This is a genomic window from Pseudomonas sp. 13159349, from assembly GCF_013305685.1.
GTDB classification, from domain to species: Bacteria; Pseudomonadota; Gammaproteobacteria; order Pseudomonadales; family Pseudomonadaceae; genus Aquipseudomonas; species Aquipseudomonas asiatica.
Genome location: NZ_CP045553.1, coordinates 3,372,124 through 3,429,794 on the forward strand (window position 1 = coordinate 3,372,124; position 57,671 = coordinate 3,429,794).

A 57,671-nucleotide genomic window follows, 5' to 3' on the forward strand; every position below is an offset into this window, starting at 1 on the left:
GCGGCCGTCGGCCCAGCGCATGTTCAGCGCACGCTGCCAGACCGTGACGAAGTCGCGGTAGTCGGGCTGGCCGGTGACCTTGACCGTGGCCTGGGCCCGTGTTGCGGTGTCCTCGGTCCAGGTGGCTGTCTGTGGCAGGATGCTCATGGCACCCACCAGGCCTTTCTGCGGCTGCTTGATGAAGTCTGACGGGGTCAGGTTGAGGCCGCCGAACTCGATGGCCGTGGTGTTGATGTTGTCCACCGTGCGGCCCAGCTGCGACACCGGCTTGCCTTCACGCTCCAGGTGGCCGGCATAGTACTGGTAGGTACGGGTCGGCCAGGCGCCACTGGTGCCGGCACGCGGGGCTACGGTCTGCACCGGGTTGAGGCCGACGTTGGCGCCATCGGACTTGGTGATGTCGTAGGCCAGCAGCTGGGCATGCAGGCCCACGTGGCTGGACGGCCGCATCAGGTTGTTGGCAAAGGCGGTGGCACCCTCGCTGTCGAAGCGGTCACGCTTGACCACGTTGTGCATCACCGCAGTGCTGGGCAGGTCCGGCATCACCAGCGGCAGGCGGTTTTCCAGGGTGATGCTGATGCACTCGCCGGCATTGGCGCGCAGCACCAGTGGCTCCACGGGCACGCCCGCCTTGAGCTTGCCGGTGGTGGCGTCCAGGTCGGCCTTGCGCACGTACAGGATCGCGGTCGGGTCGTGCAGCGGCGCGCTGTGGCCACCGATGGTGAAGGGTTCCCCATCTTCGGGGTCTACCCCACTGACCAGCGGAATGGTGGTCTTGCGGCTGTTGAACACCAGGGTGCCGCCATTGGCCTTGAGCGGGCCGCCGACATGCTGGCCGACACCGGCCGGGTCATTGATGCTGACGCCGTTGCGGTTCTCGAGAATGTCGTTGGCCAGTGCCGCGACGATTTCGTAGCTGCGCTTGACCGTGGGACGGCTGCCGATGCCATTGGGGTTGGCCGTGGTTTTCGGGCAGATGCCGTCGAAGTTGACGGTGTTGCGCATGGCCACCGGCTGCGGGTTGTTGGGCAGCGGGAACAGGTCGGCACGCTGCGCGGTGTAGTTGCGCATGATGCCCCAGATGCCGTTCCAGTAGCCCTCCAGGGCCGCATCCAGGGAATACAGGTAGTCACCGTTGGTGGCCGCCGAACTGGAGATCATCGACACCGGCGCCATGAAGCCCAATTGCTCGGAAATACCGATCATCTGCGATGACTTCCAGCCCGAGTTGGAGCTGTTGCCGTAGCCGGTGCCGTTCTGCAGCCACTTCACGCCATGCAAGGTGACGTTGTGCTCCTCTTCATGGCCACCGGCGTGCATGCGCAGGCGTACGTTGTCACCGGAGTAGGTGCGCAGCATCGGGGTGAACGGGTCGCCCGGTTCGCTGCCGGCCGCGTTGATGTGCGGCGGGAACAGCGTGGTGCCGCCGGTGGGGCCCACGGCCGAAGTAATCGCCGACGGAGCCAGGTTCATGGCCGGAATCGCCCGGTCGGTACGGGTTTGCAAGGCATAGCTGAGGTCGCCGGCCAGGCCGTCGGCCTGCATGCCACGCTTGCCGTCCGGGCCGACCTTGTTCGGGTCGTACACACGCAGGGCCAGGGGCTCGTTGCGGTAGTTGACGACGAACATGCCCGGGTCATCCACCGAGATTGCCTGCGGGCAGGGCCGGCTTGGGCAGCCCGGGTTGATGCCGCCGCGTTCCTCGACGATGGCCTCCAGCAGGTTCGACGCCTTGCCGCGCACCGGCGGGTTGATGGCGTAGCGGAAGCTGTCGGCGGTGGCCGGGTACGACTGGGCATTGGGGATGCCGTCCGGCCCGGCGCCGACGTACACACCGGCCTCGTAGGCGTGCTGGAAGTCGCTGTATTCCAGGAAGAACTCGCGGTAGCTGTCGTTCTTGCCGTCGCCATCGTGGTCACCGGTCTGGATCACCGCCTGCCACGAGGTCGGGCCACCGTCCTGGCGCGTGGCCGGGTTGTACAGCTTCTCGCCGGTTTCGGCGTGGTACCAGGTGGAGTTGGCCGGTTCGGCCAGTACGGTGGCATACAGCCCAAGCTGCTGGTGGGTCGATGGGCCGAGGTGGTCGTGGGTGAAGATGGTGCCCAGGCCACGGTCGACGTTGTACACGTTCACCAGCGGGTCGGCGAACCAGCGCTGCATGGCCGTGCGTGCGCCCAGCCAGTCGGCCCGGCCGAAGCGGCCGAAGTATGGGTGCTGCCGGGCTTGCGGGCAGGCGGCGGTGCCGTCGCGGCTATCGCCTTGGGTGCAGCCGTTGTAGGCGCGAATGGCCTGCACCCGCTCGACCACGCTGCCGGGCGAGAGGATGCCGTCTTCGTAGTTCCAGCCGTTGGCCGAGCCGTCGGCGGCGGTCAGGTCCCACTTGGGCAGGTGGATGTGCTGGCCGATCACGTCGGTCGGGGTGCGCACCTGGTAATCGTCCATCTCGTAGATGTTCGGGATCAGGTTGGTGTGCTGGTACATGGTGCAGTCGAAGGTGTTCATGCGCATCACCAGTGGCTCTGGCGGGCGCTGCTTGGTAATCACCGGCCAGGCGTCCTCCCACAGGGCGATGATGCGGGCCTGCGGGAAGTGGTAGCCGACCTTGTTGTACACCGCGTCGAACTGGATGTTGGCGCCCTTGTAGATGCGTGGGTGGTCGGCGGTGAAGGCCGAGGAGCCCCGGAAGTTCAGGCCCGAAAGGCTTTCGCCGCTGAAGTACTCGCCTACCCCGGAAGATTGGGTCAGGCGTTTGCCCCGGTCATCCATGCACGGCTCGTAGAACGGCGCGCCGGCAGTCGGCAAGGCGCCATTGGTGCGGAACGCCTTGGCCACCGGCTGGCTGCCGGGGATCAGGGCAAAGCTTTGGTGTTCGGCCTGGGCATGGAACTGCATGGCCGCCTGCTCGACATCGGTACCCTCTTCCGGCAGGTAGATGGGCTTGGCCTTGTGTACCACCTTGGTGAAATCGAGCTTGGTGGTGGTGGTTTCGGCCTCGCCGCCGGCAGATACGCCGTCCAGCGCGTGGCGCCCCAGGCCGCCATCCCAGCCATCGACCTGGTTCGGGTCAAGGTTGGCCCACAGCGCCTTGCCGCTTTCCTTGAGCTGGCGTGCCATGGCCGGGTCGAGCATGTCCAGTGGCGGGGTTGGTGGGCGGTTGCCCACGCTGCTTTCCATGCCGCCGATCCAGAACGGATAGCCAGGGTTTTTCAAGGTGCCGTCGGCGTTGCGGTTGGCGTCACTGCGGTCGACCAGCGCCAGCGAGCCGATGGCCTTGCGAACCGGCTCCCGGTTGGCTGGTTCTTCATCCTCTTCTTCTTCGGGCTCGTCGTCGTCATTGGCGGCAACCAGCTCTTCGGACAGCTTCGGTACCACCACCACCTTGCCTGGCATCGGCGCCATGGCCTTGCCGGGCAGCGGCACGATGGCCGGGATCGGCGTACCCGCAACGATCTCGCCATCGGGCAAGGCCCGCGCGCCAACCGCCGGCTTGCCGCTGCGCAGGGCGAACGGGGTGCTGTGGAAGCCGTTCTCGCCCTGCCCGCTCACTTCCAGGCGGGTGCCTTCCTCGAACACGTCGTGCACCCGCCACATGGCCCACATGCCCTGGGCGAAGTGCGGGTAGAAGTGGCAATGGTAAATGGCATCGCCCGCCACCCGGTTGCGGTTGCCCGCACCGCCGTTGGCGATTTCGTAGGTGTAGCCGACCCCCGCGCCGATGCCCTGGGCATCGATGTAGTCGGAATTGTCGTCATTGGGGTTGAACAGCCACTGGTGGCCGTGCAGGTGGAAGATGTGCTGTTCATGGCCGTTGTGGGTGTTGCGGAACTTGGTGAAGTCACCAATGTAGCTGTGGTGCACGTTGGCCGGTTCCGCCGGGAACAGGGCCATGCTGGCCTTGACCCCGACGGCGCTGGCCGGTGGCACCTCGCCAGGGCGAATGTGCTCCAGGCCGACGTTGGCCGGCACGTCCACCAGGGTACCGACGTCACCGACAGTGTGCGCACTGAGGAAGAACTCCTCATAGGCGCACGACAGGCAGTCGTGCATCGGCCCCACGCCCAGGCGGTTGGCCACCACTTCCGCGCCCATGCCACCGGAACCGTAGTTGATCATGAACGAGTCGCGGGTGGGTTCCAGTACATGGCCCATCACCGGGTCGGCCCAGTAGCCAGGGAACGCCTGGGTGCCGGCGACCTCGTCGGCGAACTGCGAGGCGAAGTCACGGAACGCCTCCAGGCGGTTGGGCAACGCCGGGTTGCGCTTGCCCAGGCTTTCCAGCGGGTAGGTGGATTTGGGGAAGCTGCCATCGGGGTTGGGGCCCATGACGATGGCATCGGTTTCGCTGTTGATGATCTGGTTGCCGTCGACCATGGCAATGATCGGCTTGCCGGCCTTGCCTTCGGCGATCCAGGGTTGCATTTGCGGGTAGCGGGCTTCGTAGTCGATCACCGGCTGGCCGGTGGCGGTACGGCCGGTGGCGGCCAGGCGCATTTCTTCTTCGGTGAGGGTATTGCGGTAGGCGCGGCCGAGTTTGGGCACTACCACTACCTGGCCGAACAGGCCGTTGGCAACGTTGCCCGCAGTGCCCTCGCCGCCGAAGGTGGCGGCTTTGCTGGTGGCGGCGAAAGCGCCTTCGCGTTCGGCGTACAAGGTATAGCTGCGGGTGCTGCCGGGGCTGACGAAGAAGTTGCCGTTACGCCCGGTGTAGGCCGAAATGTCGGCGATGCTGTTGACCGCCTGCATGCCGTTGACCTGGAAGCCGACCATGCGTTCGGCCACTTGTTCATCGGCGACGAAGCCTTCGGCGGCTTCATTTTCGAGCTCCGGCCCCTCCTCTTCGCCCTCAGGCTCTTCGGCCTCGATGCCGTCCTTGTTGGGGTTGGCCTTGTAGTCGAGCAGGTTGGTCAGGTTGACGGTAAGGCATTCACCGGCGGCCACCCGCAGCACGATGGGCCGCGGGCGCTTGTCCGGGCGCAGGGTGACCTTGCCCGGTACCGCCGCCCCGCCGCTGCTGAGGGGGACCATCTTGTCGTCCACCACATCCTCGCGCAGGGCGAACATCATGCCGTTGGCGTTTTGCGCGCCAAGGCGGTTGAACATCAGTGGCTGGTCCAGCGCCACAACGTTGGCGACCAGGGTGCGCTGGCACTGCACGGCGGCTTCGCTGGTCGACTCCCAGCCGAGCAAGGCCAGAACGAGTGATGACAGGATGGGGCCTTTGAGTGGCATGGACATGCTGCACCTCCGGGACACAAGATCTCTGCGTGGAGCTGGAGCAAGGTGTATGCCAGGAGCGGATTGCTTTAATTTTCAGTTGGTTGCAGCGGCAAACGAAACAGATTGGGGAGGATTCCCCAGCGGCTTTCCCCGAAACGGGGGGTGGGTTGCGGGTGTTCATCACGAGGTTTTTAGCGGCTGTAAGACATTTCTGAACATGAAACCAAATACTCCAGAAACGACCCGCTTGGGAATTATCCTACGCGCGCTGCCGAACTATCGCTGTTGTCGGGGAAACACCTCACGGATAACGTTTTCGGGTCGCTCCGGCGACCGGGTGTGAGAACCCGACGGGTAGATTTGGTAACACCGTCATGGTGGCCGTACGTGGGCAGGCTTTTGCCTGGCCGAGTCTTTACCAATTCTCCTCGGTTTCTCACCCCACGTATGGCTGCCACCTTCAATCCGTGAGATGAACGAAGTTGAGCTGACCAAGAATACCTTGCGCTAAAGCTCAGGGTTCTGCCTGTGCTGGCCTCATCGCCGGCAAGCCAGCTCCCACAGGTACAGCATTGCTTTCGAGGTTATCGCTGTACCTGTGGGAGCGGCCTTGTGTCGCGAAAGGGCCGCAACGCGGCCCCAGGGTTGATGCGCAACAGTTAAAATTGCTGGGGCTGCTTTGCAGCCCTTTCGCGACACAAGGCCGCTCCCACACAGATCGCGCCACCTTTTGGAATTTGAGCAAGACAGTTGCTCCCAAGTACTGCGCATGGCTTGAAACCGATGCGGTCGGTGTAGGAGCGGCCTTGTGTCGCGATGGGGCGCGCAGCGGCCCCAGGATCTTGGCTGCGATGCGGATATCGCTGGGGCCGCGTTGCGGCCCGATCGCGACACAAGGCCGCTCCTACAAGGGGTCTGCGCAGTCCAGGGGATTGATGTCACCCAACCAGGGCGCGTACGCAGAAGTACAGGATCGACGGGCCCATCAGGCAGCCCAACCCGGTATGGAAGGTGGCTGTCAGTGCCCCGTACGGCACCAGGCGCCGGTCGGTCGCCGCCAGCCCGGCCGTCACCCCCGACACCGTCCCCGCCAACCCGCCGAACACCATCGCCGAACGTGGGTTGTCCAGCGCCAGCAGGCGCGCTGATACCGGGGTAAACACCATCACCAGGATCGCCTTGATCAGCCCGGTAGCAATCGACAGCGCCATCACGTCCGAGCTGGCCCCCAGCGCCGCCCCGGTCACCGGCCCGACGATATAGGTCACCGCACCCGCACCGATGGTGGTCATGCTCACCGCATCACGGTAACCGAAGGCGTAGGCCACCGCAGCGCCGACAATGAACGGCAGCACCGTGCCGAGCAGCAGCGCCACCGCGCCGATCATCCCGGCCCTGCGCGCCTCGGTGGCCTGCACTTCGAAGGCCGTGGCGACAATGGCGAAGTCGCGTAGCATGGCCCCGCCCATCAGGCCGATGCCGGAGAACAGCGCCATGTCGGCCAGGCCTTTCTGGCCACCGGTAATGGTGCCGCCGACCCAGGCCAGCACCAGGCCGATGACGATGGCGATGGCCGAGCCGTGCACGCGGCCGAAGGTCAGGTACTTCGACAGCACCACCGACAACCACATGATCGCGCCCACCACCGCAAAGGCAGTGATCAAACCGTTATGTTCCAGGGCATTGTCAATGATCGGCCACATGATCAACGCCCTCCTGCAGGGGCGGCCTGCACATTGCTTTCGGGGCCGGCCTCCACTGCCGGCAGGGGTTCGCCGCGGTGGCTGCGGCTGATCAGGGCAATGGTCGCACCGCACACCAGTACCGCACCCACTGCCGCCAGCAGCGCCACCGGCCCGCCGTGCAGGGCGGTGACCACGTTCTGCTGGGCGGCCATGGCCACCACCACGGGGATATACATGGCGCCCCAGAAGCCCACGCCGAACTCGCATTCCTTGCTCATGCCGCCGTTGCGGTGCATGTACAGGCGTGCGCAGATCAGCAGGATCATGGCGATGCCGACCCCGCCCACATTGGATTTGACGCCCAGCAGCACGCCCAGGAAGTCGCCGACGATGACGCCGGCAAGCGTGCAGACCGCCAGCAGTGCCACACCATAGATGATCATTGTTGTTGTCCTCAGGTAGTGTCGAAGTTGCTTGTTGTTGTTCTTCGTAAACACACTTTTGTGCAGCTTTCGCGGTCATTGTGGGAGCGGGCGTGCCCGCGAACACGGGCAAAGCCCGTGCCATTCACCGAGGTGCCTGCTTCGCGGGCACGCCCGCTCCCACTGGGATCACCATCCTCCGCGGTGTTGCCATCATCGTTCGTCGGCCACCTCCTGGCGCAGTAGCGCATCCAGGGTGTCCCAGCGGGTGCCTTCAACAGCAACCACCCTGCCCTGTTCGAACACCGGCCGGGCCAGCCCGCCGAGCACGTTGCCGGGCGGCGATTCCAGGTGCAGGCGCACACCACGCTCATAGGCGTTGCGCAACGTAGCACGCCAGTCGATCACCCGCGCCATGTTGCCGGCCAGGTCGTCGCGCAGACGCTGTGGGTCGAATATCGGCCGAGCGCTGCTGCCGCTGAGGTAGGTGATACGCGGTCGCTGCAGCTCGACCGTGGCGAAGGCACTGGCCAGTTCGGCCGCCGGGCCATCCAGCAACGGGCAATGCGACGGCACGCTGACCGCCAGGCGCCGGGCCACGCCCTGGCCCAGCCGGCGTGCCTTGGCGGCAACCGCAGCCATCGCGCCATCGCTACCGGCGATGACGATCTGGTTGTCGCTGTTGAGGTTGGCGACATACACCTCGCCGCCCGCATCGCTCAGCAAGCGTTCGACACAGGCCAGGTCCAGGCCGCTGAGTGCGGTCATGCCGTAGCCTTGCGGATAGGCGCGCTGCATCAGTTCGCCACGCAGGGCAACCAGGCGCACGGCATCGGCAAAGCCCAGGGCGCCCGCCGTGACCGCCGCCGGGTAGGCGCCAATCGACAAGCCCGCCACGTAATCCGGCGCGGGGCTGCGCTGCATCAGCCAGCGCGCCCAGGCCACGCCAGCCAGCAGCAGGCACAGCTGCACGGCACGGGTCGTCTGCAGGGCCTGCTGGCTGTCCAGCGCCAGGGCCTGCTCGCCGAGGGTGTCACTGGCCTCTTCCAGCAATTGCCCGGCACCCTCAGGCAGGCGCTGCAGCATGCCCACCTGCTGGGCGCCCTGGCCGGGGAAGGCGAACAGGCTGCTCATGCTGCACGCTCCATCGCTGCCCATGAGTCGCTGACCAGGCGTGGGCCATGGGCCGACTTGAGCAGCACGCGGCGGGCGAAGCCGGCCCACTCACGCAGAGCGACAGCACCCGCCGGGGTTTCCAGCTGCAGGTCGATACGACAAGGCGCGCAATCGAGGATATCCAGCAGCTCACGCGCCTGCGCCCTGCCCAGCGGTTGTGGCGTACGCAGCAGCAAGTCCAGGTCGCTGTCGGCGTGTACCACCTCCATACCGGTCGCGATCTGGTACCCCACCCCACCTGTCGGCCCCCAGGCCAGGCCGCTGGCATCCAGTACCGGGGCGACCGAGGCCAGGGCCTGCAATGCAGGCCAAGGGCTTTCAGCTTGCCAGCGCAGCGCTTCGGGGCCTTGCTGACACTGGATATCGGCCAGCCGCATCAGTACACCCGACCGCTGCGCCCTGCCCTGGCCACGCAGCCCCACCGCCACCCAGCCGTCCGCACAAGTGGCACGGCGCACCACCACCGGCTGGCCGCTCAGCAGCACATCCTGCGCCCACCGCGGCGCATCAGCAGGCAGGCACGATACGGGCATGCCCCAGAGCAGGTCGTGCGGCCTTGGCGCGTTCATCTCAAGCGCCCTGCCACTGGCGGCGCAGATGTTCGCGCACCTGGCGCGAGGCGCTGCGGTTTTCGCCCCCCAGCCGCGACGACAGGTCGCTCGAGCTGCCGATGTCGCGCACTGCATCTGCCAGGCAGGCACGTACCTGGGCGATGTCGGCACTGCTCGGAGTCTCGGCGCTGCCCACCGTCAGGCGGCGCCACAGCAGGCCCAGCGAGGCGTAGCTGGCCAGGTCATAGGCCATCGGCGGCACCTCGGCGGCCAGGGCTTCCAGTTGCTCGACGCTGCGCAGGGTGATGCGCGCCGCCGCCGCCTTGCCCATGGCGTGCACCATGACCCCGGCATCGTCCAGGGCTATCAGGCGCTGGGCCTGGTAACCGTGGGCCAGGAAGGCACCAGACATGGCCTTGCCGACCAGCAGGCCGATCACCGGGTGCCCGGCCAGCCGCGCCTGGGCATAGGCCTGTACCGCAGCGGCCAAAGCCTGGTGAATACCCAACGCCTCCTCACGGCGGCCATAGGCCTGGCTGGGCACGTCGATCACCGCGACGATGGCGCGCTTCTGGCCATGGCGGTCAGCCTCGACCGCTTCGCTCACGGCCTTGGCCAGCCCCCAGCCTTCCAGCAGGCCGACTTCGCCAGAGCGCGCCCGGGGGAACGGGTTGTCGGCGTCCGGCACCACGGCGATGAAACGCGCCAGGCGGTTGTCCAGTTCGCCATCGATTACCCGCAACGACGCGGGGTAGCCGGGCACGGCTTGCCCGCCGGCGAGGCCCGGCAGCCAGTTCAAGGCACGGTTCATTTGGCTTCTCCTTGGTACAGGTCACGCACGGCAGCGGCATCCAGTTGCGTGCAGTCATCGCCCAGCCGGGCCAGGCGTTCGAGGAACCAGGCGTGTTGACCGGCGCGATCCCTTGAAGGCTCGTCGAGCAATTGCAGCAAGCGTTCGCGCAAAGTCTCGATGTCATCGGCCACACAGGCATCGACCAGGCCGCTGGCGTGGCGCTGCTCGCCGCCGGTCAAGCTCCAGATGAAGGGACGGTCCTTGGCATCGTATTCACCGATGCCCGCTTCCTGCTCGATTACCTGCGGGCCGTTGAGGCCCACGCGGGCTTCGCGGGTGACCAGCAAGTGGCTGCACAGGCCGGCGGCGATGGACATGCCGCCGAAACAGCCGACCGAACCTGCGACCAGGCCGACCACCGGCTGCCAGGCGCACAGCTCGACAATCGCCGCCTGTATTTCGGCAATCGCCGCCAGACCCAAGTTGGCTTCCTGCAGGCGTACTCCGCCGGTTTCCAGCAGCAGCACGGCGCAGGTGGGGATGCCGTTGCGGTTGTCTTCGATGGCCAGCTCCAGCGCACCGGCGATCTTGGCACCACCCACCTCGCCCATGCTGCCGCCCTGGAAACTGCCTTCGATGGCAGCGACCACAGCGTTTCGCCCGTTCAGCAGGCCCTTGGCGATGACCACGCCATCATCGGCCTGCGGCACGATGCCCTGGCGCGGCAGCCACGGTGACATCAACCGGTCGAACGGGCCCAGCAGCTCACGGAAGCTGCCCGGGTCGAGCACGGCGCGGGCGCGCTGGCGGGCACCCAGTTCGACAAAGCTGCGGCTGTGCAGCAGGCGTGCGATATCAGTCATGGGCGATCTCCTCGAAGCCTTGCTCCAGGCGCAAGCGCACCACGCCTGGGGTGGCACCAAAATCATGGATGTCGATGTTGACGGCCGGCCAGGTGCGGCCTTCGAACAGGCGCTGGAACAGCTGCGCCCAGCGGGCAGCGCTGCCGTTGACCGAAGTCACCACCTTGATTTGCAGGCTGCCGGCGGTGCCGGGCTCGATCAGCACTTCAAGGTCGCCGGAGCTGACGCAGCCCACCAGCGTGCGGCCACGCCCAGGGGCGGCGGCGGGGAATTGAAAGGTCAGGGTTTCCATGTCACAGGCTCCCGGCTTTGTCGAGGAACAGGCAGGCGGCCAGCAGATCGGCGGCGCCGCCCGGTGAGGCATTCAGCTGAAGCAGGTGCTGGTCCAGCCGGCGCAGCTGCCGCCGCCCGGCCAGCGTGGCGCTGCCGCCTTCGCTCAGCACGGTACGGGCGCCGTGCTGGACGGCAGCCAGCCCGGTCGGGCCGCTGCGCCAGAGCACGCAGGTATCGTTGAGCACGGCCATGATCGCCAGCAGCGCGTCGAGCCGGGCGTGGGGCTCGCTGGCACCTGCGGCGCGGCTGCGCTGCAGCTGTGGCAGGCCGTGACCGATAACCGCCGGGAAGCCTTGTTGCGCCTGTTCGCGGGCGCCGCCAGTGCCATAGCGGCGGCGTACCTGCAGGCCATGGCTGTCCTGGGTGGTCATGGCGGGGTCGTCGAACAGTGCGATGCGCCCGGCACGGGCAGCCAGGGTGTTGGTATCGGCCTGGGTGTCGAGGGCCTTGGATGCTACCAGCAGGCCGAGGGCCCAGATTGCGCCGCGGTGGGTGTTGACCCCACCGGTCGCGGCCAGCATCGCCGCCTCGCCTTCGCGGCCGAGCTGGCCCAAGGTGGCGCGCAGGGGCTGGCCGAGGGTGCCGATGGCCTGGGCGGCTTCGGCCATGTTGCGCAAGCAAGGCCACAGGGCCAGGGCCGAGGCATGCATCAGGGCCAGGGTCATGTCGTGGTGGGCGCCATTGCCACGGCGGTCGACCAGGCCGGGTTTGGGGGACAGGTCGGCTTCGTCGATCAGGGCTTCCACGGCCAGGTCGGCCAGGTGGTCGGCCAGGGGTAATTCGGTTGCCTGTGCTGGCCTCTTCGCGGGCACGCCCGCTCCCACAGGGACCGCGCAATCTTCAAATGGATCACTATTCCTGTGCTCGCGAAGAATCCCACGCGGTTGCAAGTCGAGTGCTTTCATCACCAGCTCCTGAACCGTGCAGGCGGGTTGTAGAGGCCGCCGGACCATTCGACCAGGTCGGCGATGCTGCGCGCGGCCAGCAGTTCGCGGCTGGCGTCGGTGCGGCGGATGCCGAGGTCTTCGGGCAAGGCGACCAGGCCTTGCTGGCGCAGGCGCTGAGTGTCCTTGGGGTCGTGCCGCAGGCCGATGGCGGTAACCCCGGCCACGGCGGCGATCATCTGCTGGCGCTCTTCCAGGCTGCGGGCCTTGTACATGTAGGCAATGCCCTCCTCGGTCAGCAGGTGGGTAACGTCGTCGCCGTAGATCATCACCGGCGCCAGCGGCATGCCGGCTTTCCTGGCCACTTCCACGGCATCGAGGGTTTCCACGAAGGTGGGCTTGCCGCCTTCCTGGTAGGTCTCGACCATCTGCACCACCAGCTTGCGACCGCGTTCGAGCATTGTTTCCGGCACGGTCATGTCGAGCCAGGCCGGGGTCGCATGGCGCCGGCCACGGGGGTCGTGGCCCATGTTCGGGGCACCGCCGAAGCCGGCCAGGCGGCCGCGGGTCACGGTCGAGGAATGGCCATCGCCATCCACCTGCAGGGTGGCGCCAATGAACAGGTCGACGGCGTACTGCCCGGCCAGCTGGCACATCATGCGGTTGGAACGCAGCGAACCATCACGACCGGTGAAGAATACGTCCGGGCGCTGGGCGATGTAGTCCTCCATGCCCAGCTCGGTGCCGAAGCAGTGCACGCTTTCCACCCAGCCGGTCTCGATGGCCGGGATCAGTGTCGGGTGCGGGTTGAGTGTCCAGTTGCGGCAGATCTTGCCCTTCAGGCCCAGGGATTCGCCATAGGTGGGCAGGATCAGCTCGATGGCGGCGGTGTTGAAGCCAATGCCATGGTTCAGCGACTGCACCTGGTGCTTTTCGTAGATGCCGCGAATGGCCATCATCGCCATCAGCACATGCACCGGCTTGATATGGCGCGGGTCGCGGGTGAACAGCGGCTCTATATAGAAAGGCTGGTCGGCAACCACCACGAAATCGACCCAGGATGCCGGGATATCGACCCGTGGCAGGTCATCCACGCGGTCCACCAGCTGGTTGACCTGGGCAATGACGATGCCGTCGCTGAACGCAGCCGGCTCCACCAAGGCCGGGGTGTCTTCGGTGCTGGGGCCGGTGAACAGGTTGCCGTCGCGATCGGCCATGAAGCCAGCCACCAGGGTGACGTTGGGGATCAGGTCGACCAGCAGCCGCGAGTACAGCTCGATATAGGTGTGGATGGCACCGACTTCGAGCAGGCCGTCTTCCAGCAGTTGGCCAATGCGCAGGCTCTGCGGGCCGGCGAACGAGAAGTCGAGCTTGCGGGCGATGCCACGCTCGAACAGGTCCAGGTGCTCGGCCCGGCTGACGCTGGGCATGATCATGTGCAGGTCGTGCAGGCGGCCAGGGTCGACCTTGGCCAGCGCGCGGGAAAGGAAGTCGGCCTGCTTCTGGTTGTTGCCTTCGAGCACTACCCGGTCGCCGGGGGCCAGCAGCAGTTCCAGGGCTTCGACGATACGCTCGGTGGGCAGCACCACGCCGTCGGCGAGGTGGCGGACCCGGTCAAGGCGGCGCTGCTTTTCGGCGCGCCGCCGCGACCATTGCGGCGGTGGATTCTTGGTTGTTGTCATGGTGACTCCACGGGTTCGCTGTCGTGGGGGTCACCTTAGGGCTGGGGTGGTTGCGCATCAATCAAGCTCAGGCACTGATCGTTACGGTCAGGGTAACGATTTAGCATATGCGCTGTCGCTCATGGCCCTATCGCCGGCAAGCCAGCTCCCACAGGTACAGCGCAGGCCTTGAAAGTTGTGCGGTACCTGTGGGAGCTGGCTTGCCGGCGATAGGGCCAGCCCGGCCAACCTGAAACCTTGCTAGAGTGGCGTTATCGCCACACAAGACAAAAATGCAGAATCCCCCTGCAGATTTGTCGATTGTGCAAGGCAAATTCGCATGACAGGATCCTGCGATCCTCCAGCGAACTCCAGACTTCACTTGGAAAATCAATAACAAAGCAGGGAGAACGCAATGACTGCGCACGCTCATACCTCGGCAACCGACCATGTGCTGGCCGAGGTCCGCAACCAGATCGGCCATCTGACCCTGAACCGCCCCGCCGGCCTCAATGCCCTGACCCTGGACATGGTCCGCAGCCTGCGCCAGCACCTCGACCAGTGGGCCGAAGACCCGCACGTGCACGCCGTGGTACTGCGTGGCGAAGGCCCGAAAGGGTTCTGCGCCGGTGGCGATATCCGCTCGCTGCACGACAGTTTCAAGGCCGGCGAAACGCTGCATGAAACCTTCTTCGTCGAGGAATACGCCCTCGACCTGGCCATCCACCGCTACCGCAAGCCGGTGCTGGTGCTGATGGACGGCTTCACCCTCGGTGGCGGCATGGGCCTGGCCCAGGGCTGCGACCTGCGCGTGGTCACCGAACGCAGCCGCCTGGGCATGCCCGAAGTGGCAATCGGCTACTTCCCGGATGTGGGTGGCAGCTACTTCCTGTCGCGCCTCCCCGGTGAACTGGGCATCTACCTGGGCGTCAGCGGCAGCCAGATCCAGGCCGCCGATGCACTGTACTGCGGCCTGGCCGATTGGTACCTGGCCAGCGACCAGCTGGCAGCCCTCGACCAGGGCCTGGACCAGCTGCACTTCGGCGACCAGCCACTCAAGGACCTGCAGAACCTGCTGGCCAAGCTCGGCACCCAGGTGCTCGACGATGCGCCGCTGGAAAAACTGCGCCCGGTCATCGACCACTTCTTCGCCCTGCCCGACGTGCCTGCCATGGTCGAGCAACTGCGTGCCGTGAGCATTGGCGACAGCCACGCCTGGGCGGTAGCCACCGCCGACCAGCTGGAAAGCCGCTCGCCGCTGGCCATGGCGGTTACTCTGGAGATGCTGCGCCGGGGTCGCCACCTGAGCCTTGACGACTGCTTTGCCATGGAGCTGCACCTGGACCGCCAGTGGTTCCAGCACGGCGACATCATCGAAGGCGTGCGCGCGCTGATCATCGACAAGGACAAGCAGCCACGCTGGAACCCTCCGACCCTGGCCGCACTGCACCGCCAGCGGGTCGACCAATTCTTCGAAGGCCTGTGAGCCCGGGAGTACACAGATGCAAGACCTGGAACTGAGCGAAGAACAGATCATGATCCGCGACATGGCCCGGGACTTTGCCCGTGGCGAGATCGCCCCGCATGCCCAGGCCTGGGAAAAGGCCGGCTGGATCGACGATGGCGTGGTACGCAAGATGGGCGAACTGGGCCTGCTGGGCATGGTGGTGCCGGAAGACTTCGGCGGCAGCTACACCGACTATGTCGCCTATGCCCTGGCGGTGGAAGAGATCGCCGCCGGCTGCGGCGCCACCGGAGCGATGATGAGCATCCACAACTCGGTGGGCTGCGGCCCGCTGCTGGCCTATGGCACGGCCGAACAGCAACAGCAGTGGCTGCCACGCCTGGCCACCGGCGAGGTGATCGGCTGCTTCTGTCTGACCGAGCCACAGGCCGGTTCCGAGGCGCACAACCTGCGCACCCGCGCCGAACTGGTGGATGGCCAGTGGGTGATCAACGGTGCCAAGCAGTTCGTCAGCAACGCTCGCCGCGCCGGCCTGGCCATCGTCTTCGCGGTGACCGACCCGGAGCTGGGCAAAAAGGGCCTGTCGGCGTTCCTGGTGCCCACCGACAACCCGGGCTTCAAGGTCGATCGCAGCGAGCACAAGATGGGCATCCGCGCTTCCGACACCTGCGCGGTCACCTTCGACAACTGCCGCATCCCTGCCGCCAACATCCTCGGTGAGCGTGGCAAGGGCCTGGCCATCGCCCTGTCCAACCTCGAGGGTGGCCGTATCGGCATTGCTGCCCAGGCACTGGGCATTGCCCGCGCCGCATTCGAGGCGGCGTTGGCCTACTCGCGTGATCGGGTGCAGTTCGGCAAGCCGATCAACGAACACCAGAGCATCGCCAACCTGCTGGCCGACATGCAGGTGCAGGTGAATGCCGCGCGCTTGCTGATCCTGCATGCCGCGCGCCTGCGCAGCGCCGGCAAGCCGTGCCTGTCGGAAGCTTCGCAGGCCAAGCTGTTCGCCTCGGAGATGGCCGAGCGGGTGTGTTCGATGGCGATCCAGGTGCATGGCGGGTATGGCTACCTGGAGGATTACCCGGTCGAGCGCTACTACCGCGATGCGCGGATCACGCAGATCTATGAAGGGTCTAGCGAGATCCAGCGGATGCTGATTGCGCGGGAGTTGAAGCACTACCCGCTTTAAAACCTTGCGCGATCCCTGTAGGAGCGGCCTTGTGTCGCGATAGGGCCGCATGGCGGCCCCAGCAATTTGTGCATCGAAGCTGACATCCTGGGGCCGCTTTGCGGCCCTATCGCGACACAAGGCCGCTCCTACAAGGGCCAGCGTTAACCGCCCCGCACTCGGCTATCGCCAATACCGCGAATCATCCACCACCCTGGCATGCCCCTCGAACAGTGCCGGCAACTGCTCCTTGAGGTAGTCGATCCAGGTGCGCACCTTGGCATCCAGGTAATGCCGTGACGGGTAAATCGCATAAAGCGCGCTCTCGCGCAGGCGATACGGCGCCAGCAAGCGGCACAACCGCCCCTGCTCGATCGCCTGGCTGGCGGTGTAGAACGGCAGCAGGCCAATGCCCATGCCCAGCTCGCTGGCCACCAGCATGGCGTCGGCGACGTTGGTGGAAAAACTGTCGTTCGGCGCGATCACGCACTGGTCCACCCCTTGCGGGAACACCCAGTCACCTTCGTACATCGGATAAGCCATGCGCAGGCAACGGTGCTGGTGCAGGTCTTCCGGGCGCTCTGGCACGCCGTGGGCCAACAGGTAGCTCGGCGCCGCGCAGGGGATGCTGAAAATGTTGCCCAGCGGCACAGCGATCAGCTGCGAATCCGGCAACGCACCGTCCACGGTAATCACCACGTCATGCCCTTCGGCCAGCGGGTCGGGGTTGCGCTGGGACAGGGTCAGTTCGATCACCACCTCCGGGCACAATGCGTTGTAGCCGGCCACCAGCGGCATCAGCAACAGGCCCATCCCGTGCGGGCAGTGCAAGCGCAGGCGGCCGCGGGGCGTGAGGTGCGCGCCACGGGCTTCACCCACCGCCTCTTCGGTCAGCAACATGATCTGCCGCGCGCGCTCGAGAAACCGCTCGCCCGCCTCGCTCATGCGCAAACGCCGCGTGGTGCGGTGCAGCAGGCGGGTCTGCAGCTGGTTTTCCAGCTCGGCAACGATACGCGAAACCTGCGCCGCGGAAATATCCAGGGCATTGGCGGCCGCAGCGAAGCTGCCGCATTCCACCACACGGGCGAAGGTACGCATGGCATGCAGCATGTCCATGAAGGTGCTCCTTGTTCGGTCTTATTCTTGCGTTACAGGCAGGAATCTATCACGGGTTAGCCCATTTATTGTGGATGGCCAATGAATGGATCATTAGTCATACATTGAAAAAAGGAGCCTGCCATGAAACGTTCGATCGCTGTCCTTGCCGTTACCGCTGCCCTCGCCTCGTTCGGTGCCCTTGCCGACACCGGCAGCAACCAGCCGGTCAGCAGCAGCAATTACGAATACGGCATGCCGCTGGACGTGGCCAAGGTCATCTCCATCACCCCGCCCAGCAACGCCGCCGACTGCCAGGTTGGTACCGCGCACATGGTGTATGTAGACCACCAGGGCCAGAAGCGCGAAATCGACTACCGGGAAATGGGCAACTGCTCGCAGCAGTGAGTCAGGCCAGCACCTCGGTGATCCAGCCGACCTGTTGCCTGAAGTCGTCGATTTTCGCCTGAGGCACCGCACCGCGGGCCCGCTCGAAGTTTGCCAGGGTCTGCTGCTTCTGCCGCAGCATGCGCCGCCACTTGACCAGAAACGCCTCGCTTTTCTCCTGCACCAGCACCGGGCCGAAGTACAGCTGTTCAGCGGTGTACGCCGCCCCGCCTGGCTCGGCGACGATGATCTCGTAGTCGAAGCGGTTCTCCCGCAGCAGTTCTTCGCTGACGATCCGGTAACCATTGCCCATCAGCCACTGGCGCAGTTCGCGCTCGGCGCCATTGGGCTGCAGCACCAGGCGCGTGACGCCACCCAGGCGCTGCTTGCCGGCCTCGAGGATCTCGCACATGGTGTCGCCACCCATGCCGCAGATGCTGATCACCGAGATGCGATCTTCCGGCTCGACCGCTGCCAGGCCATCGGCCAGGCGCACGCAGACCCGCCCTTCCAGGCCGTTCCTGCGCACGTTGCGCTGGGCCGAGGCGAACGGCGTCTGCGCCACCTCGCCCGCTACCGCCGCGTCCAGTATGCCGCGCAGCATCAGGGCCACCGGCAGGTAACCATGGTCCGAGCCGATGTCGGCCAGGCGCGCGCCTTGCGGTACTTGTGCAGCCACGCGCTCCAGGCGCCTGGACAATGTCTGTTCGTTCAACGTAAACCCCTGCTTTGCAATCGGCCGCGATTCTGACGGCGAACGCCACGCATTTCAAACACCGGGGCGCCCTCGACCGGGCCGGCGCGCTCGCGTAGGCTTGCCGCTTTCCTTCCGTAGCAAGGCAAAACACACCATGGCACAAGCAGACATCATCTACACCCCGGACCCGGACGCCGAGTCGATTTCTTCCGACGTTGCCGAATACAACGGCGTGCTGGTCACCACGCAGATCCCGACCCACGCTGATGGCAGCCTGGAGCTCGGCGGCATCGTCGAGCAGAGCGAGTGCACCCTGCAGGCACTGAAGGTGGCGCTGGAGAAGGCCGGCAGCGGCATGGACCGCGTGCTGCACCTGACCATCTACCTCACCGACATGGCCGACCGCGCGGCATTCAACGAGGTGTACCAGCGCTTCTTCAGCAAGCCCTGGCCGGTACGCGCCGCCGTGGGCGTGGCTGCACTGGCGTTCGAAGGCATGCGCGTGGAAGTGACCGCAATGGCTGCCAAGCGCTGACTTTTGCCTGAGGCACGATCCTTGTAGGAGCGGCCTTGTGTCGCGATGGGGTGCAAAGCACCCCCAGATTCTCAGCTCCGCAGCATATATTGCCGGGGCCGCGTTGCGGCCCTTCGCGACACAAGGCCGCTCCTACAAGCACCCCGATGATGCCGCCAGCCCGTTTCGCCGCTACAATGCCCGCCTAAACCGTGACAGCCCGAACCTATAACGACATGTCCCTTCCAAAGAATCACCTGGAACTGCTCAGCCCTGCCCGTGACGTGGCCATCGCCCGCGAAGCGATCCTGCACGGCGCAGACGCCATCTACATCGGTGGCCCTAGCTTCGGCGCGCGCCATAACGCCTGCAACGAAGTCAGCGATATCGCCGAACTGGTCGAGTTCGCCCATCGCTACCATGCACGCGTGTTCACCACCATCAACACCATCCTCCACGACAACGAGCTGGAGCCCGCGCGCAAGCTGATCCACCAGCTGTACGACGCTGGTGTCGACGCACTGATCGTGCAGGACCTCGGGGTGATGGAGCTGGACATCCCGCCGATCGAGCTGCACGCCAGCACCCAGACCGACATCCGCACCCTGGAACGGGCCAGGTTCCTCGACCAGGCCGGCTTCTCCCAGCTGGTGCTGGCGCGTGAGCTGAACCTGCAGCAGATCCGCGCCATCGCCGCCGAAACCGACGCCGCCATCGAATTCTTCATCCACGGTGCGCTGTGCGTGGCCTTCTCCGGCCAGTGCAACATCTCCCATGCGCAGACCGGCCGCAGCGCCAACCGCGGCGACTGCTCGCAAGCCTGCCGCCTGCCCTACACCCTGAAGGATGACCAGGGCCGCGTGGTCGCGTTCGAGAAGCACCTGCTGTCGATGAAGGACAACAACCAGACCGCCAACCTGGCTGACCTGGTCGACGCCGGCGTGCGCTCGTTCAAGATCGAAGGCCGCTACAAGGACGTGGCCTATGTGAAGAACATCACCGCCCACTACCGCAAGGAACTCGACGCCATCCTCGAAGGCCGCCCTGAGCTGGCCCGTGCCTCCAGCGGCCGCACCCAGCACTTCTTCGTGCCCGACCCGGACAAGACCTTCCACCGCGGCAGCACCGACTACTTCGTCACCGACCGCAAGGTCGACATCGGCGCCTTCGACTCGCCAACCTTCACCGGCCTGCCGGTGGGCGTGGTGGAAAAGGTCGGCAAGCGTGACATGCAGGTGGTCACCGAGGTGCCGCTGACCAACGGTGACGGCCTCAATGTGCTGGTGAAGCGTGAGGTGGTGGGCTTCCGTGCCAACATCGCCGAACCGCGTGGCGAATTCGAGGAAGACGGCGAGAAGCGCTACCGCTACCGCGTCGAGCCCAACGAAATGCCTGAAGGCCTGCACAAGCTGCGGCCCAACCACCCGCTGTCGCGCAACCTCGACCACAACTGGCAGCAGGCCCTGCAACGCACCTCGGCCGAGCGCCGCGTCGGCGTGCAATGGCACGCGGTACTGCGCGAGCAACGCCTGGTGTTGACAGTCACCAGCGAGGAAGGCGTGAGCACGCAAGTGGCACTGGAAGGCCCGTTCGGCCCGGCCAACAAGCCGCAGCAGGCGCTGGACCAGCTGCACGACCTGCTCGGCCAGCTGGGCACCACCATGTACCACGCCGACAGCATCGAGCTGGACGCCCCGCAGGCTTACTTCATCCCCAACTCGCAGCTCAAGGCCCTGCGCCGCGAAGCCATCGAGGCGCTGACTGCAGCACGGGTGCAGGCGCACCCGCGTGGCGGGCGCAAGGCCGAGACCACGCCACCGCCGGTTTACCCAGAGTCGCACCTGTCGTTCCTGGCCAACGTGTACAACCAGAAGGCCCGCGACTTCTACCACCGCCACGGCGTGCAGCTGATCGACGCAGCCTACGAGGCCCATGAAGAGCACGGCGAAGTTCCGGTGATGATTACCAAGCACTGCCTGCGCTTCTCCTTCAACCTGTGCCCCAAGCAGGCCAAGGGCGTGACCGGCGTGCGCACCAAGGTGGCGCCGATGCAGCTGATCCAGGGTGATGAAGTGCTGACCCTGAAGTTCGACTGCAAGCCGTGCGAAATGCACGTGATCGGCAAGATGAAAAGCCACATCATCGACCTGCCGACCCCGGGCAGCGCGGTGGCCCAGGTGGTTGGGCACATCAGCCCGGAAGACTTGCTGAAGACCATTCCGCGCGGGCCGCATTGATCGGTGGCCTGCAAGGGCCTTTTTGCGGCTGAAGCCGCCTGCATGATGATACTCGAAGGGGTGGTGGGACGACTCGGGAAGACCCGACAATGCTCGCCTGCAAAAAACCGTTTGCCCCCGCGCAAACCTGCGCCCGCCAAGCCCTTCTTGTACACTCCTCGCATTAGCCCCCACCTGCACATTTTTTTGGTGAACGCATGATCGAGGTAACCGAGGTTTCCATTGCCGAGCTGCGCGATGCGCTCGAGTCGGGCCGCACGACGGCGGTCGAGCTGGTCCAGGCCTACCTGGCGCGCATCGACGCCTACGATGGCGCCGACACCGCCACCGCCCTGAACGCCGTTGTGGTACGCAACCCCGAGGCGCTGAATGAGGCCGCAGCCTCCGACGCCCGTCGCGCCAAAGGCCAGGTCCTGAGTCCGCTGGACGGCATCCCCTACACCGCCAAGGACAGCTACCTGGTCAAAGGCCTGACCGCTGCCTCCGGCAGCCCTGCCTTCAAGGATCTGGTGGCCCAGCGCGACGCCTTCACCATCGAACGCCTGCGCGCCGCCGGCGCCGTGTGCCTGGGCAAGACCAACATGCCGCCCATGGCCAACGGCGGCATGCAGCGCGGCGTGTATGGCCGCGCCGAAAGCCCGTACAACGCCAACTACCTGACCGCACCGTTCGCCTCGGGCTCGTCCAACGGTGCCGGCACCGCCACTGCCGCCAGTTTCAGTGCCTTCGGCCTGGCCGAAGAAACCTGGTCCAGCGGCCGTGGCCCGGCATCCAACAATGGCCTGTGCGCCTATACCCCGTCGCGTGGGGTGATTTCGGTGCGTGGCAACTGGCCGCTCACACCGACCATGGACGTGGTGGTTCCCTATGCCCGTACCATGGCCGACCTGCTGGAAATCCTCGACGTAGTCGTAGCCGACGACGCTGACAAGCGCGGCGACCTGTGGCGCCTGCAACCCTGGGTGCCAATCCCGGCCGCTTCTACGGTGCGCCCGGCTTCGTATCTGGACCTGGCCGTGGATGCCAGCGCGCTCAAGGGCAAGCGCTTTGGCGTGCCACGCATGTACATCAATGCCGATGCCGAAGCCGGTACTTCCGAGAAGCCAGGCATCGGCGGCCCGACTGGCCAGCGCATCCACACCCGCGCCACGGTGATCGACCTGTGGCAGCAGGCCCGCCAGGCACTGGAGGCGGCTGGTGCCGAAGTACTGGAAGTGGACTTCCCGCTGGTGTCCAACTGCGAAGGCGACCGCCCGGGGGCACCGACTGTGTACAACCGCGGCATCGTTAGCAAGGAATTCCTGCATGACGAGCTGTGGGAGCTGTCGGGCTGGGCCTTCGACGACTTCCTGCGCGCCAACGATGACCCCAGGCTCAACCGCCTGGCCGATGTCGACGGGCCGCAGATCTTCCCCCACGACCCGGGCACCCTGCCCAACCGTGAGGACGACCTGGCCGCTGGCATGGACGAGTACGTCAACATGGCCAAGCGTGGCCTGAAGACCTGGGACCAGATCGAGACCCTGCCCGACGGCCTGCGCGGCCTGGAGCAGACCCGCAAGATCGACCTGGAAGACTGGATGGACAACCTGGGCCTGGACGCGGTGCTGTTCCCCACCGTGGCCGACGTGGGCCCGGCGGATGCCGACGTCAACCCGGCGTCGGCGGACATCGCCTGGAGCAACGGTATCTGGGTGGCCAACGGCAACCTGGCAATCCGTCACCTGGGCGTGCCTACCGTGACCGTGCCAATGGGCGTGATGGCCGATATCGGCATGCCGGTGGGGCTGACCTTTGCTGGCCGGGCTTACAGCGACAATGCGCTGCTCAGCTTTGGTGCAGCCTTCGAGGCGACCGGGTCGCGTCGAATGATCCCGCCGCGTACCCCGCCCCTGGGCTGAGTACTGGGGCTGCATCGCCGCCTATCTACCTCGATCCGTGCGCAATTCCTGTAGGAGCGGCCTTGTGTCGCGATAGGGCTGCGAAGCAGCCCCAACAATCTGTGCATGTACGCTGAAAACCTGGGGCTGCTTCGCAGCCCTATCGCGACACAAGGCCGCTCCTACAGGGCTGTGCAGTCCACAACAGATCGCAAAATTCAACTTTATGTGTAAAAATACACAAAACGTTGATTTTGCGATCTGCCATGCCTATCACCCCAAGCGAAGAACGCCAGCTCACCCTCACCGTCCTCAAGGCCGCCATCCAGGCCCTGGGCAGCGTTGCCGCGCGCAACATGGAAATCCTCCTGCACGACCTCGACCACCCGGAACACTCCGTGGTGGCGATCGTCAACGGCCATCTTTCCGGGCGCAGCGTCGGTAGCCCAATCCTCGCCGCCCCGGAACAGGACCAGGGTTTCAAGGCGCTGATGCAGGCCTCGGCCGATCAGCACGGCTGCGAGCCGGTGGTGCTGCCCGACTACCCCACCACGCTGAAGGGCCGCACACTGCGCAGCGCCACGGCCATCTTCCGTGACAGCAGCGGCCACCCCTTCGCCAGCCTTTGCGTCAACACCGACGTCACCGGCCTGGACGCCGCCATGAACTTTCTTCAGCAGTTCCAGCCGCTGGGGGCCGCACCTGCCGTCAGTGAACCCGCCGACATGGAACTGCTGATGAGCGAGATAATCCAGGCATCCCTGCAGCGCAGCGGCCAAGGGCGGATGAACAAGCAGGCCAAGGTCGAGGCCGTGCGCGTGATGCAGGAGCGTGGCCTGTTCATCGTCAAGGGCGGCGTGGAAAAGGCCGCCAGCGCCCTGGGTGTGACCCGCTACACCGTTTACAACTATCTCGAGCAACTGCGCGGAGCCAGCCAATGACCTTGCATATCCATACCCCCCTGATCGAATCCCGCCCGCTGTCGCTGGCCGCGGAAAGCAACGTCTGGCTCAAGCTCGATGCCCTGCAGCCCTGCGGCTCGTTCAAGCTGCGCGGCGTGGGCCACGCCTGCGAGGTGCACCATGCCCGTGGCGCGCGGCACTTCGTGTCTTCCTCGGGCGGCAACGCGGGCCTGGCAGTGGCCTATGCCGGGCGCAAGCTGGGCGTGCCGGTGACCGTGGTAGTGCCCGAGACCACCACCGAGCGGGCCAAAGACCTGCTGCGCCTGGAGGGCGCCAAGGTGGTGGTGCATGGCAGCTCCTGGCAAGAGGCCAACGCCCTGGCGCAGACCTTGGTCGGCCCGGATGACGCCTTCATCCACCCATTCGACGACCCGCTGCTGTGGGCCGGGCATGCCAGCCTGGTGGATGAAGTCGCCGAGGCCGGCGTGAAACCGGATGCCGTGGTGTTGTCGGTAGGCGGTGGTGGTTTGCTCAGTGGTGTGGTCGAGGGGCTACAGCGTAACGGCTGGGGCGATGTGCCGGTGCTGGCGGTGGAAACCGAGGGCGCGGCATCGCTGCATGCGGCCATGCAGGCGGGGCATTCGGTGGAGCTGGAACATATTGCCTCGGTGGCGACCTCGCTGGGGGCCAAGCGTGTGGCTGACCAGGCGCTGGTGTGCGTGCAGCAGCATCCGGTGCACAGCCACCTGGTCACTGACCGCGCTGCGCTGGAGGCGTGCGAGCGGTTCCTGCTGGACCATCGCGTGCTGGTGGAGCCTGCATGTGGGGCGGCTTTGGCGTTGGCCTATGCACCGGGCGCCCTGGCGCAGTACCAGAATGTGCTGGTGGTGGTTTGTGGCGGGGCTACCGCCACGCTGGAGCAGATCCAGGCATGGTTGCAGCAGGTTGATTGAGGTTGCCTGTACCGGCCTCTTCGCGGGCTTGCCCGCTCCCACAGGAACCGCGCATTTTCTGAGCCTCGCGCTAAACCTGTGGGAGCGGGTTCACCCGCGAACACCGGCGGAGCCGGTGCCATCCAATACAACACTCATCGGATTCTCCTTGCGGCACCCGGTTGCTGATTACGATAGTCACATGCCGCTGTTCTACTGAGCCCGCCGCAACCGGAAAAATCCTCTCGCAACAGCGTCAACCACGACGAAATGCGTAACCCACCCTTTCGGTCTGCGGCAAGTGAAGGCACAATGCGTGTCCTTTTTTTGGCCGGCCTGGCCGGGGGCCTTTAAATGATCAAGACGCCGTACTACCTCATCGATAAAACCAAGCTGCTGGGCAACATGGAGAAGATCGCCTACGTGCGCGAACACTCCGGCGCCAAGGCACTGCTCGCCCTCAAGTGCTTTGCCACCTGGTCAGTCTTCGACCTGATGCAACAGTACATGGACGGCACCACCTCTTCGTCGCTGTACGAGCTCAAGCTCGGCCGCCAGAAGTTCGCCGGCGAAACCCACGCCTACAGCGTGGCCTGGGCCGACGACGAGGTCGAGGAAATGCTCGAGAACTGCGACAAGATCATCTTCAACTCGATCGGCCAGCTACAGCGCTTCGCCGAACAGTCCGAAGGCAAGGTCCGTGGCCTGCGCGTCAACCCGCAGGTCAGCAGCTCCGACTACCTGCTGGCAGACCCTGCCCGCCCGTTCAGCCGCCTGGGCGAATGGGACCCGGCCAAGGTCGAACAGGTGATCGAGCAGATTTCCGGCTTCATGTTCCACAACAACTGCGAGAACGGCGACTTCGGCCTGTTCGACAAGATGCTCACGCACATCGAAGAGCGCTTCGGCCACCTGCTGCACAAGGTCGAGTGGGTCAGCCTCGGTGGCGGCATCCATTTCACCGGTGAAGACTACGCGCTGGACGCCTTCTGCGCGCGCCTGAAAGCCTTCTCGGAAAAGTACGGCGTGCAGGTGTACCTGGAGCCGGGCGAAGCGGCCATCACCAACAGCGCCTCGCTGGAAGTGACCGTGCTCGACACCCTGTACAACGGCAAGCACCTGGCCGTAGTCGACAGCTCGATCGAAGCGCACATGCTCGACCTGCTGATCTACCGCCTCAACGCCAAGATGGCCCCCAACGACGGCGCGCACACCTACATGGTCTGCGGCAAGTCGTGCCTGGCCGGTGACATCTTCGGCGAATACCAATTCGATCGTCCGCTGGCCATCGGTGATCGCCTGTCGTTCGTCGACGCGGCGGGTTACACCATGGTCAAGAAAAACTGGTTCAACGGTCTGAAAATGCCATCCATCGTGGTCAAGCAACTCGACGGCAGCGTCGAAGTGGTGCGCGAGTTCGGTTTCGAAGACTACGTTTCCAGCCTGTCGTAAGACCGGCTTTCAGTAAGGAGCAAGGGATAAATTGAAGAAGAACGTTCTTATCATTGGTGCAGGAGGTGTCGCCAAGGTGGTGGCCCACAAGTGCGCGCAGCATAACGACGAACTGGGTCGTATCGCTATCGCGTCACGGAACATCTCCAAATGCCAGGCCATCATCGACAGCGTCAAGGCCAAGGGTAGCCTCAAGGTACCCGCCGACATCCAGGCCTTCTCGCTCAATGCCCTCGATGTCGAGGCTACCAAGGCGCTGATCCGCGAGACCGAATCGCAGATCGTGATCAACGTTGGTTCCGCCTTCCTCAACATGTCGGTGCTGCGTGCCTGCATCGATACCGGTGTCGCCTACCTGGACACCGCCATCCACGAAGAGCCGGGCAAGATCTGCGAGACCCCGCCGTGGTACGGCAACTACGAGTGGAAACACCTCGAAGAGTGCCAGGCAAAGAACATTACCGCCATTCTCGGCGTCGGTTTCGACCCGGGTGTGGTGAACAGCTACGCCAAGCTGGCGCAGCAACAGTATTTCGACAGCATTGACTCGATCGACATCCTCGACGTCAATGCCGGTTCGCATGGCAAGTACTTCGCCACCAACTTCGACCCGGAAATCAACTTCCGTGAATTCACCGGGCAAGTGTGGAGCTGGCAGAACAGCCAGTGGACCAGCAACACCATGTTCGAGGTCAAGCGTACCGACGACCTGCCGGTGGTGGGTTCGCAGAACCTGTACCTGACCGGCCACGATGAGGTTCACTCGATTTCGAAGAACCTCAACGTGCCGAACGTGCGTTTCTGGATGAGCTTCGGCGAGCACTACATCAACGTGTTCACCGTGCTGAAGAACCTGGGCCTGCTCTCCGAGCAACCGGTGAAAACCGCCGAAGGCCTGGAAGTGGTACCGCTGAAAGTGGTCAAGGCCGTGCTGCCGGACCCAGCCTCTCTGGCCCCGGGCTACACCGGCAAGACCTGCATCGGTGACCTGGTCAAGGGCACCAAGGATGGCCAGCCGCGCGAAGTGTTCATCTACAACGTGGCCGACCACGAAGAAGCCTACGCCGAGACCGACAGCCAGGGTATTTCCTACACCGCCGGTGTACCGCCAGTGGCTGCCGCCCTGCTGGTCGCCCGTGGCGAGTGGGATGCCAAGCGCATGGTCAACGTCGAGGAGCTGCCAGCCGAGCCGTTCCTCAAGGCACTGGACGTCATGGGCCTGCCGACCCGCGTCAAGGATGAAAAAGGCGATCGTCCTTGGGACGCTGAAGCCTAAGCAGCAAAGCAGAGGGGGCGCCATCAAGGCGCCCCCTCTGCTTTTGCAGGCCACGTGTAAGTCTAGATGCCCTGGCCAGAGGCCTTTGCCTGCTGAGCCAGCTTTTCCAGCAATACCTTGGCCAGCGCCTTGTCCGAGAACGGGTTCTGCCCGGTGATGAGTTCGCGGTCCACCACCACATTGGGTTGCCAGGCCTTGGCGTAGCCCATGTCGCCCCCTGCCATTGCCATGGCGTTGGCCGGGTAGAACAGCAGCCGCTGGTCCTTGAGCGAACCTTCGAATACCTGCTCCTCCGGGTCGGAGAAAATGGTCATCTTGTAACCCTTGTACAACCAGTCGATGGCTGCCGGCTTTTCACCACGCGCCAGCGCCGACTGGTAGCTGGCCGGGTCCTGCTGGGCCGAGAGCAAGGCGATGGGGCCGTGGCAGATCGCGGCTGTAGGCTTGCCGGCTTGATGGAAATGCCGCAGCAAGGCGCCCACGTCCGGGTTGTTGGCCAGGTCGATCAACGGCGCATGGCCGCCGGGGATGAACAGCCCGGCATAGCGGCCCAGGTCACCTGCCAGTACTTCTTTCACCGACAGGGTATCGTCAATGCCCGGCAAGCCTTGCACGACCTTCTCGATCCGGCGCATCTCCACCGCATCGCCGGCAAAGTAGCTCGGGTCGATCGAACGCTGGTCGACACTCGGGGCATTACCCTTGGGGGTAACCAGCACCAGCTTGTAGCCAGCCTTGAGTAACTGGTCGGCAGGCACGCCGAATTCGTTCAGGTAGTAGCCGGTGGCGTAGCGCTTGCCGTCCTGCAGGGGCAACTGGTGCTCGCTGGACAACAGCACCAGCACCTCTCCCTTTGCCGCAGCGTGGGCGCCGGTGGCAAGCAGGGTGCTGGCAACAGCCAGGGCAAGCCGGGACATCTTGGTCATGCAACAATCTCCTGATCAGGCAAATAGAGCTGTCCGCTCATGTTGGCGGGGATGCGTTCATGCTAACGGCAAGGCTATGATTCGATAATTCGAAAGCTCTCATGCCTGTGATCCAGAAAATGAATATCTCCAGCAAGGACTTCAACCTGCTGTACCTGTTCCATGTGCTGTACCAGGAACGCAACGCCACCTTCGCCGCCCAGCGCATGGCGCTGAGCCAGCCGGCCCTAAGCCACAAACTCAACAAGCTGCGCCATCAGTTTGGCGACCCGCTGTTCGTGCGCGCGCCCAGGGGCCTGACCCCGACGCCACGCGCCCACGAACTGGCGCCTGAGGTAGAACGCCTGGTCGTGGGCCTGGAAGGTTTTTATGAGCGCTGCGAAGGGCAGGACTTCCTCGCCCGCCCTGCCCGACTGCACCTGTACAGCACCGATTATGTGGAGCAGACCCTGTTGCCCAGGCTGCTGCCGATCCTGCGTAGCCAGGCACCGAACCTGACGCTGGTCACCTGCAACACCCGCGGTCTGCTGCCTCGCGAAGAACTGGAGAAAGGCACCTGTGACCTGGCCGTTGCCGGGTTCTACACCGACCTGCCGGAAACCTTCCACCAACAGCGCCTGCTCAGTGAACCCTTGGTAGTGCTGGCCTCGCGCAGCCATCCAGGCCTGGAAAACGGCCTGGACCTCGATACCTTCCTTGCCAGCGACCACCTGCTTACCACCCTCACCGGCGACCTCGATGGCCTGGTCGACCGCGCCTTGCGCAGCCAGGGCATGCAACGGCGGGTCGTGGCTGGCCTGTCGAGTTTCCTGGCCCCCATGCGCCTGCTGCGCGGCACCGATCTGCTGCTCACCTGCCTGCGCTCGCTGGCCACCGAAGCCGTCGAACGTGACGACGACCTGCTCATGTACCCGCTGCCGCTGACATTGCCAGCGATCGAGGTGATGCAGATCTGGCACGAACGCACCCACGCCGACCCCTTGCGCCGCTGGTTTCGCCAACAGCTGTGGAACGTCGCCCAAGAGGCAACCGCCTGCGCGAGTAACAATTTCTAAACAACGATGTGACATTTTTTTTCAGCTTTCTCGCCAAGGAGCTGTCAGATGAAGGTCACGGTTTTCGGTACCGGCTATGTCGGCCTCACCCAGGCAGTGTGCCTGGCCCAGGTGGGCCATTCGGTGTTGTGCATGGATGTCGACGCCGAGCGGGTCGCCAGCCTCAATGCAGGCCATTGCCCGATCTTCGAGCCCGGCCTTGCGCCGATGCTGGAGAAGAACCTGGCCTGCGGTCGCCTTCGTTTCACCACCGACGCCAGCGAAGCGGCCAACTACGCAAGGGTGCAGTTCATTGCCGTCGGCACCCCGCCTCAGGCCGATGGCAGCGCCGACCTGAAGCACGTGTTCGCCGTGGTCGACAGCATCCTCGAACATGCCGATGGCCCCAAGTTGATCGTCAACAAATCCACCGCGCCGGTTGGTACGGTGCACCGCATCAAGGCGCGCATCGCCCAGGCCGTGGCCGATACCAGCCGCTTGCGCGTCGTCAGCAACCCCGAGTTCCTCAAGGAGGGCTCGGCGGTCGATGACTGCATGCGCCCGGAGCGCATCATCATCGGTGGCGCGGAACCCGCCGAAGTAGAGCTGCTGCGCGAGCTGTACCTGCCGTTCAGCCGCAACCGCGAAAAACTGATGGTGATGGACGCGCGCAGCGCCGAGCTGACCAAGTACGCGGCCAACTGCATGCTGGCGACCAAGATCTCGTTCATCAACGAAATCGCCAACCTGGCCGAGCATCTGGGCGCCGACATCGAACTGGTGCGCCGCGGCATCGGCTCGGACCCGCGCATCGGCTACGACTTCATCTATGCCGGCTGCGGCTTTGGCGGCTCATGCTTCCCCAAGGACCTGCAAGCCCTGCGCCGCAGCGCCGAGGCCGAGGGCTTCGAACCACAGTTGCTGCGTGCGGTGGAATCGGTCAACGAGCAGCAAAAGAACCGGCTGTTCGGCAAGATCCAACGCCACTACCCACGCGGCCTGCGAGGCAAGGTCTTCGCCGTGTGGGGGTTGTCGTTCAAGCCCAATACCAACGACATTCGCGAGGCCTCCAGCCGAGTCTTGCTGGAAGCGCTTTGGGCCGCCGGCGCGCGGGTGCAGGCCCATGACCCGCAGGCCATGGAGGAAATCCAGCGGCACTATGGCTGCCGCGCCGACCTGCAACTGGTACCGTGCAAGGACGACGCGCTGCGCGGCGCCGATGCCCTGGTGATCGTCACCGAATGGCAGGAGTACCGCGTGCTCAACCTGGACAAGGTGCCGCAACAACTGGCCGACCGGGTGGTGTTCGACGGGCGCAACCTGTTCGAACCCGAGCACATGGCCGCCGCCGGCCTGACTTACTACGGCATCGGTCGCGGCCAGGTGCAGCCAGCATGCCCGAACTGATTACCGGCGTGGCCGGCTTCACCGGCGACCACATTGCACGGCGCCTGTGCGAAGCAGGCATCGAGGTGGTCGCCGCATGGTACTTTGCTACGGCGTAACGGCGCCCTCGGGAGGATTCAGTTGCAACACCTCGTTGGTGTATGCCCACTCCTTCTGCACCTGGTCCGGGTGGTCGTTAAGGCGGATGCCGTAGGACGGGATGATCTGCCTGATCTTCGCCTGCCACTGCGGCGATGCCATCTTGTCCTTGAACACCTTGCTCAGCACATCGAGCATGATCGGCGGCGCGGTCGAGGCGCCAGGCGAAGCACCCAGCAATCCTGCAATGCTGCCATCCTTGGACGTCACCACTTCAGTGCCGAGCTTGAGCACACCACCCAATGCTTCGTCCTTCTTGATGATCTGCACCCGCTGGCCCGCCTGCCACAGCCGCCAGTCCTCCTTCTTCGCCTCGGGGAAGTAGGTGCGCAACGCTTCGAAACGGTCATCGTCAGATTGCAGCACCTGGCCGATCAGGTACTGCACCAGGTCGAACTCGCGCACCCCAACCCTTACCATCGGCCAGGCATTGTGCACACTGGCGCTGGCGAACAGGTCAAGCAGCGAGCCCTGCTTGAGGAACTTGGTCGAGAAGGTGGCGAACGGCCCGAACAGGATCATGCGCTTGCCATCGAGCACACGGGTGTCCAGGTGCGGCACCGACATCGGTGGTGCGCCGGTGGCGGCGATACCGTAGGCCTTGGCCATGTGACGCTGGGCGATGGCCGGGTTGTCGGTGACCAGGAACGAACCACCGACCGGGAAACCGGCATAGTCCTTGGCCTCCTCGATACCCGACTTCTGCAGCAGTGGCAGCGCTGCACCACCTGCGCCGATGAACAGGAACCTGGCGTCGGTGGCCGCATTGCTGCCGTCCTTGAGGTTCTTGTATTCGACATGCCAGGAGCCGTCGTCGTTGCGGGTGATCGCCTGCACTTCGGTCGACAGCTTGAGGTCGAAGTTCGGCCGGGTCTGCAGATAGCCCACGTATTGCCGGGTGATCTCGCCAAAGTTGACGTCGGTGCCGATCGGGGTCCAGGTCACGGCCAGTTTCTGGTTGGGGTCGCGGCCCTCCATCATCAACGGTACCCACTTGCGGATCTGCTCGTGGTCCTCGGAGTACTGCATGGGCTTGAACAACGGACTGGCCTGCAGCGCCTCGTAGCGCTTCTTCAGGAAGCGAATGTTGTCGTCGCCCCAGACGAAGCTCATGTGCGGGGTAGTGTTGATGAAGGAATGCGGGTTCTTCAGCACGCCCTGCTTGACCTGCCAGGCGAGGAACTGACGGGTGACCTGGAACGACTCGTTGATCTCCACCGCCTTGCTGATATCGACCTTGCCGTCCTTCTCCGGGGTGTAGTTCAGTTCGGCCAGGGCCGAGTGGCCGGTACCAGCGTTGTTCCAGCCGTTGGAGCTTTCTTCGGCGACCTTGTCCAGGCGCTCGACCATTTCCATCGACCAACCCGGCTCCAGCTCATTGAGCCAGACGGCCAGGGTTGAACTCATGATGCCGCCGCCCACCAGCATGACATCGACCCTTCTGGTTTCCGCGGCCTGGGCATCGAGCATGCCGAATGCCAAGGCCAGCCCGGTCAGCGCCAGTACCGGCTTGATGGTGATCCTCATAACCTCCCCCTTGCCTCGTTGCTATCCGTAAGTCAGCCACAAGCTTAGATGACGGATTTGGTCGGGCGTGGCTAGTGCACAATCACTTGCAATCCGTCACGTCTCAAAATACTGTATGAATATTCAGTATCACAGGTCAGACCCATGCAACTCATCGCCAAACTCGGCATCCTTGCCGATGCTGCCAAGTACGACGCATCCTGCGCCAGCAGCGGCGCGCCCAAACGCAACTCGCGCGGGGCTGATGGGCTGGGTGCTACCAATGGCATGGGCATCTGTCACAGCTACACCCCTGATGGGCGCTGCGTATCGCTGCTCAAGGTGCTGCTGACCAACTTTTGCCTCTACGACTGCCAGTACTGCGTCAACCGCCGATCCAGCAACGTGCCACGCGCACGCTTCAGCCCCGAGGAAGTGGTCCGGCTGACCCTGGACTTCTACCGGCGCAACTGCATAAGCGGCCTGTTCCTCAGCTCCGGCATCATCCGTTCGGCGGACTACACCATGGAGCAGCTGGTCCGTGTGGCGCGGCTGTTGCGCGAAGAGCACGACTTCCGTGGCTACATCCACCTCAAGACCATCCCCGATGCCGACCCGTTGCTGATCGAGGAGGCAGGGCGCCTGGCAGACCGGCTCAGCGTCAACATCGAGCTGCCGACCGACGCCAGCCTGAAACGCCTGGCACCGGAAAAACAGGCGCACACGATTCGCCAGGCCATGGGCGTGATCCACCAGGGCCAGCAAGCTGTGGCCCACGAACCCAAGGCGCCGCGCTTTACCCCGGCCGGGCAAAGCACCCAGGTGATCGTCGGGGCCGACAGCACCGACGACAGCACACTGCTGCGCAATGCCGAATCGCTGTACCAAGGCTACGGCCTCAAGCGTGTGTACTACTCCGCCTTCAGCCCCATCCCTGACAGCCCCGGCAGCGTCCCCCTGGCCGCACCACCGCTGCTGCGCGAGCACCGTCTGTACCAGGCTGACTTCCTGTTGCGTGGCTATGGCTACAAGGCCGGCGAGCTGCTGGGCCAGAGCGGCAACCTGGCACTGGACATCGACCCCAAGCTGGCCTGGGCGCTGGCCAACCGCGACGTGTTCCCGCTGGATGTGAACCGTGCCGAGCCGGCGCTACTGGCGCGCATCCCCGGCATCGGCCTGCGCAGCGTGCAGCGCCTGGTAGCCCTGCGACGCGAACGGCGCATTCGGTACGATGACCTGATCCAGTTGCGCTGCGTGCTGGACAAGGCGCGGCCATTCATTGTCACCAGCGACTACCGCCCGCCCCAGGCCGAACTGCGCAGCGGCCTGCTGAGGGCGCGCTTGCGTGAGCCGCAGGCCCCGGTGCAGATGGGTTTGTGGGGATGATCGCGCTCGATTGCGACGGCCTGTTCGCCACCTGGCGTGACCAGGCCCGGGTGTTGTTGGGGCATGGCATCGACCCGTCGGAGGTCACCTGGGCGCAAGGGCCGGTGGCTGATTTGCTGGCCGTACCGACAGCGCTGCCGGAAGGCTCCGGTCCCTTTCGCGCCAAAGTGCCTGCGGCGCTGCTCGGCCAGCTGGAACAGGCGGCCCGCTACCGTGGCGAGCACCGCTGGAACCTGCTTTACGAGGTACTGTGGCGGGTGGCCCATGGCGACCGCACTGCAATGCTGCCGGGTGACCGATTGGGCAGTGAGCTGCATAGACGGATCAAGCAGGTCAATCGCGAAGCGCACCACCTGCATGCGTTTGTGCGCTTCGTGCCACTACCCGAAGTATTGGCTGAACAGCTGCAACTCGACCTGGTGGCCTATCACGAGCCGGCGCATGACATTCTGGAAAGCGCCAGTGCGCATTTCGCCGACCGCCTGGGGCGTTTGCGCTGGATGATTGCCACGGCGCACGACGGCATACGCTTCGACGGCCAGGCATTCGACTACCAGCGACAGTGCCCCGAACCCTGGCGCCAATGGGCCCGCAACGCCGAAGACCCTGGTGCCGAATTATGGCGCACCTACTATCGTCATACCTTCAACCCCGCCCGCCTCAACCCCGACGCCTTGCGCTTGCACATGCCCGGGCGGTTCTGGCGCCATTTGCCGGAGGGCATGCTGATTCCGCAGCTCGAAGGCCTGGCTCGGCAAGGCAAGCAACGGGACGGCCAAGCACTGGAGGTCGCCTCTCAGGCTGGCAAACAAATCAGCAGGCCCATACGGTAGTTGCGTATTCGCAAACCTTGATCAGTGGCAGTTTCTTCGCGGGCATGCCCGCTCCCACAGGTATTGCACAGTTCTCGAAGTGTATAGAGATCCGGCGGGAGCGGGCGCGCCCGCGAAACAGCCAAAAGCAATCTCAAGCCGAACGATCAGCCGCCACAGCCGTCATAACCTGAGCCGCTGCCGACACGCAAAGAGGACGCGAAATGACCCAACCCGACCCGTCATACGTCAAATGGCTCGAAGACCGCGCCATGCTCAAGGCCTCCCAGCAACGCACCCACCTGTACTCGGGCCAGTCGCGCCTGTGGCAACAGCCCTACGCCGAAGCGCAGCCCCGCCGCGCCACTGAAATCGCTTCGGTCTGGCTGACCGTCTACCCCGATGCCATCATCGCCCCCGAAGGTTGTTCGGTGCTTGGCGCCTTGGGCCACGAGGCGCTGTGGAAGCGTTTGTCGGAGATCGGCATTCAGGGCCTGCACACCGGCCCGATCAAGTTATCCGGCGGCATTCGTGGCCGTGAACTCACCCCCAGCGTGGACGGCAACTTCGACCGCATCAGTTTCGACATCGATCCGCTGTACGGCAGCGAGCAGGAGCTGATCCAGATGAGCCGCATGGCCGCCGCGCACAACGCCGTGACCATCGACGACCTGATCCCCTCGCACACGGGCAAGGGCGCCGACTTTCGCCTGGCCGAGCTGGCCTACGGTCCCTATCCGGGGCTGTACCACATGGTCGAAATCCGCGAGGAAGACTGGCCGCTGCTGCCCGAAGTGCCTGCCGGGCGCGACGCGGTCAACCTGCTGCCGGCCCAGTGCGACGAGCTCAAGGCCCGCCATTACATCGTCGGCCAGCTGCAACGGGTTATCTTCTTCGAACCAGGTGTGAAGGAAACCGACTGGAGCGCCACGCCGCCGGTGACCGGTGTAGATGGCAAGACCCGGCGCTGGGTGTACCTGCACTACTTCAAGGAAGGCCAGCCATCGCTGAACTGGCTGGACCCGACCTTCGCCGCCCAGCAGATGATCATTGGCGATGCCCTGCACGCCCTGGACTGCCTGGGTGCACGTGGCCTGCGCCTGGATGCCAACGGTTTTCTCGGTGTGGAGACCCGCGCCAGCGGCACTGCCTGGTCGGAAAGCCACCCGCTGTCGATCGTCGGCAACCAACTGATCGGCGGCATGATCCGCAAGGCCGGCGGTTTCAGCTTCCAGGAACTGAACCTGACCCTCGACGACATCGCGCAGATGTCCAGGGGCGGTGCCGACCTGTCCTACGATTTCATTACCCGGCCGGCCTACCAGCATGCGCTGCTGACTGGCGACACCGAGTTCCTGCGCCTGATGCTCAAGGAGATGCATGCTTTCGGCATCGACCCGGCCTCGCTGATCCATGCCTTGCAGAACCACGACGAGCTGACCGTGGAGCTGGTGCATTTCTGGACCCTGCATGCCCACGACATGTACCTGTACAAAGGCCAGACCTTGCCCGGCGGCATCCTGCGCGAGCACATCCGCGAAGAGATCTACGAACGGCTGTCGGGCGAGCATGCACCATACAACCTGCGCTTCGTCACCAATGGCATAGCCTGTACCACGGCCAGCCTGATCGCTGCCGCGCTGGGTATCCGCGACCTTGGGCAGATCGGGGTGGCAGAAATCGAGCTGATCCAGAAGGTGCACCTGCTGCTGGTCATGTACAACGCCATGCAGCCGGGTGTGGTGGCGCTGTCCGGCTGGGACCTGGTAGGCGCCCTGCCCTTGCCAGCCGAAGCGGTCGCCCAGCGGATGCTGGATGGCGATACCCGCTGGATTCACCGCGGCGGCTACGACCTGACCGGGCTGGAGCCGCAGGCCCAGACGTCTGTGCGTGGCATGCCCCGAGCCCGGGCGCTGTATGGCAGCCTGGACAGCCAGCTGGAGAACGGCGATTCGTTTGCCTGCAAGGTGAAGAAGCTGCTGGCGGTGCGCCAGGCCTATGGCATTGCCACCAGCCGCCAGGTGCTGGTGCCCGAAGTCAGCAGCCCCGGCTTGCTGGTGATGGTGCATGAGCTGCCGGCCGGGCGTGGCATCCAGATCACTGCGCTGAACTTTGGCCAGGAAGTGATTGCCGAGGAGCTGCAACTGACCGGGTTCACGCCGGGGCCGGTGGTGGACATGATCAATGAAACGGTCGAAGGGGATTTGACCGAGGATGGGCGGCTGATGGTGAACCTGGACCCGTATGAGGCGCTGTGCCTGCGGATCGTCAACAGCAGTGGGCATGTCTGAGTTGGATTTGCCCCATTGCCTTCGCCGGTGAAGCTCTGAACGGCAGCCACGCGACTCCTGTGGGTTTCCAGTATCCTGACCAATGGCTGGCTTGCTTTTACCGCTCCACGGGCATAGCGTTCGGAAGTTTTCTTTTCCGTGCCCAGGAGCAACTCCATGTACACCGGCATCGTCCAGGCCGTCCGCCCTCTGCTTGATGTGACCACCTACCCGGGCCACAACCAGTTCACCATAGACCTCACCCCGGAATTGCTCGACGAGCTGAAGATCGGCGCCAGCGTCAGTGTCGAAGGCACCTGCCTGTCGGTCACCGAAATCAACGGCACCCAGGTCAGGTTCGACGCCATGACCGCCACCCTCGAGCGCACCAACCTGCGCAACTTCAAGGCCGGCCAGGGCGTCAACATCGAACGCTCGGCGAAGATGAACGCCGAAGTCGGCGGCCACCTGATGGCCGGCCACATCGCCACCACCGCCGAAATCGTCGAGCTGTCGATCAAGGAAACCGGCGCCTTCATCAAGTTCCGCATGCCAGCGGAATGGGGCAAGTACGTGTTCCCGCGCGGCTTCATCGGGGTCAACGGCTGCAGCCTGACCGTAGCCGATGCCGAGGACAACGTGATCACCATCAACCTGATCCCGGAAACCCTGCGCCAGACCACCTTCCCCAGCTACAAGGCCGGCGAACTGCTCAACATCGAAGTGGACCACCAGACAATGGTGCTGGTCGATGTGGTGGAGCGCACGATCAAGAGCACCCTGGCCCGCGAAATGCCTCGCTGAGTTCCCGAGGATGCTGCCCAACACCCTCCCCGCGCGCACTGCCAAGCGGCTGCGCCTGCAGATTCTGCGTGGTCGTGTCGGCCTCGGCCTGGTCGCCGGCCTGTCCGTACTGGCCGGCATGACCGATGCCATCGGCCTGCTGGCGCTGGGCGACTTCGTGTCATTCATGAGTGGCAACACCACGCGTCTGGCCGTCGCCATCAGCGATGCGGACCTGGCCCTGGTGCTGCGCCTGAGTGCTGCAGTGCTGAGCTTCGTCATCGGCAACGCCCTGGGCGTGCTGCTGGCGCGCGCGTTCCGTCGTCGGGCCTGGCCGGTGCTGCTGGTGGTCGCCGCCCTGCTGGGCTTTGCAGCCGCATGGCCCTTGGCAGCGACCTTGCCCGCGCTGCTCGCCGCCACACTGGCCATGGGCATGATCAACGCCGTGGTCGAACAGGTGAACGGCCTGCCCATCGGCCTGACCTACGTCACCGGCGCCCTGTCACGCTTCGGTCGTGGGCTGGGGCGCTGGCTGCTGGGCGAGCGGCGCAATGGCTGGCGGGTGCAACTGGTGCCTTGGGCCGGCATGCTGCTGGGCGCCGCGCTGGGTGCCTGGCTGCAGCACCACCTGGGCCTGCAGGCGCTAGCCGGCAGCTGCTCGCTGGCCTGCGTGCTGGCCCTGGTCTCGCGGTTCATTCCACGAACATGGCAGCGTGGCTACATGCCACACTGATCACTCGATGCGCGGGTGCTGCTGCACCAGCAACTTGCGCTTGGCCTCCAGTTCGGCAATCTGCGCATCGATGTCCTCTATCCTTTGTTCGATGTTGTCGTGGTGCTCCTGCAGCAGCTCACGCGCTTCCTCGATATCCGATGCTGCCGGTGCCGCGCCGCGCAGCGGCTTGTTGGCGGTTTCCTTCATGGTCAGGCCGGTGACCAGCCCCACGGCGGCGATCACCATCAGGTAATAGGCCGGCATGTACAGGTTGCCAGTACTCTCCACCAGCCAGGCGGCGATGGTCGGGGTGAGGCCGGCGATCAGCACCGAGATGTTGAAGGCGCTGGCGAGGGCGCTGTAGCGGATATGCGTGGGGAACATTGCCGGTAGCGTCGAGGCCATCACGCCGATGAAGAAGTTCAGCAGCACGGCAATGATCAGCAGCCCGGCAAAGATCACCCCCAGTACGCCGCTGTTGATGAGCATGAATGCCGGAATAGCCAGCGCGAACAGGCCGACGCTGCCGACGATGATGAACGGTCGGCGGCCGAACTTGTCGCTGAGCAGCCCGATCATCGGCTGCACGAACAGCATGCCGACCATGATCGCGATGATGATCAGCACGCCATGGTCTTCGCTGTAGTGCAGGTTGTGCGACAGGTAGCTGGGCATGTACGTGAGCAGCATGTAGTAGGTGACGTTGGTGGCGATTACCACACCGATACAGGTCACCAGGCTGCGCCAGTGTTGGGTGGCGACCTCCTTGAAGGACACCTTGGGCCCGGACGCCAGGCCTTCGCGGTCGCCCTGCTCCAGTTTGTCGACATGCTGCTGGAAAGCCGGCGTTTCCTCCAGGGCATGGCGCAGGTACAGGCCGATGATGCCCAGCGGCAAGGCGAGGAAGAACGGCAGGCGCCAACCCCATTCGAGGAACTTGTCCTCACCCAGCACCGTAGAGATCAACACCACCACACCGGCACCCAGCACGAACCCGGCAATCGAGCCGAAGTCCAGCCAACTGCCGAGAAACCCCCGTTTTCGGTCCGGGGCATATTCGGCGACGAAGATCGACGCGCCGGTGTACTCGCCCCCCACCGAGAAGCCCTGGGCCATCTTGGCCAGCAGCAACAGGATCGGCGCCCAGATACCGATGCTGGCATAGGACGGTATCAGGCCGATGGCAAAGGTGCTGAGCGACATGATCACGATGGTCGCAGCGAGGATTTTCTGCCGCCCGAACCGGTCGCCCAAGGCACCGAAGAACAGCCCGCCCAGAGGCCTGATCAGAAACGGCACCGAGAACGTGGCCAACGCCGCGATCATCTGCACGCTTGGGTCGGCATTGGGGAAGAAAACCTTGCCCAGGGCGTAGGCGACGAAGCCGTAGACGCCGAAGTCGAACCACTCCATGGCATTGCCCAGTGCCGCCGCGGTGATTGCCTTGCGCATCTTGCCGTCGTCGACGATGGTGATGTCCTTCAGGCCGATTGGCTGGATGCTTTTCTTGCGAGGTTTCATGTCCGTATCCCTGTCGATGAATGCTCTAAGGGATGAGATACAACGGGACACTAAATAATTCAGCGCTTACGGTTTTTTTGTGTTTTTCCTCACCGGTTGCGGCGCAGGTAAAGAAAAGCCGCTGCGATGGCAGCGGCTTGCATGGGCAACGGCTCGCGGTCAGATGCCTTCGCGGGCCAGGTCCATGGCGAAGTAGGTGAGGATCAGGTCGGCACCGGCACGCTTGATCGCGCCAATGCTTTCACGCACCACCCGGCCTTCATCGATGGCGCCAGCCAGGCCACCGAACTTGATCATCGCGTACTCGCCGCTCACCTGGTACGCCGCCAGCGGCAGGCGCGAGGCGGCACGGATATCGGCGATCACGTCGAGGTAGGCACCGGCCGGCTTGACCATCAGTACATCGGCGCCTTCCTGCTCGTCGAGCAGCGACTCGCGCACGGCTTCGCGGCGGTTCATCGGGTTCATCTGGTAGCTCTTGCGGTCGCCCTTCAGCGCGGTACCACCGGCTTCACGGAACGGGCCATACAGCGACGAGGCGAACTTGGTGGAATAGGCCATGATCGCGGTGTCGTGGAAGCCGGCACCATCCAGCGCGCTGCGGATGGCCTGGACCTGGCCGTCCATCGCCGCCGACGGGGCAATGAAGTCGGCACCGGCAGCAGCGGCGATGACCGCCTGCTTGCCCAGGTTGGCCAGGGTGGCGTCGTTGTCCACGCCGTGGTCGTGCAGCACGCCGCAGTGGCCATGGCTGGTGTATTCGCAGAAGCAGGTGTCGGACATCACCACCATTTCCGGCACGGTGTCCTTGCAGATGCGTGACATGCGCGCGACCAGGCCGTTTTCGTTCCAGGTGTCGCTGCCGACGGCGTCCAGGTTGTGCGAAACGCCAAAGGTCATCACCGACTTGATACCAGCGCGGGCATAGCGCTCGATTTCCTGGGCCAGCAGCTTCTCGGGGATGCGGTTGACGCCCGGCATGCTGGTGATCGGCACGAAGTCATCGATGCCCTCTTCGACGAAGATCGGCAGGATCAGGTCTTCAAGGCGGAACTCGGTTTCCTGGAAGATCGTGCGCAGGGACTCGTTCTGGCGCAGGCGGCGTGGACGAACGGACGGGAATTGGTTGGACATGACAGCTCCAGGGAATTTGAACGGCGTATACCTTATGCCTGTCGCGCGCCAGTGAAAAGGCCAGATGACGAGATATTGTCTTGCGTCAACAGCAACAAGCCTGCAATGGCCCTATCGCTGGCAAGCCCTGGCCTTGCCTTCAAGGCATGCGCAGGTCCTGTAGGAGCAGCCTTGTGCTGCGAAGGGGCCATTAAAGCCGAAGGTGATGAGTTACCTTGCAGGCCTCTTCGCAGCACAAGGCTGCTCCTACAGAGAACTGTGCAGCCCTCAAGGCAACATTTTACTGAAGCCAGGGCGGCGCAGGCTCCTCTGCCCTGGCCGCCCCATGCTCAGCCTCGGCCCGCGCGGCGCGCCGGCGCGCATCATCCAGCCGGGCCGCATCGATCTCGCGCATCACCCCGGCCACGTCAGCCGCCTGCTCGTCATCCTCGAACAACCCCGTCAGTGGGCTGTCCGGGCGCAGTTCGCCCGCCTCGTACAAGGCCCACATTTCCTGCGCATACCGGGTACTTTTCAGCTCCGGCGCAAAGCGCCCGAAATAATGGGCCATGTTGGCCACATCGCGCTGCAGCATGCTGAAGGCATGGTTGTTGGCCGCTGCATCCACCGCTTGCGGCAAGTCGATGATCACCGGCCCGTCCGGGCCTAGCAGCACGTTGAACTCCGACAGGTCGCCGTGCACCAGCCCGGCACACAGCATCAGCACGATCTGGCGAATGACAAAGGCATGGTACGCCCGGGCTTCCTCGGCTTCGAGGTGTACGTCGTTCAGGCGCGGGGCCGCGTCACCGTCGGCATCGGTCACCAGCTCCATCAACAGCACGCCGTCCTGGAAATCGTAGGGCCTGGGAACCCTCACACCAGCGCCGGCCAGGCGGAACAGCGCCGCCACTTCGGCGTTCTGCCAGGCGTCTTCGGCTTCCTTGCGGCCGTACTTGCTGCCCTTGGCCATGGCCCGGGCCTGACGGCTGTTGCGAACCTTGCGGCCCTCCTGGTACTCGGCAGCCTGGCGGAAACTGCGCTTGTTGGCTTCTTTATAAACCTTGGCGCAGCGCACCTGGCTGCCACAGCGCACCACATACACGGCGGCTTCCTTGCCACTCATCAACGGCCGCAGTACTTCGTCGACCAGGCCGTCTTCGATCAGGGGTTCGATTCTTTTGGGTGTCTTCATCAGGCTGCGTTCGGGGTCCTGGCTGTGATGGCGGACATCCTCTCACAGCCTGATGCGACTTGCTCGTCTGTCTTCAGGCCGAGCGACTCAAGCGCCCTGCCCTACGCTGCCAACCACCGCCTCGCGCGCCCGGCGCCGTGTGACCAGAAGGCCCGAACACACCACCAGTACCGCCAGCACCATGGTCGATACTACTTCCAGACGGTGATCCGGGCGGAACAGCATCAGTACCAGCACGCCGCTGATGAACAGGATCACGCCCCAGGTCAGCCATGGGAACAGCCACATGCGGTAGCCCAACGTCTTGCCCTGTGCAGTCAGGCGCTGACGCAGGCGCAGCTGGGAAACGGCGATCACCAGATACACCAGCAGGGCAATGGCGCCGGAGCTTGCCATGAGGAAGCCGAACACCTTGGCCGGGACCAGGTAATTGGCAATCACCGCCAGGAAAGCTGCGCCTGTGGACAGCAGCACAGCCACCACAGGGGTGCCGCTGCGGCTGGTCACCTGGGCACAGGCCGGCGCATCACCGCGGCGGCTCAGCGAGTAGACCATGCGCGAAGCGGTATACAGCGACGAGTTGAGGCAACTGGTCACCGACGTCAGCACCACGAAGTCGATGATGGCCTTGGCATTCGGCACGCCCAGGGTGTCCAGCACCGTGACATAGGACCCTTCGGTGGCCAGGCGCGGGTCAGTCCACGGCACCAGCGCGATGACGATGAAGATCGACAGGATATAGAACAGCGTGATCCGCCAGATCACCGAGTTGGTGGCCTTGGAAATATGCTTGCCCGCTTCATCCGATTCGGCTGCGGCAATGGTCACCACTTCGGCGCCGAGGAACGAGAACATGGTAATCAGCATGGCGCTCAGCACCGCACCAAAACCGTTGGGCATGAAGCCGCCACTGTCCCACAGGCGCGACACGCCGCTGACACCGGAGCCTGGCAGCAGGCCGAAGATGGCGCATACCCCCAGCGCGATGAAGCCGACAATGGCCACCACCTTGACCAACGCCAGCCAGAACTCGAACTCACCGTAGTTCTTCACGCTGAACAGGTTGGTGGCGGTCAGCAACAGGGTAATCACCAACGACAAGACCCAGATCTCCAGCTGCGGGACCCAGGAATTGATGATGGTGGCGGCGATATTGGCTTCGATGGGGATGATCAGTACCCAGAACCACCAATACAGCCAGCCGATTGTGTAGCCGGCCCATTTGCCGATGGCGAGGTCGGCATAGGTAGAGAACGAACCGGTGTCCGGTGAAGCAACGGCCATTTCGGCCAGCATGCGCATCACCAGCACCACCAGCGCGCCGGCCAGGATATAGGCCAGGATGGTGGCGGGCCCTGCCTCGGCAATCGCACGGCCGGAGCCGACGAACAGGCCGGCACCGATCACGCCGGCAATGGACAGCATGGTGACATGCCGGGATTTCAATCCATGACTCAAATTGTTCTTGTGGGTTTGCATGGCGCTACCTTGTTGTTTTTGTCATGCCCACGCTGGGGCCGCCGGCTTGCACGTCACCGACGCAGGCGCGAAAAAGCCCGCCCTGCCCCAGATGGTGAGTAGGGCAGTACGGGTTGAGGAAAACGAAACCGCAGGGCGTATTACGGGTAGGTCAGCCGGCAGCCCGCTGACGAGGCGCCAGGTCGGCCTTGGGGAAACTGCCGCCCTGGCGGCCAACCTGCTCGCATACCTTGTCGACGATGTACGCGCCGATCGGGATGGCGGAGGTAGCGGCCGGCGACGGTGCGTTGCACACGTTGACGCTGCGAGCGGTGTTGACGAACAGGAAGTCGTCGATCAGCTTGCCGTCACGCGATACGGCCTGGGCACGCACGCCGGCCGGATAAGGCGTGAGGTCGGCCTTGGTGATGCTCGGGCAGTATTTCTGGACCTGCTTGAGGTAGCCACCCTTGAACAGCGAGTTCTTCATCTCGATCAGGCCTGGGCGGAAGTTCTTCGCCAGCACCTTGAGGATGCCGGGGGTGGTCAGGGTCTGGAACAGGTCGGCTGGGCTGACATCACGCTTGCGGTAACCCTCGCGCTTCATTGCCAGCACGGCGTTGGGGCCAACGGTCACGGTGCCGTCGATCATGCGAGTCAGGTGCACCCCCAGGAACGGCATGGACGGGTCGGGAATCGGGTAGATCAGGTGGTTGACGATCTGGTTGTGCTGCTTGGGCAGCAGGTAGTACTCGCCACGGAACGGGCAGATGACGAACTCGGTCCGCAGGCCCAGCATGCTCACCACGCGGTCGGCCATCAGGCCCGAGCAGGTCACCAGGAAACGGCTGCGCAACTCATCGTCATGATGGTCGCCACGCGTGCGCACGACCACTTCGCTGGCCAGCTCCTGCAGGCCAACCACCTCGGCGCCATAGCGGATCTCACCGCCGGCGCGCTGGAACTCGGCGCCCATGGCCGCAGTCACTTCAGCGTAATTGACGATACCGCTGGAGGGCACGAAGATGCCGCCCATGCCAACGATATTGGGCTCGCGCTCGCGCAGTTCGGCCGCCGACAGCCAGTAGCGCTCCAGGCCATTGGCCGCGGTGCGCTCCCACAGCGCCTTCATGCGCTGCATTTCCAGGTCGTTGGTAGCCACCAGCAGCTTGCCGCATTCATCGAAGCGGATACCGTGCTGGGTGCAGAAAGCCTTGGTGGCCTTGTTGCCTTCCAGGCAGAAGCGCGCCTTGAGGCTGCCGGGGGTGTAATACACGCCGGCGTGGATCACGCCGCTGTTGTGGCCGGTCTGGTGGCGGGCCGGGCCGGACTCTTTCTCCAGCAGGAGAATCTTCGCATCCGGGTAGACCTTGATCAGGTGCATGGCCGTGGACATGCCCACAATGCCACCGCCAATGATGATGAAATCGTACACAGCCTTACCTCACACGCAGGCATTGCCTGACTGGCTCACCAAGGCCCGCGCGGGCCCTGGTGGCATCGTTTTGTGCAAAGACGCGAGGGCGGGCGCCCGCCCCGCGCCCTGTCATTATTGCCCGCGCTGGTACAGCGGTTTGGGGAAGGCCACGTAACCGCGCTGGCGCATCAGCTCGCGGCGCAGGCCTTCATGCGGCGTGAAGCGGTCGCGGCCATGCAGCCAGAACAGGTTGTTGATCAGCAGGAAGCTACCCACACCGACCGGTACCGAAAGCTTCTTCTCGCTGCCTTCCAGCGATTCGGACAAGGCGTTCAGCCAGATGCCCTCCTCGTAGTTTTCCGGCTGCACGAACTGGTCGATGTAGCGCATGGTCGGGCGGCCTTCGGCATCGGTGTCGAATACCGAGTGGAACACATCTTCGGACACCTTCTTGCTCGGCGGTGCGGTCCAGCGCATTTGGCGACGGGCCAGCGGGTGGCGGAAGAATTCGTCGCACTGCTCCCAGTCGTCCAGGTGCAGCAGCAGCGAGTTGCCGCCTTCCATGTTCTTTTCGTCAATCTTCAGCATCAGCACGTAGTCGGTGATCTGGTTGACGAAGGTGCCGTCGTTGTGCAGCTCCATGACCCGGTGCGGCTGGCGCAGGTAGCTGTCGGAGTTGTCGGTGTTGACCACCACGAAGCGGGCATAGAACTGGCCGCTCATGGCGTCGTAGTTGGAGCGGCCGATCAGGTGTGCGCAGGCGGTGGTGAACTTGACCATGTCCTCGGCCTGGCTCACGTCATCCAGGCCGACCGGGGTGATCAGCATGCCGCCGCTGGCGCGGTTGAGGATGGTATTGAGCAGCACCGGCCGCAGGGTGCCCTGGCACAGCTCGTCGAGGATCTCGCCAACCCGGAAGCGCAGGAACGACTTGTACTCCAGCGCCTGCACCGGCCACTGGGCAACAGCCTGGACGAACGCTTCGACCGTTTCGCGGGCAAAGGTGAGCTCAAGCAGGCGCGGCGACTGTTTCGAAGGGGCGATGGTGTAACCACGCGGCTCGAGCGGCAGTGGCATCACAAGTTCGTCGATCTGCGTAAAAGCGTTCATGGCAGTGTCCTGGCAGAAAAAATGAGTAGCGCCGTCCGGGCATGACCTGGATCAGTGCGGGCGAGCTAAAATTATCGCCATAAACGCAAAATGTCTACATTTTTATTTTTCAAAGACAGAATGTATTTTTGTCCATTGTTTTTCGCCGGCGAACGCTTTCGGTATGATCGTCAAAACCGTTTGAGGAACAGGACCTTGGAAGCGCTCGCCCCCCGACAAAACTCAGCATTCAGCGGGTATGAGAGGCTCAAGAAGGACATCATCCGCGGCGTGTTCAAACCCGGCGAAAAGCTGCTGATGAGCACCCTGAAGGAGCGCTACGACCTGGGCGTGGGCCCGCTGCGCGAAGCACTGTCGCAGTTGGTGGCCGAGCACCTGGTCAACGCGATCAGCCAGAAGGGCTACCGTGTGGCGCCCATGTCGCTGGACGAGATGAACGACATCTACGATGCCCGCGCCAACCTGGAGGCGATGATCATCACCCTGGCCATCGAGCGTGGCGACGACGCCTGGGAGGCGTCGGTACTGGCCCACTCGCATACCCTGGCCAAGGTGGTGGAAGTGAAGACCCGCGAGCAGCGCCTGGATGTGTGGGACGAACGGCACAAGGCATTCCACACGGCCATTGCCTCGGGCTGCGGCTCCAAGCACCTGCTGCAGGCGCGCACTTACCTGTTCGACCAGGCCGAGCGCTACCGGCACCTGTGGCTGACCCAGACGGTGTTTTCCGAACAGGCCCTGGAGCTCAAGCGCCAGGAGCATGCGGCTCTGGTGGAAGTGATTCTGGCCCGGGACGCCAAGCGCGCCAGTGCCATGATGCGCTCGCACCTGATGACTCCGGTGCCGATCATTGCGCAGATCATGCATGCCGAGGGTATCGGCGCACGCTAGAGGGTTGCTTTGTATCCCTCAGGGCCCTATCGCCGGCAAGCCAGCTCCCACAGGTACTGCGCTGCCTTCGGGGCCTGTGGGGTCTCTGTGGGAGCTGGCTTGCCGGCGATAGGGCCAGGGCAGGCAAAACGCGCCAGATGAATTTTTCTTAAATCGCCGTTTGGCTATTCTTTGGCACAATCAAGTCTCCAATAGATGCCCGGGAACCAGCATGCCTCGCGTACTGACTATCGAAGACGACGCCGTCACCGGCCAGGAAATCGTCGCCGAACTTACCAGCCACGGCCTTGAGGTGGATTGGGCCGACAATGGCCGTGAAGGCCTGGCCAAGGCCATTGCCGGCGGCTACGACCTGATCACCCTGGACCGCATGCTGCCCGAGGTCGATGGCCTGACCATCGTCACCACGCTGCGCAACCTCAAGATTGCCACGCCGATCCTGATGATCAGCGCCCTCTCCGACGTCGACGAGCGGGTGCGCGGCCTGCGTGCCGGGGGTGACGACTACCTGACCAAACCGTTCGCCTCCGACGAGATGGCCGCGCGGGTCGAAGTGCTGCTGCGCCGCAACAGCGTACCCATGACCCAGACCCGCCTTCAGGTCGCCGACCTGCAACTGGACCTGATCAGCCACGAAGCCCGCCGTGGCGAACAGACCCTCAACCTGCTGCCCACCGAATACAAGCTGCTGGAGTACCTGATGCGCCATAGCGGCCAGGTGATCACGCGGATGATGATTTTCGAGGAAGTCTGGGGCTACCACTTCGACCCGGGCACCAACCTGATCGACGTACACATCGGTCGCCTGCGCAAGAAAATCGACTCGCCCGGCCAGTCGCCGCTGATCCGTACGGTACGGGGCTCCGGCTATGCCATTGCTGAACCCGTCTAAGGGCTGGAGCTCCTCGACCAGCCGCCTGCTGGCGCTGTACAGCTTTCTGTTCGTGGCCTGGAGCAGCATCCTCATGGGGGTGCTGTACTTCGAGGTGTCCAGCTACCTGAACAAACTCACCCGCCATTCGATGCTGCAGCGCCAGCACCTGTTCGCGCACATGAGCGGCAAACAGCTGGACGACGCCCTGGTCGCCAGCCAGGCCTTCGAGGAGCGCAGCTTCGACGCCTACGGCCTGTTCGACAACCAACTCAACCCGATCGGCGGGCGCATTCGCGCCATCCCGCCAGAGCTGGGGCTGGACGGCAAGGTTCACGAACTCAAGCGCTGCCTGGACGCCGACGACCCGCACATGCCGCGTGACAGCTGCGACGCGGTGGCGATCAAGGTGCAAGATGGCCGCTGGCTGGTGCTGGTGCGCGACAACGGCTCGCTGTTCGTGGTCACCCGGATCATCCTGCATGCCCTGCTTTGGGGGATCTCGCTGACCCTGATCCCGGGCTTTGCCGGCTGGTACCTGCTGAGGCGCCGCCCACTCAAGCGTATCCGCGCGATCCAGGCCCAGGCCGAACTGATCGTCGCCGGTGACCTTACCCACCGCCTGCCGCTGTCGGCCCGGCGCGACGAGCTGGACATGTTGGCAGCCATCGTCAACGCCATGCTCGACCGCATCGAGCGGCTGATGCACGAGGTCAAGGGCGTGTGTGACAACATCGCCCACGACCTGCGCACCCCGCTCACGCGCCTGCGCGCCCAGCTGTACCGCATTCGCCAGCAAAGTGACGCTGACTCCACCCAGGCCGAGGCACTGGACCAGGCCATTAGCGAAACCGACACCCTGATGGCGCGTTTTCGCGGGTTGTTGCGCATCAGCGAACTGGAAGACCGCCAGCGGCGGGCCGGTTTCGTCCAGCTTGACCCGCACGAGTTGCTGGTCGAGCTGCACGACTTCTACCTGCCGTTGGCAGAAGATGGCGGCATCCGCCTGGAACTGCAGCAGCCGGCCGAACTGCCGGCATTGCATGGTGACCGCGAACTGCTGTTCGAGGCACTGGCCAACCTGGTGGGCAACGGCATCAAGTTCACGCCCGAGGGTGGGCTGGTGCGGATAGCGGCGACGCAGGACGACAAAGGGCTGCACCTGGCCATCGAGGACAGCGGGCCGGGTATTCCGGAAGAGGAACGTGCGGCAGTGCTGAAGCGCTTCTACCGTAGCGATGAAGGCCACCGCCATGCGGGGTTCGGGCTGGGGTTGTCGATCGTTGCGGCGATCGTCGACCTGCATGGGTTCGGGCTGGAAGTGGGGGAAAGCGAGCTGGGTGGGGCGAGGCTGGTACTGCACTGCCCGCTCGCCGGGCTAGCCAAATAGAAGCTGGGGCCGCTATGCGGCCCATCGCCGGCAAGCCAGCTCCCACAGGGACTGCGCAGTTCTTCAGTATTGCGCGGTTCCTGTGGGAGCTGGCTTGCCGGCGATGGGCTGCGCAGCAGCCCCAATGACATCGATCAGTCGGCCAGACGCCAGGTAGTCCCACCCTTGCCGTCTTCCAGCACCACACCCATGGCGGTCAGCTGGTCGCGAATGCGGTCGGACTCGGCCCAGTTCTTGTCCGCACGCGCCTGCAGGCGCGCCTGGATCAAGCCCTCGACCTCAGCGGCATCCACCTTGCCTTCGGCCCCTGCACGCAGGAAGTCATCGGCTTCCAGCTGCAGCACACCCAGCACGTCACCCAGCTCGCGCAGGCGACCTGCCAGGCCGGCAGCAGCCTCCACGTCGCTTTCGCGCAGGCGGTTGATCTCGCGCACCAGGTCGAACAGCACGGCGCAGGCTTCGGGGGTGCCGAAGTCGTCGTTCATGGCCACGCTGAAGCGCTCGACAAACTCTTCGCCACCCTTGGCCGCCACCCGTGGCAAGCCACGCAGGGCGTGGTAGAAGCGCTCCAGCGCGCCCTTGGCGTCGCGCAGGCTGTCTTCCGAGTAGTTGATCGCGCTGCGGTAGTGGCTGGCCACCAGCAGGTAGCGCACCACTTCCGGGTGATACTTCTCGAGCACGTCGCGAATGGTGAAGAAGTTGTTCAACGACTTGGACATCTTCTCGCCATTGATACGAATCATGCCGCAGTGCATCCAGGCGTTTGCGTACTGCTTGCCGGTGGCCGCCTCGCTCTGGGCGATCTCGTTCTCGTGGTGCGGGAACTCCAGGTCGCTACCGCCGCCGTGGATGTCGAAGCTTTCACCCAGGCAGCAGGTGGACATCACCGAGCACTCGATGTGCCAGCCCGGACGCCCCGGGCCCCATGGCGACTCCCAGCTCGGCTCGCCCGGCTTGACGCCCTTCCACAGCACGAAGTCCAGCGGGTCCTGCTTGGCTTCGTCGACCTCGATACGGGCACCGATGCGCAGGTCTTCGATCTTCTTGCGCGACAGCTTGCCGTAGCCGACGAACTTGCCGACGCGGTAGTACACGTCACCATTGCCCGGGGCATAGGCATAACCCTTGTCGATCAGGGTCTGGATCATCGCGTGCATGCCGGCGATATGGTCGGTGGCACGCGGCTCCTGGTCCGGCGGCAGGATGTTCAGGCGGCGCTCGTCTTCGTGCATCGCGTCGATCATGCGGGCGGTCAGGGCATCGAAGCTTTCGCCGTTCTCGTTGGCCCGGTTGATGATCTTGTCATCGATGTCGGTGATGTTGCGCACGTAGGTCAGCTCGTAGCCGCTCTTGCGCAGCCAGCGGGTGACCAGGTCGAAGGCCACCATGCTGCGGCCATGGCCCAGGTGGCAGTAGTCGTACACGGTCATGCCGCACACGTACATGCGCACCTTGTTGCCATCCAGCGGCTTGAAGGTTTCCTTCGTTTTGCTCAGCGTGTTGTAGATGGTAAGCACGGCGGTTCCTCAGCTGCCCCAGGAGTCACGCAGGGTGACAGTGCGGTTGAACACCGGGCGGCCCGGCTGGCTGTCCTTCAGGTCGGCGCAGAAGTAGCCTTCGCGTTCGAACTGGAAACGGTCCTCGGGCTGCGCCTGGGCCAGCGACGGCTCGACGCGGCAGCCGCTGAGCACCTGCAGCGAGCCTGGGTTGATGTTGTCCAGGAAGCTGCCGCCCTCCTCGGTCTTTTCCGGGTTCGGCGAGCGGAACAGGCGGTCGTACAGGCGCACTTCGCACTCGATGCTGCCCTCGGCCGGTACCCAGTGGATCACGCCCTTGACCTTGCGGCCTTCCGGGTTCTTGCCCAGGGTGTCCGGGTCGTACGAGCAGCGCAGCTCGACGATGTTGCCGTCGGCATCCTTGATCGCCTCGTCGGCGCGGATCACGTAGCTGCCGCGCAGGCGCACTTCACCGGCCGGTTCCAGGCGCTTGTAGCCCTTCGGCGGCTCTTCCATGAAGTCGTCGCGGTCGATGTACAGTTCACGGGAGAACGGCAGCACGCGCACGCCCATGTCTTCCTTCGGGTGGCGCGGCAGTTCGAGCTGCTCGACCTGGCCTTCCGGATAGTTGGTTATGACCACCTTCAGCGGGCGCAGCACGCACATGGCGCGCGGTGCGGTGCGGTCCAGGTCGTCACGAATGCTGAACTCGAGCATCGACATGTCGACCACGCCGTCGGAACGGTTGGTGCCGATCATTTCGCAGAAGTTGCGGATCGAAGCCGGGGTGTAGCCACGGCGACGGAAGCCGGACAGGGTCGACATGCGTGGGTCGTCCCAGCCTTCGACGTGCTTTTCGTCGACCAGCTGCTTGAGCTTGCGCTTGGACGTGATGGTGTAGTTCAGGTTCAGGCGGCTGAACTCGTACTGGCGCGGGTGCGCCGGCACCGGCAGGTTGTCGAGGAACCAGTCGTACAGCGGACGATGGCCTTCGAACTCCAGGGTGCAGATCGAATGGGTGATGCCCTCGATGGCGTCCGACTGGCCGTGGGTGAAGTCGTAGTTCGGGTAGATGCACCACTTGTCACCGGTCTGGTGGTGGTGGGCATGGCGGATACGGTACAGGATCGGGTCACGCAGGTTCATGTTCGGCGAGGCCATGTCGATCTTGGCCCGCAGCACGCGCTCGCCATCCTTGAACTCGCCGGCCTTCATGCGCGCGAACAGGTCGAGGTTCTCGTCAACGCTGCGCTCGCGGAACGGGCTGTTCTTGCCCGGCTCCTTGAGGTTGCCACGGTATTCCTTGGCTTGCTCGGGGGTAAGGTCGCAGACGTAGGCCTTGCCACGCTTGATCAGCTCGACCGCCCAGTCGTGCAGCTGGTCAAAGTAGTCGGAGGCGTAGCGCACATCGCCGGCCCAGTCGAAGCCCAGCCACTTGACATCGCTCTGGATGGCGTCGATGTACTCCTGGTCTTCCTTGGCCGGGTTGGTATCGTCGAAACGCAGGTGGCAGACGCCCCCGAATTCCTTGGCCAGGCCGAAGTTGACGCAGATCGACTTGGCGTGACCGATGTGCAGGTAGCCATTGGGCTCCGGCGGGAAACGGGTGACGATGCTGCTGTGCTTGCCCGAGTCCAGGTCGGCCTGGATGATCGGCCGCAGGAAATTCGCAGGGACAGCGGGGGCGCCTTTGGCAGCGGCGTTGGGCGCGTTGTCGGCAGTGGGCTTGCTCATAGGATCCTTGAATGCACGTGTCCGGCCTGGGTAGGCCGATTGAATCAAAGGGCCTATCATAGCCGAAGCAGTCAAGCTGCTGACAGTCGGGCCCGGACAAACTGGCGTGATTTATCACGGCTTTTTGCCGCAGCCTGGCAAAATGGCCAGTGCGCGCCATGTGTCGCAATCGCCTGATCCTGCGTCAGGTGATGACCCGCGCCCTGCGCACCCTAATTCCGATTGCCTTGAAAGAGCGAGTTTCAGCATGTCCAAAGTCAAACTGAGCACCAACCACGGCGACATCGTCCTGCAACTGGACGCCGAGAAAGCGCCGCTGACTACCGAAAACTTCGTTCAGTACGTCAAGGACGGCCACTACAATGGCACCGTGTTCCACCGCGTGATCAAGGGCTTCATGATCCAGGGCGGCGGCTTCGAGCCTGGCATGAGCCAGAAGAAGACCCGCGCCAGCATCCAGAACGAAGCCGACAACGGCCTGAAGAACAAGAAGTACAGCATCGCCATGGCCCGTACCATGGAGCCGCACTCCGCCTCGGCGCAGTTCTTCATCAACTCGTCCGACAACGACTTCCTCAACCACAGCGGCAAGAACGTTCAGGGCTGGGGCTACGCGGTATTCGGCGAAGTGATCGAAGGCCGTGAAATCGTCGACGCCATCGAAAAGGTCGCCACCGGTTCCAAGGCTGGCCACCAGGACGTGCCGAAGGACGACGTGATCATCGAGAAAGCCGAGATCGTTGAGTGATCCTGCTGATCTCCGATCTGCACTTGCAAGAAGAACGCCCGGACATTACCCGGGCGTTTCTTGATCTGCTCGATGGCCGTGCCCGCCACGCCAAGGCGTTGTACATCCTTGGCGACTTTTTCGAAGCCTGGATCGGCGACGATGCCATGACGCCCTTCCAGCAGTCGGTCTGCCAGGCCATGCGTCGGCTGAGCGACAGCGGCACGGCCATCTACCTGATGCATGGCAACCGTGATTTCCTGATCGGCCAAGCCTTCTGCGACGCTGCGGGCTGCACGTTGCTGCACGACCCCAGCGTGATCGAGCTGGGTGGCGAGCAGGTGCTGCTGATGCATGGCGATACCTTGTGCACCCGCGACCTGGCCTACATGAAAATGCGCCGCTTGCTGCGCAACCCGCTGAGCCTGTGGGTGTTGCGGCACCTGCCGCTGTCGGCCCGCTACAAGCTGGCACGCAAGCTACGCAGCGAAAGCCGCTCGCAAACGCGGATGAAGTCCACCGAGATCGTCGATGTCACGCCAGAGGAAGTGCCGAAGGTAATGGCGGCGCATGGTGTACGTACCTTGGTGCATGGGCATACCCATCGGCCGGCGATACACAAGCTGGTGGTCGACGGGCAACCGGCACGGCGTATCGTGCTGGGCGACTGGGACCGCCGAGGCTGGGCCTTGCAGGTTGACGAGCAAGGCTTTCAGCTGGCGCCGTTCGAGTTTTCCTGACCGACCGAGGCACCTTCTTCGCGGGCATGCCCGCTCCCACAGGTACTGCACCAGGGCTACAAGCGGTGCGGTACCTGTGGGAGCGGGCGAGCCCGCGATGAGGCCGGTATGCCCTACTGCTGGACCACCGCCCCCTTGTCCCCCTCACTGATCACCACTTCCCGGTACTCCGGGTCAGCCTTGATCTGCGCCTCGGTAAATGGAATCACCGCCAGTTGCCCGGCTGCAAACGCCTTGGTCTGGTCACTGGCATGCACCGAAGCCGCTTCACTGGACTGGGAAAACGCCAGCAGCCCACGGGCCTCTGGCCCCTGGTCGGTAAAACTGACCAGTTGCAGGTAGCTGGTACCACTGACCACCAACCGCTTGCCCTGCCCATGCGGCACACTGTAGATCGCGTTGTACACGCCCAACGCCTGCGGGCCACCCGGCACCGGCGTACCATCGCCCGCCTGTTGCACCTGCCCCCAACGCACCTCCCCTGCCATACCGCTGTCACGCACCTGCTCGAGCGACGCCAATGCGGCCTGATGCAACAGCTTGCGCACGGCCGCCTGCTCGACCGCCAACCCGCGCGGGGTGTGCTGCGGATCGGCAGGGTCAAAGGCCACCCGCCAGCTTTGCGGGTGCTCGGCCAGGGCATCGTACAGGTTCTGGAAATGTATCAGCCCAATGCCACTGTCCAGGTCAGCCTTGCCATTCCAGGCCGCCAGGCTGCTGCATACGGCCCGCACATCCGCCTCGGCGCCCTTGCACCACTGCAGCAGGTCAGGCAGCAGCAGGCTGGCCAGGTAGACCTCGTCATCGGTCACCATGCGCTGCAGGTCGTCAGCGCCCAGGCGGGCCGTACCCTGCAGGCGTTGCAGGGCAAAGCGGCCACGCATGCCCAGCGGCTGGTCACTGCGGCTGACCAGCGGCGAATAACCGGTCAGCGGCTGCGCCGGGTTGGCCATCCAGGCCGGGTCGTTGGAGTTCTGCACGAAATCCTCGCGTTCCAGGCTCGGCAGCAGCCGCGCAGGGAAAATCCCCGGCTGTGCGGCCTGCGCATCGACCTTCCACTGGCACGCGCTGCGTGAGCCATCCAGTACCACCAGGCGCCCCTGCGCCTGCGGGTTGCTGCACGCACTCAGCAGTTGCTGATCCACATAAGGCACCACTGACTGGTTCAGGTACAAGGCCTTGCCTGCCGGGTCTACCGCCAGCGTGTTGACCCAGGGAATACCCTGCAGCTGTTCGATCGAGCCTTTCAACGTAGCCAGGCTGTCGGCACGGTTGATCTGGTACCACTGCTGCAACACCCGGGTGTTCTCGAGGTTGGCGTCGCGCAGGCTGTAGGCAGCATGTGCATCCCAGTCCAGGCGCCCCGGCCATTGCACCACCGGGCCGAATTGCGAGCTGTAGACCTGGCGCTGCACCTGGCTCAGGCTGCCATCCTCGGCCTTTACCGCAACACTGACGGTTTGCCGGGCCAACGGCAGCGACTTGCCATCGAGCAGGTAGCGGGTCGGGTCCTTGGGGTCGAGTTGCAGGCGGTACAGGGTGAAGTGATTCGACGTATCGACGGTGTGCGTCCAGGCCAGATGCTGGTTGAAGCCGATGTTGACCACCGGCAGGCCCGGCAATGCCGCCCCCATGACATCGAGCTGGCCGGGAATGGTCAGTTGCATCTGGTAGAAACGCATGCCGCCCATCCACGGGAAGTGCGGGTTGGCCAGCAACAGACCGCGGCCATTGGCCGAACGCCGGGCCCCGACAGCCACCGCATTGCTACCGCGCTCCGTGGCAAAACGCTGCTGCCTGGCCAGCGCCGCGGCAAACCCTGCCGGCGCCGGCTGGCTGGCCTGCGTTGGCGGTTGCGCCCCGGCCAGCGCTTCGACGAACTGCCCGACACCGCCTTCGGCGAGCAGCCGACGGGTCAGCCTGACCAGGTCCTCGCTGCTGATCGGCCGCAGCCACTCGCCAGTGCCACATTCGGCGGGCAACCCCTGGCTGCGGCGCTCGGCCAGCGCCCGGTTGAACCCGCTGGCATAACCTGCCAGCAGCGCCCGTACCGGCGCCGGCTGCGCCTGCAAGAACGCATCGACTGCCGCCGGAGTGTTGAGCCAGGTGAAGAATACGTCGCTGGCCAGGTTGTCACGCTGCTCAAGGGTCTTGCCCTTGGCACCGAAGTAGCGTGAGCGCTCGCCACTCACGGTCAGCACTTCATTGGCCAGCAGGCACAAGTTGTCCTGGGCGTAGGCGTAGCCGATGCCATAACCCAGGCCGCGCTCGTCCTTGGCCACGATGTGCGGCACACCGTAAGTGGTTCGGCGAATCTGCGCACTGGTATCGGCTGCGGCGGACTGCACCGGCACTGCGCCAACGCTGAAGGCTACCAGGGCGGCGGCCAGGCCAGCGCAAGTCATGGGACGGGAAAGTGGAAACACAGGCACTCCTCGGCTTCGGGGATCATCCCGATCAGACGAATGGCCAAATGAAAATTTTACGTATTACAAGGCAATGGAACGTCTTGAACAGAACCAGATTTTTTTTGCGAGTGGGCTGCAGTTTTTCCGTTCTCATTCGTCCTAGTAAGTGAGGCACCCAAATTTCGGGTTCGTCCACGAAAAGGAGCATTCACATGTACAACCCGCAACCCTCGATCCAGGCTGGGCGCGTCCCAGGCAAAGCGCCCAGGGAACAGGACGTTTTTGCTGACGAACGCATCGGCAACGAACAGATCCGCGAGCTGTTGCGCAGTTTCGGCCTGCGTACCAGTCTGATCCGCCTCAAGGTCATCGATGCCTTGCACGCCGCCGACCGCAATGGCCGCAGCATTGGCGTGCGCGGCGTGCACGCGCAGCTGGAACAGCTGGATATCCCGCTGTCGTTCCTCAGCGTGCGCGAAGTGCTCAAGCGGCTGTGCAGCGAGGGCGTCATCCAGCTGGGCAGCGACAAATGCTACAGCCTCGCCCCCCAGGCGCGCGCCGTGCTGGAACGAACGCCTTTGCGCTGAGCGCATGGCCGGCCATACCTGGCCGGCCAGCCAAAGTCAGGGTTTGACCTTGCGCCGCAGGATGCCGTTGATCACCACGACCACCACGGCGATGGCGATGGCCAGCATCTGGAAGGTCTGCTCACTGATCGTGCCCTGCTTCTGCAGGTGGGACAGGCCCAGCATCAGGCCCAGTACCACCAGGATGATCAGAAGGGAGTATTTGAGGCGCTGCACGTGTGTCATCGAAGGTTCCTTGCAACATCAGGGGCAAATGGCTCGCAACGAGCCGCGGCAATGATACAACGGCCACCGGCCCCGGCGCTGCATTTCCTGCTGGGTGGGTCGGCGCCTGCCTGAAAGCATGGGGCTCCCAAGCACCCACGCCGGAGGCACCATGTACAAACCCCTTCTGTTCGCGTCGCTATTGCTGACCCCCTTTTCCCTTCATGCGCTGGACACCCGCC

The 57,671-nt window shown here is 64.3% G+C and carries 49 protein-coding genes (2 of these 49 only partly in view); 25 read left to right on the forward strand and 24 right to left on the reverse strand.

Annotated features, from left to right (window positions below):
* The 10 genes from mnxG to mdcA all read right to left on the reverse strand — a co-directional run.
* Positions 1 to 5,235, reverse strand: the 5' portion of a protein-coding gene (gene mnxG, locus GEV38_RS15705) for a manganese-oxidizing multicopper oxidase MnxG (RefSeq protein ID WP_054572754.1). 612 nt of this gene lie to the left of the window's left edge; only the first 5,235 of its 5,847 coding nucleotides appear in the window; its start codon is at positions 5,233 to 5,235; the stop codon falls past the left edge of the window.
* A gap of 920 nt (positions 5,236 to 6,155) precedes the next feature.
* Positions 6,156 to 6,920, reverse strand: a complete 765-nt coding sequence (gene madM, locus GEV38_RS15710) for a malonate transporter subunit MadM (RefSeq protein WP_024087229.1) — start codon at positions 6,918 to 6,920, stop codon at positions 6,156 to 6,158.
* A 2-nt stretch (positions 6,921 to 6,922) separates the two neighbouring features.
* Positions 6,923 to 7,345 (reverse strand): malonate transporter subunit MadL, encoded by a 423-nt coding sequence (gene madL, locus GEV38_RS15715; RefSeq protein WP_003258591.1) that lies wholly within the window; start codon positions 7,343 to 7,345, stop codon positions 6,923 to 6,925.
* 192 nt (positions 7,346 to 7,537) lie between these two features.
* Positions 7,538 to 8,458 carry a malonate decarboxylase subunit epsilon gene (mdcH, locus tag GEV38_RS15720; RefSeq protein ID WP_054573516.1) on the reverse strand — a complete coding sequence of 307 codons (921 nt, stop codon included), beginning with the start codon at positions 8,456 to 8,458 and terminating at the stop codon, positions 7,538 to 7,540.
* Positions 8,455 to 9,069: a malonate decarboxylase holo-ACP synthase gene (locus GEV38_RS15725; RefSeq protein ID WP_054573517.1), complete on the reverse strand. Its 615-nt coding sequence runs from the start codon at positions 9,067 to 9,069 to the stop codon at positions 8,455 to 8,457. The genes mdcH and GEV38_RS15725 overlap by 4 nt, the downstream gene beginning before the upstream one ends.
* Before the next feature lies 1 nt (position 9,070).
* Entirely contained in the window at positions 9,071 to 9,862 is a 792-nt protein-coding gene (gene mdcE / locus GEV38_RS15730; protein ID WP_054573518.1) for a biotin-independent malonate decarboxylase subunit gamma, read from the reverse strand.
* Positions 9,859 to 10,707 carry a biotin-independent malonate decarboxylase subunit beta gene (locus tag GEV38_RS15735; RefSeq protein WP_054573519.1) on the reverse strand — a complete coding sequence of 283 codons (849 nt, stop codon included), beginning with the start codon at positions 10,705 to 10,707 and terminating at the stop codon, positions 9,859 to 9,861. The genes mdcE and GEV38_RS15735 overlap by 4 nt, the downstream gene beginning before the upstream one ends.
* Positions 10,700 to 10,999, reverse strand: a complete 300-nt coding sequence (locus GEV38_RS15740; protein WP_015270607.1) for a malonate decarboxylase subunit delta — start codon at positions 10,997 to 10,999, stop codon at positions 10,700 to 10,702. Before GEV38_RS15740 ends, GEV38_RS15735 begins: the two co-directional genes overlap by 8 nt.
* Before the next feature lies 1 nt (position 11,000).
* Entirely contained in the window at positions 11,001 to 11,945 is a 945-nt protein-coding gene (locus GEV38_RS15745) for a triphosphoribosyl-dephospho-CoA synthase (protein ID WP_043935669.1), read from the reverse strand.
* On the reverse strand, positions 11,945 to 13,606 hold the full coding sequence (gene mdcA, locus GEV38_RS15750; protein WP_054573520.1) for a malonate decarboxylase subunit alpha: 1,662 nt from the start codon (positions 13,604 to 13,606) through the stop codon (positions 11,945 to 11,947). Before mdcA ends, GEV38_RS15745 begins: the two co-directional genes overlap by 1 nt.
* A gap of 394 nt (positions 13,607 to 14,000) precedes the next feature.
* Here mdcA and GEV38_RS15755 point away from each other — a divergent pair, with 394 nt between their 5' ends.
* Positions 14,001 to 15,071 (forward strand): enoyl-CoA hydratase/isomerase family protein, encoded by a 1,071-nt coding sequence (locus tag GEV38_RS15755; protein WP_015270610.1) that lies wholly within the window; start codon positions 14,001 to 14,003, stop codon positions 15,069 to 15,071.
* Between the two features lie 16 nt (positions 15,072 to 15,087).
* Entirely contained in the window at positions 15,088 to 16,239 is a 1,152-nt protein-coding gene (locus GEV38_RS15760) for an acyl-CoA dehydrogenase family protein (RefSeq protein WP_003258582.1), read from the forward strand.
* 162 nt (positions 16,240 to 16,401) lie between these two features.
* Here GEV38_RS15760 and GEV38_RS15765 read toward each other — a convergent pair whose 3' ends face one another.
* Complete coding sequence (locus GEV38_RS15765; RefSeq protein WP_013972881.1) at positions 16,402 to 17,334, reverse strand: LysR family transcriptional regulator; 933 nt, start codon at positions 17,332 to 17,334, stop codon at positions 16,402 to 16,404.
* 123 nt (positions 17,335 to 17,457) lie between these two features.
* Here GEV38_RS15765 and GEV38_RS15770 point away from each other — a divergent pair, with 123 nt between their 5' ends.
* Entirely contained in the window at positions 17,458 to 17,721 is a 264-nt protein-coding gene (locus GEV38_RS15770; RefSeq protein WP_015270611.1) for a DUF2790 domain-containing protein, read from the forward strand.
* A 1-nt stretch (position 17,722) separates the two neighbouring features.
* On the opposite strand, the gene GEV38_RS15775 is transcribed toward GEV38_RS15770, so the two are convergent.
* The gene (locus tag GEV38_RS15775) at positions 17,723 to 18,415 is read right to left on the reverse strand and encodes a tRNA (adenine(22)-N(1))-methyltransferase TrmK (protein ID WP_015270612.1); all 693 of its coding nucleotides are present in this window, start codon (positions 18,413 to 18,415) and stop codon (positions 17,723 to 17,725) included.
* 136 nt (positions 18,416 to 18,551) lie between these two features.
* On the opposite strand from GEV38_RS15775, the gene GEV38_RS15780 reads away from it, so the two are divergent.
* The 7 genes from GEV38_RS15780 (at position 18,552) to GEV38_RS15810 (ending at position 27,590) form a co-directional block, all read left to right on the forward strand.
* Positions 18,552 to 18,932, forward strand: coding sequence for a RidA family protein (locus GEV38_RS15780; protein WP_015270613.1), 381 nt, complete (start codon positions 18,552 to 18,554; stop codon positions 18,930 to 18,932).
* A gap of 215 nt (positions 18,933 to 19,147) precedes the next feature.
* Positions 19,148 to 21,148 (forward strand): U32 family peptidase, encoded by a 2,001-nt coding sequence (locus GEV38_RS15785; protein WP_015270614.1) that lies wholly within the window; start codon positions 19,148 to 19,150, stop codon positions 21,146 to 21,148.
* A gap of 197 nt (positions 21,149 to 21,345) precedes the next feature.
* Positions 21,346 to 23,049 (forward strand): amidase, encoded by a 1,704-nt coding sequence (locus GEV38_RS15790; RefSeq protein WP_015270615.1) that lies wholly within the window; start codon positions 21,346 to 21,348, stop codon positions 23,047 to 23,049.
* A gap of 245 nt (positions 23,050 to 23,294) precedes the next feature.
* On the forward strand, positions 23,295 to 23,969 hold the full coding sequence (locus GEV38_RS15795) for a transcriptional regulator (RefSeq protein ID WP_054573521.1): 675 nt from the start codon (positions 23,295 to 23,297) through the stop codon (positions 23,967 to 23,969).
* Positions 23,966 to 24,883: a pyridoxal-phosphate dependent enzyme gene (locus GEV38_RS15800; RefSeq protein WP_054573522.1), complete on the forward strand. Its 918-nt coding sequence runs from the start codon at positions 23,966 to 23,968 to the stop codon at positions 24,881 to 24,883. Before GEV38_RS15795 ends, GEV38_RS15800 begins: the two co-directional genes overlap by 4 nt.
* 333 nt (positions 24,884 to 25,216) lie before the next feature.
* Positions 25,217 to 26,314 carry a carboxynorspermidine decarboxylase gene (gene nspC / locus GEV38_RS15805; RefSeq protein WP_013972889.1) on the forward strand — a complete coding sequence of 366 codons (1,098 nt, stop codon included), beginning with the start codon at positions 25,217 to 25,219 and terminating at the stop codon, positions 26,312 to 26,314.
* Positions 26,315 to 26,345: 31 nt separating this feature from the next.
* Positions 26,346 to 27,590 (forward strand): saccharopine dehydrogenase family protein, encoded by a 1,245-nt coding sequence (locus GEV38_RS15810; RefSeq protein WP_003248123.1) that lies wholly within the window; start codon positions 26,346 to 26,348, stop codon positions 27,588 to 27,590.
* A 62-nt stretch (positions 27,591 to 27,652) separates the two neighbouring features.
* Here the strand turns inward: GEV38_RS15810 and GEV38_RS15815 are convergent, their stop codons facing one another.
* Positions 27,653 to 28,516, reverse strand: a complete 864-nt coding sequence (locus tag GEV38_RS15815) for a type 1 glutamine amidotransferase domain-containing protein (protein ID WP_015270618.1) — start codon at positions 28,514 to 28,516, stop codon at positions 27,653 to 27,655.
* A 119-nt stretch (positions 28,517 to 28,635) separates the two neighbouring features.
* Between GEV38_RS15815 and GEV38_RS15820 the strand changes: the two genes are divergently transcribed.
* The 3 genes from GEV38_RS15820 to GEV38_RS15830 are packed head-to-tail and all read left to right on the forward strand — an operon-like array spanning position 28,636 to position 31,055.
* Complete coding sequence (locus GEV38_RS15820) at positions 28,636 to 29,571, forward strand: LysR family transcriptional regulator (protein ID WP_054573563.1); 936 nt, start codon at positions 28,636 to 28,638, stop codon at positions 29,569 to 29,571.
* 48 nt (positions 29,572 to 29,619) lie between these two features.
* Entirely contained in the window at positions 29,620 to 30,957 is a 1,338-nt protein-coding gene (locus tag GEV38_RS15825; RefSeq protein WP_054573523.1) for a UDP-glucose/GDP-mannose dehydrogenase family protein, read from the forward strand.
* On the forward strand, positions 30,945 to 31,055 hold the full coding sequence (locus tag GEV38_RS15830) for an NAD-dependent epimerase/dehydratase family protein (protein WP_054573524.1): 111 nt from the start codon (positions 30,945 to 30,947) through the stop codon (positions 31,053 to 31,055). Before GEV38_RS15825 ends, GEV38_RS15830 begins: the two co-directional genes overlap by 13 nt.
* Here GEV38_RS15830 and mqo read toward each other — a convergent pair.
* On the reverse strand, positions 31,045 to 32,622 hold the full coding sequence (gene mqo, locus GEV38_RS15835) for a malate dehydrogenase (quinone) (protein ID WP_023660582.1): 1,578 nt from the start codon (positions 32,620 to 32,622) through the stop codon (positions 31,045 to 31,047). The two genes, GEV38_RS15830 and mqo, sit on opposite strands and share 11 nt — an antisense overlap.
* 144 nt (positions 32,623 to 32,766) lie before the next feature.
* Here mqo and GEV38_RS15840 point away from each other — a divergent pair, with 144 nt between their 5' ends.
* The 5 genes from GEV38_RS15840 to GEV38_RS15860 all read left to right on the forward strand — a co-directional run bounded on the left by GEV38_RS15840 (position 32,767) and on the right by GEV38_RS15860 (position 38,585).
* A complete protein-coding gene (locus GEV38_RS15840; RefSeq protein ID WP_013972894.1) occupies positions 32,767 to 33,987 on the forward strand; it encodes a putative DNA modification/repair radical SAM protein in 1,221 nt (406 codons plus the stop codon).
* The gene (locus tag GEV38_RS15845) at positions 33,978 to 34,820 is read left to right on the forward strand and encodes a TIGR03915 family putative DNA repair protein (RefSeq protein ID WP_061304588.1); all 843 of its coding nucleotides are present in this window, start codon (positions 33,978 to 33,980) and stop codon (positions 34,818 to 34,820) included. Before GEV38_RS15840 ends, GEV38_RS15845 begins: the two co-directional genes overlap by 10 nt.
* A gap of 203 nt (positions 34,821 to 35,023) precedes the next feature.
* A complete protein-coding gene (treS, locus tag GEV38_RS15850) occupies positions 35,024 to 37,090 on the forward strand; it encodes a maltose alpha-D-glucosyltransferase (protein ID WP_173895877.1) in 2,067 nt (688 codons plus the stop codon).
* A gap of 156 nt (positions 37,091 to 37,246) precedes the next feature.
* A complete protein-coding gene (locus GEV38_RS15855) occupies positions 37,247 to 37,873 on the forward strand; it encodes a riboflavin synthase (protein ID WP_015270625.1) in 627 nt (208 codons plus the stop codon).
* Between the two features lie 10 nt (positions 37,874 to 37,883).
* Positions 37,884 to 38,585: a YoaK family protein gene (locus GEV38_RS15860; RefSeq protein WP_013972898.1), complete on the forward strand. Its 702-nt coding sequence runs from the start codon at positions 37,884 to 37,886 to the stop codon at positions 38,583 to 38,585.
* Here GEV38_RS15860 and proP read toward each other — a convergent pair whose 3' ends face one another.
* The 6 genes from proP to glaH form a co-directional block, all read right to left on the reverse strand.
* Positions 38,586 to 40,088, reverse strand: coding sequence for a glycine betaine/L-proline transporter ProP (gene proP, locus GEV38_RS15865; RefSeq protein ID WP_015270626.1), 1,503 nt, complete (start codon positions 40,086 to 40,088; stop codon positions 38,586 to 38,588). It abuts the gene before it with no gap.
* Positions 40,089 to 40,247: 159 nt separating this feature from the next.
* The gene (gene hemB / locus GEV38_RS15870) at positions 40,248 to 41,222 is read right to left on the reverse strand and encodes a porphobilinogen synthase (protein WP_013972900.1); all 975 of its coding nucleotides are present in this window, start codon (positions 41,220 to 41,222) and stop codon (positions 40,248 to 40,250) included.
* Between the two features lie 280 nt (positions 41,223 to 41,502).
* Positions 41,503 to 42,396: a PA4780 family RIO1-like protein kinase gene (locus GEV38_RS15875; RefSeq protein WP_015270627.1), complete on the reverse strand. Its 894-nt coding sequence runs from the start codon at positions 42,394 to 42,396 to the stop codon at positions 41,503 to 41,505.
* Positions 42,397 to 42,483: 87 nt separating this feature from the next.
* A complete protein-coding gene (gene gabP, locus GEV38_RS15880; protein WP_023661037.1) occupies positions 42,484 to 43,875 on the reverse strand; it encodes a GABA permease in 1,392 nt (463 codons plus the stop codon).
* 151 nt (positions 43,876 to 44,026) lie between these two features.
* Positions 44,027 to 45,289 (reverse strand): L-2-hydroxyglutarate oxidase, encoded by a 1,263-nt coding sequence (gene lhgO, locus GEV38_RS15885; RefSeq protein WP_003260140.1) that lies wholly within the window; start codon positions 45,287 to 45,289, stop codon positions 44,027 to 44,029.
* Between the two features lie 114 nt (positions 45,290 to 45,403).
* Positions 45,404 to 46,381: a glutarate dioxygenase GlaH gene (glaH, locus tag GEV38_RS15890; RefSeq protein ID WP_015270629.1), complete on the reverse strand. Its 978-nt coding sequence runs from the start codon at positions 46,379 to 46,381 to the stop codon at positions 45,404 to 45,406.
* Between the two features lie 195 nt (positions 46,382 to 46,576).
* Here glaH and csiR point away from each other — a divergent pair, with 195 nt between their 5' ends.
* From csiR to GEV38_RS15905, 3 genes are all read left to right on the forward strand, one after another.
* Positions 46,577 to 47,272 (forward strand): DNA-binding transcriptional regulator CsiR, encoded by a 696-nt coding sequence (csiR, locus tag GEV38_RS15895; RefSeq protein ID WP_015270630.1) that lies wholly within the window; start codon positions 46,577 to 46,579, stop codon positions 47,270 to 47,272.
* A 211-nt stretch (positions 47,273 to 47,483) separates the two neighbouring features.
* Positions 47,484 to 48,164, forward strand: a complete 681-nt coding sequence (locus tag GEV38_RS15900; RefSeq protein ID WP_013972905.1) for a response regulator transcription factor — start codon at positions 47,484 to 47,486, stop codon at positions 48,162 to 48,164.
* Positions 48,142 to 49,533, forward strand: coding sequence for a HAMP domain-containing sensor histidine kinase (locus tag GEV38_RS15905; RefSeq protein WP_015270631.1), 1,392 nt, complete (start codon positions 48,142 to 48,144; stop codon positions 49,531 to 49,533). The genes GEV38_RS15900 and GEV38_RS15905 overlap by 23 nt, the downstream gene beginning before the upstream one ends.
* A 134-nt stretch (positions 49,534 to 49,667) precedes the next feature.
* Here the strand turns inward: GEV38_RS15905 and cysS are convergent, their stop codons facing one another.
* Entirely contained in the window at positions 49,668 to 51,050 is a 1,383-nt protein-coding gene (gene cysS, locus GEV38_RS15910) for a cysteine--tRNA ligase (protein ID WP_013972907.1), read from the reverse strand.
* A 9-nt stretch (positions 51,051 to 51,059) separates the two neighbouring features.
* Positions 51,060 to 52,763: a glutamine--tRNA ligase/YqeY domain fusion protein gene (locus tag GEV38_RS15915; protein WP_173895879.1), complete on the reverse strand. Its 1,704-nt coding sequence runs from the start codon at positions 52,761 to 52,763 to the stop codon at positions 51,060 to 51,062.
* A 247-nt stretch (positions 52,764 to 53,010) separates the two neighbouring features.
* Between GEV38_RS15915 and GEV38_RS15920 the strand changes: the two genes are divergently transcribed.
* Both GEV38_RS15920 and GEV38_RS15925 read left to right on the forward strand, forming a co-directional pair.
* On the forward strand, positions 53,011 to 53,511 hold the full coding sequence (locus GEV38_RS15920; protein ID WP_003259195.1) for a peptidylprolyl isomerase: 501 nt from the start codon (positions 53,011 to 53,013) through the stop codon (positions 53,509 to 53,511).
* Complete coding sequence (locus GEV38_RS15925) at positions 53,508 to 54,230, forward strand: UDP-2,3-diacylglucosamine diphosphatase (protein WP_013972909.1); 723 nt, start codon at positions 53,508 to 53,510, stop codon at positions 54,228 to 54,230. Before GEV38_RS15920 ends, GEV38_RS15925 begins: the two co-directional genes overlap by 4 nt.
* A gap of 113 nt (positions 54,231 to 54,343) precedes the next feature.
* On the opposite strand, the gene GEV38_RS15930 is transcribed toward GEV38_RS15925, so the two are convergent.
* Complete coding sequence (locus GEV38_RS15930; protein ID WP_043935672.1) at positions 54,344 to 56,656, reverse strand: acylase; 2,313 nt, start codon at positions 56,654 to 56,656, stop codon at positions 54,344 to 54,346.
* 194 nt (positions 56,657 to 56,850) lie between these two features.
* On the opposite strand from GEV38_RS15930, the gene GEV38_RS15935 reads away from it, so the two are divergent.
* Positions 56,851 to 57,225, forward strand: coding sequence for a hypothetical protein (locus GEV38_RS15935; RefSeq protein WP_013972911.1), 375 nt, complete (start codon positions 56,851 to 56,853; stop codon positions 57,223 to 57,225).
* 36 nt (positions 57,226 to 57,261) lie between these two features.
* Here the strand turns inward: GEV38_RS15935 and GEV38_RS15940 are convergent, their stop codons facing one another.
* Positions 57,262 to 57,450, reverse strand: coding sequence for a hypothetical protein (locus tag GEV38_RS15940; RefSeq protein ID WP_003248064.1), 189 nt, complete (start codon positions 57,448 to 57,450; stop codon positions 57,262 to 57,264).
* Positions 57,451 to 57,601: 151 nt separating this feature from the next.
* Here GEV38_RS15940 and GEV38_RS15945 point away from each other — a divergent pair, with 151 nt between their 5' ends.
* Positions 57,602 to 57,671: the 5' end (the start) of a hypothetical protein gene (locus GEV38_RS15945; RefSeq protein ID WP_015270634.1), read on the forward strand. Its footprint extends 389 nt past the window's final position; only the first 70 of its 459 coding nucleotides appear in the window; it begins with the start codon at positions 57,602 to 57,604; its stop codon lies off the right edge, out of view.

Coding starts and splice junctions, on each gene's coding strand:
- madM (WP_024087229.1), bottom strand. CDS start 6,920: ATGTGGCCGATCATTGACAATGCCCTGGAACATAACGGTTTGATCACT.
- madL (WP_003258591.1), bottom strand. CDS start 7,345: ATGATCATCTATGGTGTGGCACTGCTGGCGGTCTGCACGCTTGCCGGC.
- mdcH (WP_054573516.1), bottom strand. CDS start 8,458: ATGAGCAGCCTGTTCGCCTTCCCCGGCCAGGGCGCCCAGCAGGTGGGC.
- GEV38_RS15725 (WP_054573517.1), bottom strand. CDS start 9,069: ATGAACGCGCCAAGGCCGCACGACCTGCTCTGGGGCATGCCCGTATCG.
- mdcE (WP_054573518.1), bottom strand. CDS start 9,862: ATGAACCGTGCCTTGAACTGGCTGCCGGGCCTCGCCGGCGGGCAAGCC.
- GEV38_RS15735 (WP_054573519.1), bottom strand. CDS start 10,707: ATGACTGATATCGCACGCCTGCTGCACAGCCGCAGCTTTGTCGAACTG.
- GEV38_RS15740 (WP_015270607.1), bottom strand. CDS start 10,999: ATGGAAACCCTGACCTTTCAATTCCCCGCCGCCGCCCCTGGGCGTGGC.
- GEV38_RS15745 (WP_043935669.1), bottom strand. CDS start 11,945: ATGAAAGCACTCGACTTGCAACCGCGTGGGATTCTTCGCGAGCACAGG.
- mdcA (WP_054573520.1), bottom strand. CDS start 13,606: ATGACAACAACCAAGAATCCACCGCCGCAATGGTCGCGGCGGCGCGCC.
- GEV38_RS15755 (WP_015270610.1), top strand. CDS start 14,001: ATGACTGCGCACGCTCATACCTCGGCAACCGACCATGTGCTGGCCGAG.
- GEV38_RS15760 (WP_003258582.1), top strand. CDS start 15,088: ATGCAAGACCTGGAACTGAGCGAAGAACAGATCATGATCCGCGACATG.
- GEV38_RS15765 (WP_013972881.1), bottom strand. CDS start 17,334: ATGGACATGCTGCATGCCATGCGTACCTTCGCCCGTGTGGTGGAATGC.
- GEV38_RS15770 (WP_015270611.1), top strand. CDS start 17,458: ATGAAACGTTCGATCGCTGTCCTTGCCGTTACCGCTGCCCTCGCCTCG.
- GEV38_RS15780 (WP_015270613.1), top strand. CDS start 18,552: ATGGCACAAGCAGACATCATCTACACCCCGGACCCGGACGCCGAGTCG.
- GEV38_RS15785 (WP_015270614.1), top strand. CDS start 19,148: ATGTCCCTTCCAAAGAATCACCTGGAACTGCTCAGCCCTGCCCGTGAC.
- GEV38_RS15790 (WP_015270615.1), top strand. CDS start 21,346: ATGATCGAGGTAACCGAGGTTTCCATTGCCGAGCTGCGCGATGCGCTC.
- GEV38_RS15795 (WP_054573521.1), top strand. CDS start 23,295: ATGCCTATCACCCCAAGCGAAGAACGCCAGCTCACCCTCACCGTCCTC.
- GEV38_RS15800 (WP_054573522.1), top strand. CDS start 23,966: ATGACCTTGCATATCCATACCCCCCTGATCGAATCCCGCCCGCTGTCG.
- nspC (WP_013972889.1), top strand. CDS start 25,217: ATGATCAAGACGCCGTACTACCTCATCGATAAAACCAAGCTGCTGGGC.
- GEV38_RS15815 (WP_015270618.1), bottom strand. CDS start 28,516: ATGACCAAGATGTCCCGGCTTGCCCTGGCTGTTGCCAGCACCCTGCTT.
- GEV38_RS15820 (WP_054573563.1), top strand. CDS start 28,636: ATGAATATCTCCAGCAAGGACTTCAACCTGCTGTACCTGTTCCATGTG.
- GEV38_RS15825 (WP_054573523.1), top strand. CDS start 29,620: ATGAAGGTCACGGTTTTCGGTACCGGCTATGTCGGCCTCACCCAGGCA.
- GEV38_RS15830 (WP_054573524.1), top strand. CDS start 30,945: ATGCCCGAACTGATTACCGGCGTGGCCGGCTTCACCGGCGACCACATT.
- mqo (WP_023660582.1), bottom strand. CDS start 32,622: ATGAGGATCACCATCAAGCCGGTACTGGCGCTGACCGGGCTGGCCTTG.
- GEV38_RS15840 (WP_013972894.1), top strand. CDS start 32,767: ATGCAACTCATCGCCAAACTCGGCATCCTTGCCGATGCTGCCAAGTAC.
- treS (WP_173895877.1), top strand. CDS start 35,024: ATGACCCAACCCGACCCGTCATACGTCAAATGGCTCGAAGACCGCGCC.
- GEV38_RS15855 (WP_015270625.1), top strand. CDS start 37,247: ATGTACACCGGCATCGTCCAGGCCGTCCGCCCTCTGCTTGATGTGACC.
- GEV38_RS15860 (WP_013972898.1), top strand. CDS start 37,884: ATGCTGCCCAACACCCTCCCCGCGCGCACTGCCAAGCGGCTGCGCCTG.
- proP (WP_015270626.1), bottom strand. CDS start 40,088: ATGAAACCTCGCAAGAAAAGCATCCAGCCAATCGGCCTGAAGGACATC.
- hemB (WP_013972900.1), bottom strand. CDS start 41,222: ATGTCCAACCAATTCCCGTCCGTTCGTCCACGCCGCCTGCGCCAGAAC.
- GEV38_RS15875 (WP_015270627.1), bottom strand. CDS start 42,396: ATGAAGACACCCAAAAGAATCGAACCCCTGATCGAAGACGGCCTGGTC.
- gabP (WP_023661037.1), bottom strand. CDS start 43,875: ATGCAAACCCACAAGAACAATTTGAGTCATGGATTGAAATCCCGGCAT.
- glaH (WP_015270629.1), bottom strand. CDS start 46,381: ATGAACGCTTTTACGCAGATCGACGAACTTGTGATGCCACTGCCGCTC.
- GEV38_RS15900 (WP_013972905.1), top strand. CDS start 47,484: ATGCCTCGCGTACTGACTATCGAAGACGACGCCGTCACCGGCCAGGAA.
- GEV38_RS15905 (WP_015270631.1), top strand. CDS start 48,142: ATGCCATTGCTGAACCCGTCTAAGGGCTGGAGCTCCTCGACCAGCCGC.
- GEV38_RS15915 (WP_173895879.1), bottom strand. CDS start 52,763: ATGAGCAAGCCCACTGCCGACAACGCGCCCAACGCCGCTGCCAAAGGC.
- GEV38_RS15920 (WP_003259195.1), top strand. CDS start 53,011: ATGTCCAAAGTCAAACTGAGCACCAACCACGGCGACATCGTCCTGCAA.
- GEV38_RS15935 (WP_013972911.1), top strand. CDS start 56,851: ATGTACAACCCGCAACCCTCGATCCAGGCTGGGCGCGTCCCAGGCAAA.
- GEV38_RS15940 (WP_003248064.1), bottom strand. CDS start 57,450: ATGACACACGTGCAGCGCCTCAAATACTCCCTTCTGATCATCCTGGTG.